The organism is Paraburkholderia sp. BR13444 (assembly GCF_040948755.1).
Taxonomy (GTDB): Bacteria; Pseudomonadota; Gammaproteobacteria; order Burkholderiales; family Burkholderiaceae; genus Paraburkholderia; species Paraburkholderia youngii.
The window spans coordinates 113,046-170,716 of the sequence record NZ_JBFPKM010000013.1 but is presented as its reverse complement, the minus strand read 5'-3'; the positions used below and the strand labels follow the sequence as shown (position 1 = coordinate 170,716).

53 protein-coding genes and 4 pseudogenes (2 of these 57 cut by a window edge) are annotated in these 57,671 nt (G+C 56.8%); 36 read left to right on the top strand and 21 right to left on the bottom strand.

The features are described 5' to 3' along the window. From AB3X95_RS29810 to AB3X95_RS29775, 8 genes are all read left to right on the top strand, one after another. Nucleotides 1-1,189: the 3' portion of an acyl CoA:acetate/3-ketoacid CoA transferase gene (locus AB3X95_RS29810; protein ID WP_368593210.1), read on the top strand. It extends 326 nt beyond the left edge of the window; 1,189 of the gene's 1,515 nt are visible here — the last part of the coding sequence; the start codon falls outside the window, past its left edge; the stop codon is at nt 1,187-1,189. Between the two features lie 42 nt (nt 1,190-1,231). After that, nucleotides 1,232-2,008 carry an enoyl-CoA hydratase/isomerase family protein gene (locus AB3X95_RS29805; protein ID WP_368593211.1) on the top strand — a complete coding sequence of 259 codons (777 nt, stop codon included), beginning with the start codon at nt 1,232-1,234 and terminating at the stop codon, nt 2,006-2,008. Nucleotides 2,009-2,031: 23 nt separating this feature from the next. Further along, entirely contained in the window at nt 2,032-2,700 is a 669-nt protein-coding gene (locus tag AB3X95_RS29800; RefSeq protein WP_368593212.1) for an amino acid ABC transporter permease, read from the top strand. A gap of 10 nt (nt 2,701-2,710) precedes the next feature. Beyond that, a complete protein-coding gene (locus AB3X95_RS29795) occupies nt 2,711-3,358 on the top strand; it encodes an amino acid ABC transporter permease (protein ID WP_368593303.1) in 648 nt (215 codons plus the stop codon). A 64-nt stretch (nt 3,359-3,422) separates the two neighbouring features. After that, a complete protein-coding gene (locus tag AB3X95_RS29790; RefSeq protein ID WP_368593213.1) occupies nt 3,423-4,259 on the top strand; it encodes a transporter substrate-binding domain-containing protein in 837 nt (278 codons plus the stop codon). A gap of 46 nt (nt 4,260-4,305) precedes the next feature. Then, nucleotides 4,306-5,043, top strand: a complete 738-nt coding sequence (locus tag AB3X95_RS29785) for an amino acid ABC transporter ATP-binding protein (RefSeq protein ID WP_368593214.1) — start codon at nt 4,306-4,308, stop codon at nt 5,041-5,043. Nucleotides 5,044-5,123: 80 nt separating this feature from the next. Further along, nucleotides 5,124-5,612, top strand: a complete 489-nt coding sequence (locus AB3X95_RS29780; protein ID WP_368593215.1) for a MaoC family dehydratase — start codon at nt 5,124-5,126, stop codon at nt 5,610-5,612. Between the two features lie 125 nt (nt 5,613-5,737). Beyond that, entirely contained in the window at nt 5,738-6,871 is a 1,134-nt protein-coding gene (locus tag AB3X95_RS29775) for a porin (RefSeq protein ID WP_368593216.1), read from the top strand. Nucleotides 6,872-7,915: 1,044 nt separating this feature from the next. Here the strand turns inward: AB3X95_RS29775 and AB3X95_RS29770 are convergent. The 14 genes from AB3X95_RS29770 to AB3X95_RS29705 form a co-directional block, all read right to left on the bottom strand. Next, nucleotides 7,916-8,773 carry a shikimate dehydrogenase gene (locus tag AB3X95_RS29770; RefSeq protein WP_368623241.1) on the bottom strand — a complete coding sequence of 286 codons (858 nt, stop codon included), beginning with the start codon at nt 8,771-8,773 and terminating at the stop codon, nt 7,916-7,918. Nucleotides 8,774-8,838: 65 nt separating this feature from the next. After that, nucleotides 8,839-9,594 carry a GntR family transcriptional regulator gene (locus AB3X95_RS29765; RefSeq protein ID WP_368593218.1) on the bottom strand — a complete coding sequence of 252 codons (756 nt, stop codon included), beginning with the start codon at nt 9,592-9,594 and terminating at the stop codon, nt 8,839-8,841. 116 nt (nt 9,595-9,710) lie between these two features. After that, complete coding sequence (locus AB3X95_RS29760) at nt 9,711-11,438, bottom strand: dihydroxy-acid dehydratase (protein ID WP_368593219.1); 1,728 nt, start codon at nt 11,436-11,438, stop codon at nt 9,711-9,713. 80 nt (nt 11,439-11,518) lie between these two features. Further along, a complete protein-coding gene (locus AB3X95_RS29755) occupies nt 11,519-12,187 on the bottom strand; it encodes an amino acid ABC transporter permease (RefSeq protein ID WP_368593220.1) in 669 nt (222 codons plus the stop codon). A gap of 10 nt (nt 12,188-12,197) precedes the next feature. After that, nucleotides 12,198-12,866, bottom strand: coding sequence for an amino acid ABC transporter permease (locus AB3X95_RS29750; protein ID WP_368593221.1), 669 nt, complete (start codon nt 12,864-12,866; stop codon nt 12,198-12,200). A gap of 13 nt (nt 12,867-12,879) precedes the next feature. After that, nucleotides 12,880-13,689, bottom strand: a complete 810-nt coding sequence (locus AB3X95_RS29745; protein WP_368593222.1) for an amino acid ABC transporter ATP-binding protein — start codon at nt 13,687-13,689, stop codon at nt 12,880-12,882. 959 nt (nt 13,690-14,648) lie between these two features. Continuing rightward, nucleotides 14,649-15,770: a tyramine oxidase subunit B gene (locus AB3X95_RS29740; protein ID WP_368593223.1), complete on the bottom strand. Its 1,122-nt coding sequence runs from the start codon at nt 15,768-15,770 to the stop codon at nt 14,649-14,651. 63 nt (nt 15,771-15,833) lie between these two features. Further along, a complete protein-coding gene (locus tag AB3X95_RS29735) occupies nt 15,834-17,108 on the bottom strand; it encodes an enolase C-terminal domain-like protein (protein ID WP_368623240.1) in 1,275 nt (424 codons plus the stop codon). Between the two features lies 1 nt (nt 17,109). Further along, a complete protein-coding gene (locus AB3X95_RS29730) occupies nt 17,110-18,519 on the bottom strand; it encodes a glycerate kinase (RefSeq protein WP_368593225.1) in 1,410 nt (469 codons plus the stop codon). A gap of 116 nt (nt 18,520-18,635) precedes the next feature. Further along, nucleotides 18,636-19,112 (bottom strand): RidA family protein, encoded by a 477-nt coding sequence (locus tag AB3X95_RS29725; protein ID WP_368593226.1) that lies wholly within the window; start codon nt 19,110-19,112, stop codon nt 18,636-18,638. Continuing rightward, a complete protein-coding gene (locus tag AB3X95_RS29720; protein ID WP_368593227.1) occupies nt 19,112-19,963 on the bottom strand; it encodes a sugar phosphate isomerase/epimerase family protein in 852 nt (283 codons plus the stop codon). Before AB3X95_RS29720 ends, AB3X95_RS29725 begins: the two co-directional genes overlap by 1 nt. Before the next feature lie 11 nt (nt 19,964-19,974). Continuing rightward, nucleotides 19,975-21,696, bottom strand: a complete 1,722-nt coding sequence (locus AB3X95_RS29715; protein WP_368593228.1) for a hydantoinase B/oxoprolinase family protein — start codon at nt 21,694-21,696, stop codon at nt 19,975-19,977. Nucleotides 21,697-21,714: 18 nt separating this feature from the next. Further along, nucleotides 21,715-23,796: a hydantoinase/oxoprolinase family protein gene (locus tag AB3X95_RS29710; RefSeq protein ID WP_368593229.1), complete on the bottom strand. Its 2,082-nt coding sequence runs from the start codon at nt 23,794-23,796 to the stop codon at nt 21,715-21,717. Nucleotides 23,797-24,054: 258 nt separating this feature from the next. Beyond that, nucleotides 24,055-24,879 (bottom strand): transporter substrate-binding domain-containing protein, encoded by an 825-nt coding sequence (locus AB3X95_RS29705; RefSeq protein ID WP_368593230.1) that lies wholly within the window; start codon nt 24,877-24,879, stop codon nt 24,055-24,057. Between the two features lie 330 nt (nt 24,880-25,209). On the opposite strand from AB3X95_RS29705, the gene AB3X95_RS29700 reads away from it, so the two are divergent. Further along, nucleotides 25,210-25,992, top strand: coding sequence for an SDR family NAD(P)-dependent oxidoreductase (locus AB3X95_RS29700; RefSeq protein ID WP_368593231.1), 783 nt, complete (start codon nt 25,210-25,212; stop codon nt 25,990-25,992). 54 nt (nt 25,993-26,046) lie between these two features. Beyond that, nucleotides 26,047-26,319, top strand: coding sequence for a 4-oxalocrotonate tautomerase family protein (locus AB3X95_RS29695; RefSeq protein ID WP_368593232.1), 273 nt, complete (start codon nt 26,047-26,049; stop codon nt 26,317-26,319). A gap of 950 nt (nt 26,320-27,269) precedes the next feature. Here AB3X95_RS29695 and AB3X95_RS29690 read toward each other — a convergent pair. After that, nucleotides 27,270-27,398 (bottom strand): annotated as a pseudogene (locus tag AB3X95_RS29690) (glycerate dehydrogenase); the annotation flags it as partial. Between the two features lie 692 nt (nt 27,399-28,090). Here AB3X95_RS29690 and AB3X95_RS29685 point away from each other — a divergent pair. From AB3X95_RS29685 to AB3X95_RS29665, 5 genes are read left to right on the top strand one after another with little or no spacing between them, the layout of a single operon-like run. After that, on the top strand, nt 28,091-28,924 hold the full coding sequence (locus AB3X95_RS29685) for an ABC transporter substrate-binding protein (RefSeq protein WP_368593234.1): 834 nt from the start codon (nt 28,091-28,093) through the stop codon (nt 28,922-28,924). 43 nt (nt 28,925-28,967) lie between these two features. Beyond that, complete coding sequence (locus tag AB3X95_RS29680; protein WP_368593235.1) at nt 28,968-29,666, top strand: amino acid ABC transporter permease; 699 nt, start codon at nt 28,968-28,970, stop codon at nt 29,664-29,666. Between the two features lie 2 nt (nt 29,667-29,668). Beyond that, the gene (locus tag AB3X95_RS29675) at nt 29,669-30,409 is read left to right on the top strand and encodes an amino acid ABC transporter permease (RefSeq protein WP_368593236.1); all 741 of its coding nucleotides are present in this window, start codon (nt 29,669-29,671) and stop codon (nt 30,407-30,409) included. Further along, the gene (locus tag AB3X95_RS29670; RefSeq protein WP_368593237.1) at nt 30,384-31,112 is read left to right on the top strand and encodes an amino acid ABC transporter ATP-binding protein; all 729 of its coding nucleotides are present in this window, start codon (nt 30,384-30,386) and stop codon (nt 31,110-31,112) included. Before AB3X95_RS29675 ends, AB3X95_RS29670 begins: the two co-directional genes overlap by 26 nt. Before the next feature lie 2 nt (nt 31,113-31,114). Next, nucleotides 31,115-32,380 (top strand): NAD(P)/FAD-dependent oxidoreductase, encoded by a 1,266-nt coding sequence (locus AB3X95_RS29665; RefSeq protein ID WP_368593238.1) that lies wholly within the window; start codon nt 31,115-31,117, stop codon nt 32,378-32,380. 51 nt (nt 32,381-32,431) lie between these two features. On the opposite strand, the gene AB3X95_RS29660 is transcribed toward AB3X95_RS29665, so the two are convergent. Continuing rightward, complete coding sequence (locus tag AB3X95_RS29660) at nt 32,432-32,818, bottom strand: hypothetical protein (protein WP_368593306.1); 387 nt, start codon at nt 32,816-32,818, stop codon at nt 32,432-32,434. Next, nucleotides 32,818-33,369 (bottom strand): IS110 family transposase, encoded by a 552-nt coding sequence (locus AB3X95_RS29655; RefSeq protein WP_368593239.1) that lies wholly within the window; start codon nt 33,367-33,369, stop codon nt 32,818-32,820. Before AB3X95_RS29655 ends, AB3X95_RS29660 begins: the two co-directional genes overlap by 1 nt. A gap of 255 nt (nt 33,370-33,624) precedes the next feature. Here AB3X95_RS29655 and AB3X95_RS29650 point away from each other — a divergent pair, with 255 nt between their 5' ends. Both AB3X95_RS29650 and AB3X95_RS29645 read left to right on the top strand, forming a co-directional pair. After that, entirely contained in the window at nt 33,625-33,798 is a 174-nt protein-coding gene (locus AB3X95_RS29650; protein ID WP_368593240.1) for a RidA family protein, read from the top strand. Between the two features lie 225 nt (nt 33,799-34,023). After that, the gene (locus AB3X95_RS29645; RefSeq protein ID WP_368593241.1) at nt 34,024-35,235 is read left to right on the top strand and encodes a pyridoxal phosphate-dependent aminotransferase; all 1,212 of its coding nucleotides are present in this window, start codon (nt 34,024-34,026) and stop codon (nt 35,233-35,235) included. Nucleotides 35,236-35,463: 228 nt separating this feature from the next. Here AB3X95_RS29645 and AB3X95_RS29640 read toward each other — a convergent pair whose 3' ends face one another. Further along, nucleotides 35,464-36,375 (bottom strand): LysR family transcriptional regulator, encoded by a 912-nt coding sequence (locus AB3X95_RS29640; RefSeq protein ID WP_368593242.1) that lies wholly within the window; start codon nt 36,373-36,375, stop codon nt 35,464-35,466. 278 nt (nt 36,376-36,653) lie between these two features. On the opposite strand from AB3X95_RS29640, the gene AB3X95_RS29635 reads away from it, so the two are divergent. From AB3X95_RS29635 to AB3X95_RS29615, 5 genes and pseudogenes are all read left to right on the top strand, one after another. After that, nucleotides 36,654-37,967, top strand: coding sequence for a cation:dicarboxylase symporter family transporter (locus tag AB3X95_RS29635; protein WP_368593243.1), 1,314 nt, complete (start codon nt 36,654-36,656; stop codon nt 37,965-37,967). Between the two features lie 43 nt (nt 37,968-38,010). Beyond that, on the top strand, nt 38,011-39,282 hold the full coding sequence (locus tag AB3X95_RS29630; RefSeq protein WP_368593244.1) for an aminotransferase class V-fold PLP-dependent enzyme: 1,272 nt from the start codon (nt 38,011-38,013) through the stop codon (nt 39,280-39,282). Nucleotides 39,283-39,449: 167 nt separating this feature from the next. Continuing rightward, nucleotides 39,450-40,142 carry an RraA family protein gene (locus AB3X95_RS29625; RefSeq protein WP_368593245.1) on the top strand — a complete coding sequence of 231 codons (693 nt, stop codon included), beginning with the start codon at nt 39,450-39,452 and terminating at the stop codon, nt 40,140-40,142. A 372-nt stretch (nt 40,143-40,514) separates the two neighbouring features. Next, nucleotides 40,515-40,868 (top strand): hypothetical protein, encoded by a 354-nt coding sequence (locus tag AB3X95_RS29620; protein WP_368593246.1) that lies wholly within the window; start codon nt 40,515-40,517, stop codon nt 40,866-40,868. 471 nt (nt 40,869-41,339) lie between these two features. Next, nucleotides 41,340-41,507: pseudogene (locus tag AB3X95_RS29615) on the top strand (hypothetical protein); the annotation flags it as partial. Between the two features lie 765 nt (nt 41,508-42,272). Here the strand turns inward: AB3X95_RS29615 and AB3X95_RS29610 are convergent. After that, complete coding sequence (locus AB3X95_RS29610) at nt 42,273-42,770, bottom strand: tyrosine-type recombinase/integrase (protein WP_368593247.1); 498 nt, start codon at nt 42,768-42,770, stop codon at nt 42,273-42,275. A gap of 4 nt (nt 42,771-42,774) precedes the next feature. Continuing rightward, complete coding sequence (locus AB3X95_RS29605; protein ID WP_368593248.1) at nt 42,775-43,389, bottom strand: hypothetical protein; 615 nt, start codon at nt 43,387-43,389, stop codon at nt 42,775-42,777. 124 nt (nt 43,390-43,513) lie between these two features. Between AB3X95_RS29605 and AB3X95_RS29600 the strand changes: the two are divergent. Next, nucleotides 43,514-43,758, top strand: a pseudogene (locus AB3X95_RS29600) (transposase domain-containing protein); the annotation flags it as partial. A 177-nt stretch (nt 43,759-43,935) separates the two neighbouring features. Here the strand turns inward: AB3X95_RS29600 and AB3X95_RS29595 are convergent. After that, nucleotides 43,936-44,074, bottom strand: a pseudogene (locus AB3X95_RS29595) (transposase domain-containing protein); the annotation flags it as partial. A gap of 373 nt (nt 44,075-44,447) precedes the next feature. Here AB3X95_RS29595 and AB3X95_RS29590 point away from each other — a divergent pair. The 13 genes from AB3X95_RS29590 to AB3X95_RS29530 form a co-directional block, all read left to right on the top strand. Beyond that, nucleotides 44,448-45,212 (top strand): GntR family transcriptional regulator, encoded by a 765-nt coding sequence (locus tag AB3X95_RS29590; RefSeq protein WP_368593249.1) that lies wholly within the window; start codon nt 44,448-44,450, stop codon nt 45,210-45,212. 206 nt (nt 45,213-45,418) lie between these two features. Then, a complete protein-coding gene (locus AB3X95_RS29585; protein ID WP_368623239.1) occupies nt 45,419-46,114 on the top strand; it encodes an ABC transporter permease in 696 nt (231 codons plus the stop codon). After that, nucleotides 46,111-46,854, top strand: a complete 744-nt coding sequence (locus AB3X95_RS29580; protein ID WP_368593250.1) for an ABC transporter permease — start codon at nt 46,111-46,113, stop codon at nt 46,852-46,854. Before AB3X95_RS29585 ends, AB3X95_RS29580 begins: the two co-directional genes overlap by 4 nt. Nucleotides 46,855-46,936: 82 nt before the next feature. Continuing rightward, complete coding sequence (locus tag AB3X95_RS29575) at nt 46,937-47,662, top strand: amino acid ABC transporter ATP-binding protein (protein WP_368593305.1); 726 nt, start codon at nt 46,937-46,939, stop codon at nt 47,660-47,662. 95 nt (nt 47,663-47,757) lie between these two features. Beyond that, nucleotides 47,758-48,831 carry a phosphotransferase gene (locus AB3X95_RS29570; protein WP_368593251.1) on the top strand — a complete coding sequence of 358 codons (1,074 nt, stop codon included), beginning with the start codon at nt 47,758-47,760 and terminating at the stop codon, nt 48,829-48,831. A 7-nt stretch (nt 48,832-48,838) separates the two neighbouring features. Then, on the top strand, nt 48,839-50,173 hold the full coding sequence (locus AB3X95_RS29565) for an aspartate aminotransferase family protein (protein WP_368623238.1): 1,335 nt from the start codon (nt 48,839-48,841) through the stop codon (nt 50,171-50,173). 87 nt (nt 50,174-50,260) lie between these two features. Beyond that, on the top strand, nt 50,261-51,070 hold the full coding sequence (locus tag AB3X95_RS29560; protein WP_368593253.1) for an NAD-dependent epimerase/dehydratase family protein: 810 nt from the start codon (nt 50,261-50,263) through the stop codon (nt 51,068-51,070). Next, the gene (locus AB3X95_RS29555; RefSeq protein WP_368593254.1) at nt 51,067-52,158 is read left to right on the top strand and encodes a mandelate racemase/muconate lactonizing enzyme family protein; all 1,092 of its coding nucleotides are present in this window, start codon (nt 51,067-51,069) and stop codon (nt 52,156-52,158) included. The genes AB3X95_RS29560 and AB3X95_RS29555 overlap by 4 nt, the downstream gene beginning before the upstream one ends. A 20-nt stretch (nt 52,159-52,178) precedes the next feature. After that, nucleotides 52,179-52,997 (top strand): HpcH/HpaI aldolase/citrate lyase family protein, encoded by an 819-nt coding sequence (locus AB3X95_RS29550; RefSeq protein WP_368593255.1) that lies wholly within the window; start codon nt 52,179-52,181, stop codon nt 52,995-52,997. Nucleotides 52,998-53,024: 27 nt separating this feature from the next. Beyond that, a complete protein-coding gene (locus AB3X95_RS29545) occupies nt 53,025-53,825 on the top strand; it encodes an alpha/beta fold hydrolase (RefSeq protein WP_368623237.1) in 801 nt (266 codons plus the stop codon). Nucleotides 53,826-54,105: 280 nt separating this feature from the next. Then, nucleotides 54,106-54,879 (top strand): lysine/arginine/ornithine ABC transporter substrate-binding protein, encoded by a 774-nt coding sequence (locus tag AB3X95_RS29540; protein WP_368593257.1) that lies wholly within the window; start codon nt 54,106-54,108, stop codon nt 54,877-54,879. 588 nt (nt 54,880-55,467) lie between these two features. Continuing rightward, nucleotides 55,468-56,601 (top strand): porin, encoded by a 1,134-nt coding sequence (locus AB3X95_RS29535; RefSeq protein WP_368593258.1) that lies wholly within the window; start codon nt 55,468-55,470, stop codon nt 56,599-56,601. A 617-nt stretch (nt 56,602-57,218) separates the two neighbouring features. Continuing rightward, a protein-coding gene (locus AB3X95_RS29530; RefSeq protein WP_368593259.1) for a hypothetical protein crosses the window boundary here: on the top strand, nt 57,219-57,671 show its start. It continues 720 nt past the right edge of the window; only the first 453 of its 1,173 coding nucleotides appear in the window; the start codon lies at nt 57,219-57,221; the stop codon falls past the right edge of the window.

Below are 57,671 nucleotides of genomic sequence, written 5' to 3'. Positions count from 1 at the left end.
CATCGCGACGCTGTTCCGGGAAATTGGGGCTGGACGACCGGGCGTGATCAGCCGTGTGGGGCTGCGTACCTTCGTTGACCCACGATTTGGCGGTGGGAAGCTCAATCCGTCCGCAAAGGAAGATCTGGTTGAAGTCATTGAACTCGACGGAGAGGAATTCCTGCGCTTCAAGCCGTTCAAGATCGATTTTGCAATCGTGAAAGCCTCTTCCTCCGACGGAAAAGGGAATTTGACAATGCGTCACGAGCCGGCCGATCTCGACATTTACGCGGTATGTCTTGCGGCACACAACTCCGGTGGGAAGGTGATCGCCCAGGTCAAGAAAAGGACAGGCGATCACGTTCCAGCGAGGCTTGTTCGGGTGCCAGGAATCCTGGTCGACACGCTGGTGGAAGTCTCGTCCCAGCGGCAATGCGCAATCACTGAATACGATCCAACGTTAAGCGGCGAACTGCTAACCAAGACTGGGCAAGGCGAATTCGAGTCTCCGGAAGGCATCCGCCGGATCGTCGCCGAACGCGCGGCGCGCGAAATGACGGCGGGGCAGTCCGTGAACTTTGGATTCGGCTTTCCAGGCGCAATCCCAGCCGTGCTGGCCGAGCAGAATCTGCACGGCCGTTACTGGGGTTCGGTCGAACAGGGTATACACAACGGAGACATGCTCGACGGCGTGATGTTTGGCGCTGCCCGCAACGCGGACGCGATCATTCCCAACGTCGACCAGTTCGATTTCTACAGCGGCGGCGGGATCGATGTGACGTTCCTCGGAATGGGAGAACTGGACCGAGAAGGCAATGTGAATGTCTCGAAACTGGGCAGTACCGTCGTCGGACCCGGAGGTTTCATGGATATCACGCGAGGCTCCAGAAAGATCGTGTTTTGCGGCGCGTTTGAAACCAAAGGGCTTCAGGTCAATCTTGGCGATGACGGCGACCTCAAGATTCTCAGTGCAGGCCAGGTACCCAAACTCGTCGAAAAGGTCGCGCATATCACCTTCAGCGGTTCGCAAGCGCTCCATGAGGGCAAGGAAGTTCTGTACATCACGGAGCGCGCCGTGTTCCGACTGTCGGAGCGCGGTGTTCACCTCGTCGAAGTCGCCAAGGGAGTCGACCTTCAACGCGACGTTCTGGACAGGATGGCTTTCGCGCCAATCATCGATCAGCAGGTTGCGGGAATGGTCTCGCAATAATCCGTGATGGACCATCGAAATTACTAGGGACGTGTGCCGAAAATGAACACCGATAAACCTGTGCTGTTTCAACGTACCGGGACCGCGGCAGTTGTGACGTTGAATCGGCCGACTCGACTGAATGCATTGACGCTACAGATGTTGGCTGAGATTGACCAGATTCTGGATGAGATTGAAACGGACAGGGAGATCTCGGTACTGGTATTCAGATCGGCAAGTGACCGCTTTTTTTGCGCGGGAGCCGATGTGAACGAGTGGGGTGCGATTGAACCGGAGAAGATGGGGAGTCGCTTTATCCGGGCAGGCAACCGAGTTATGCGCAGGATTGCTGAACTCGACAATCCCACGATTGCCGTTCTGAGCGGAAGTGCCCTTGGCGGTGGGCTCGAATTGGCGCTGTCATGCGACTTGCGATATGCGCTCTCGTCGATTCAGGTCGGCTTTCCGGAGGCAGCAGTTGGAGCGATCCCCGGTTGGATGGGGTGCCAGCGATTGTCGGATCTGGTGGGGCCTGCGCGGGCTCGGCAGATGATTCTGCTGGGTTCGCCGATCTCCGCGCCAATGGCTTTGGAATGGGGCGTGGTTAACGGCGTGAGCGAAACCACCGAACAGCTGGATGAGCACGTACAGGGCGTCTGCGAACTCATCGACAAGCGCTCGAGCGCATCTATCTCAGTCAGCAAGCGTCTTCTTCGGCTTATCGAATCTTCCGGCACAGAAGCCGCACATGAATTCGCTGCCACGGTCTGCAAGTCGACGCCGGACGCGGAAGAAGGCGTTGCTGCATTCCGTGAAAAGAGAGCAGCGATCTTTCGCTAACACACAGTATCTGAGGTTCTGTCATGCACTATCAATTCGACTTTAGTGCGATAGCACAATACCGGCAATTGCTGGTCGAGGGGACCATCGAGACACTCAAGATGTCTCTGATCTCGATGGCGTTCGCACTGGTCGCCGGAATCATTGTGATGCTCGCCAAGAAGAGCGCAATGTCTCCACTCCGATGGATGGGTACTGCGTTTATCGAGGTCATCCGCAATACACCGTTTCTGGTGCAACTGCTGTTCATCTACTTCGGTCTGGCCTCGCTCAACGTCAAGCTCAGTGTGATTGAAGCAGCGGTCACCGCACTGACTGTCAATGCGGCGGCGTATGTCGCGGAAATCGTGCGAGGAGGTGTGGACGCCATCCACAAGGGACAGCTGGAAGCCGGAGCCGCGCTGGGGCTCAAGCCTTACCAGATCTTCTGGAACGTCGTCCTCCGTCCTTCGATCCGCTCCGTGTATCCGGCGCTATGTAGCCAGTTCATTCTCCTCGTGCTGAGTTCAAGCATCGTTTCGTCGATCTCGGCACCTGAACTCACTTCGGCAGCCCAGCAGGTGGAGTCGGCCTCGTTCAGAAGCTTCGAAGTCTACATAGTCGTAACGGCAATCTATCTCGCGCTATCGATCATGCTGTCCACCATCTTCAAGTTGTTCGGGCGCGTCTATTTCGCCTATCCAACCAAGTGAGGCACGCATGATTCCGGTATTTGGCATGAGCGACGTCCTGCTGCTTTTGCAGGGATTGAAATGGACGATCGCATTGGCTGTGATTGCCGTCATCGGCGGTGGCGTATTGGGATTGTGTATCGCGCTCCTGCGTACCTCGGAGTATCCGTTCGTCCGTTGGTTGACAACGGGATACATCGAAATATTTCAAGGCACACCGCTTTTGATGCAGCTGTTCGTCGTCTATTACGGCGTTTCGCTGCTCAATCTTGACATCAGCGCTTGGGCCGCTGCGGCACTTGGGCTGACTGCGCACGCAAGCGCCTTTCTCGGCGAGATCTGGCGCGGAGGCATCGAGGCGGTCGCGAAAGGGCAAAGCGAGGCAAGCAGGGCGCTCGGACTGAAGTATTTCGATCGCATGCAGGCGATTGTGCTGCCCCAGGCATTCCGTGTCTCCTTACCAGCGACCGTTGGCTTTACCGTTGGCCTTATCAAAGGCACGTCTCTGTGCGCCATTATCGGCTTCACAGAACTGACACGGGCGGGGCAGGTCGTCGCCAATAGCACGTTCGAGCCGTTCATGGTGTTTGGCATTGTCGGTACGCTTTATTTTCTGCTGTGCTGGCCGCTTTCGCATTTTGGAACCCGAATCGAGCGAAAGCTGGCTACGGGACGGTGAGCGGATGCCGTTTTAACTGTTGTTGTTTTTTTACACGCCGCCAAGGCGGATAGGGGAACGGGAAATGAAGAGCTCATTGAAGGTAGACCGCCGCAAATGCGTCAAGGCACTGTGTGCTGTCCTAGCGGGTGTGATGTTACCGATTGCCGCCGTGCACGCCGGCGAAATCGACACCTTGAAGTCGAAAGGGAAGATGGTCTTTGGGATCGTGACGGACCAGAATCCGTTTGGCTTCATCAACAGCAATGGCAACAACGATGGCTATGATATCGAACTCGCTCGCGACATGGCCAAGAAACTGGGTGTTACGCCCGAGTTCGTGCCTGTGACAGCGGCGAATCGGATTCCATTGCTTCTGACGGGCAAGGTTGATGCACTCATCTGTGTCCTCGGAATGTATCCGGATCGGGCAAAGGTCGTGCAGTACACGGAGCCTTATGCCGTCATCAACGCTTCGCTATACGCGAAGAAGGACGACAAGATCACCGCGGTCAATGACCTGGCAAATCAGAGTATTGCCGTTGCCCGCGCCAGCTCGATGGACAAGGCAATTACCGAAGTGGCACCGAAGACCGCGACGATCCGGCGCTACGACGATGATTCATCAGCAATCCAGGCGCTGCTCTCCGGACAGGCTCAGGTACTTTCCGGTTATAGCCACTATTTCCCGGTGTTGAACAAGGCAGCTCCGAACCAGTACGAACAGAAGGTGGTTCTCAGTCAGGAGTTCCTCGGTATTGCAGTGCGGCCCGCCGACAAGGACCTCGCTGTATGGATCAACACCTATCTTGACAAGTCCGACAAGGACGGAAGCTGGAATACCCTGTACAAGAAGTGGTTCGGAGTGGACAAGCCGTCGCTGCCAAAGTCTTTACCCAACATCCCGATGGCGTCGAACTGAACGCAGTTGTGAATTGAGATTCTGAATATTTGGTTCCGGAGACATCATGGATGACGTAATCCAAATGGTAGACGTAGAGAAGTGGTACGGCAAAGCGCATATCCTCAAGGGAGTGAATTTGACGGTAAAGCGCGGCGAACACCTGGTGCTCTGCGGACCGTCCGGATCGGGGAAGTCCACCCTGATCCGGTGTATCAACTACCTTGAAAAGACTCAGGGCGGAACGATTGTCGTCAACGGTGTCGAGCTGGGCACGCACGGAAAAGGTGCGGATAAAGTCCGAAATGACGTCGGGATGGTTTTTCAGCAGTTCAATCTGTTCCCACATCTGACCGTTCTCGAAAATTGCATGCTGGCTCCTCGGCGAGTTCAAAAGGTCAAGGCCGAGGTCGCAAAAGAGAAAGCGATGAAATATCTGTCGCGAGTAAAGATTGCCGACCAGGCGCAAAAATATCCCGCGCAACTCTCCGGTGGCCAGCAACAGCGTGTCGCAATTGCCCGTGCGCTGTGTATGGATCCCAAGATCATGCTTTTCGATGAGCCGACATCAGCACTCGATCCTGAAATGGTCAAGGAAGTACTTGACACGATGATCGGGCTCGCGGACGACGGAATCACCATGATCTGTGTCACGCACGAAATGGGTTTCGCGAAGTCCGTCGCACATCGTGTGCTGTTCATGGATGGCGGCCAGATTATCGAAAGCGGGCCACCGAAGGAATTTTTTAGTGCTCCAAGTCATCCCCGCGCCCAAGCATTTCTCGCGCAGATTCTCGCGCATTGACGTGGTGGTGTTAGGACCTTGAGCCACGAAAGAGCGGCCGTCCCCCGGTGTCTGCGTGTCAACGTTTGCTGAAAGGACAAATGGTTCATTTCCCGGTTAGCACAGGCGAGCACTTCGTGTTTCGGAAGACGATTTCGGAGTCAGACGTGTACCTGTTCGCGGGTATCACGGGCGACTTGTCGCCGAATCATGTTGACGAAGAAGAGATGAAGCGCTCGCAGTACGGGGGGCGTATAGCACATGGCGCGTTGCTTGTTGGATATATGTCGGCTTGCTCCACCAAAGCTTCAGAACGTTTCCGGAATTGGGAGGGCAAGATCGCGGTCTCGCTGGGTTATGACCGGATCAGATTTCTTCACGGTGTCAGGATTGGAGACACAATTACCGTAGTTTATGAAGTCGTGAGTATCGATCGGGATTCGAACCGCTCTACCGCTGATGTAAAGATCACAACTTCGGACGGACGTCTTGCAGTTGTAGCGCGGCACGTTCTTAAATGGGTGAATGTATGCGACAGATGTATCGGAGAGGGATCATCGCCCGACGACGGAACGACTATACAGGCTTGACACCTGAGGGCTCAGCGTGCGTTGCCGAGTCATGACAGCGCAATTTTAACCAAACACAAGATCCGATTTCTGCAGTTGAATCTTCATTAAACAAATAGTAGTACAAATCATCGTTTAGAGAAGCAATGAAGAATTTCGCAAAAAATGGCATTGCAGTGGCGGCTGCCTGCCTGGCGACTCAGGCATATGCGCAGAACACCGTTACCCTGTATGGTGTCGTGGACACCGGACTGATGTACATCCACAACAGCGCTGGCCATTCGACCCAGTTCCTGATGACGAGCGGCAGCGTCTCTGGTTCCCGCTTCGGCATGAAAGGAAGCGAGGATCTCGGCGGCGGTCTGAAGGCCATTTTCCAGATCGAGAACGGCTTCAATTCGACGAACGGAAAGCTGGGACAGGGCAGCCGTATCTTTGGCCGCCAGGCATATGTCGGGCTGAGTGGTAACAGCTGGGGCACCCTTACCTTGGGGCGCCAATATGACCCTGTGGTTGACCTCGTTCAGCCGGTTCAGGGTGACAACTGGCTTGCTGGATTCTTTACGAGTCCGGGTGACATCGATAACGCGGACAACAGCGTGCGCTTCAGCAATGCTGTGAAATGGGCAAGCCCGAACTGGTCGGGTTTGCAGCTGGAAGCAATGTATTCGTTGGGCGGCGTAGCGGGCTCCGTTGGTTCGGGCCAGACATACAGCGGCGCAGCGTCGTATAGCAACGGCGCGCTCTCGCTGGCAGCAGGTTATCTGCATATCGACAACGGGAACGCTTCGCTTTCGACGCGTGGAGCTACGTCCGCCGATTCGCTGTTCAACAGCTCTGTCAACAATGCTTACACGTCGTCACGTTCGATCAACATTGCAAGGGCAGGTGGGAACTATGTGCTCGGGAGTGTGACATTGGGTGGCTATTATAGCTTCTCGCAATACAAGCCGGATGCAAGTTCGACTTTCACAAAATCCGAGAAGTATCACAACGGTGAAGTGTATGCCGTGTGGCAGATATCTCCGTCGTTGCTGACGGAAGTCGGATACGACTATATGAAGTCGTACGGCGATTCGTCCGCCAAACAGCATCAGTTCTCGATCGGCGCCGACTATTTTCTGAGTAAGCGGACAGACGTGTATGCAATCGCGGCCTACGCACACGCGAGCGGTCAAAACGGGGCCGGCACTGCACAGGCAGTTATCGGATCAAATGACGTCGATTCCGGCTCTAATAAACAGGCGTTGGTCACGGTCGGGCTAAGACACAAGTTCTAAACTACGACTGGGAGGTCAGGGCGAGTCTTCATGAACGGCCATTCGACCGCCGAAAATATCTGTTTCATCGATCTCCACGGGATGATACCCCGTTTGATCCCGCCCCGACAGTACATGCGGCGCGGGATTTTTTTCGCGACCTTGGCGGCAAGAGCGGCAAGTGAAGTGCATAGCCTGGCACAACGCTGCAAGGAAAATCTAGCCGATCGGTTCCTCGGCCGCGCGAATACGCGAAGACGCCCCGCCAGGCATATGCGGTTGCTCCGACGATGGACGCAGCCAAGCTGGCGTCCGGAGGATTGGCGGTAATGTGAGCGAAACTGCAGTGGCTTCGTGGCGTCAGAAGAACAAAGCCGACGGGGTGAAAAAGGCGGGGCGAGCAGTGTGCAGATGGATGAAGTAACACGACAGAACGCGGCGCTCGTGGAACAGCTTGCGGCCGTAGCAGAATCACTCAAATCGCAGTCGGTACGCTGCCAGATGGGGCGCGGTGTAAAGCGTGGCTGACGCCCCCACGTTGCTATTGCTCGAAGTTCGCCTAGGGTAATCTTTCCGAAGAGCCGATGCGCATCGTGTTAGCTGTGGGCGACCGGGGTCGTGGCTTGCCGGTAGATGATCGTTTCCCCGTGCGCGGCCGATCGTCGTTGTGGATGGTTGTCGTGACGGTTGTTTGTGGCAGAAGGACCATTCGATCCCGGCATTAGTAGCGGGGACAACGATATGCCCACGTCTCGACAAACGTTAGGTCGTCGCAGTCGTTCTGGTGAGGCTCGAATGATTCGTTCTCGTGGGTTTCACCAGCAGTAGTGGTGAGTGGGGTCCAGGGATTCAGCCGCGAAGATGCGGCTTTCAGCAGCCCCCGAGTCCTTGCCATGCACATGCCGATTTGCGCTTGAAAACGGATGGCTCTGTCTTTGTTGTGCAGTTGCATGTGAAGCTCCGTAATTGAAGCAGGCTGTTCCGTTGAAAAGGGCGATGATTAGTGTCCCTAGTCGAAGTATGTTAGAGACGAAAAAACCTGTCTATCGCGGTAAAAACCCATATCTAATCATGTAGAAAGAAGCTAACCATGCGCGCGCACACTTGGGCGAACATGCACAAACAAACTTCATCGAACATCTGATCGCCGGTCACCGTCGCATAGCCGCGATCTCTCGCCTGCGCTACCAGCGGAGTAACGCGGCCGGTGATAACGTCGGCGATAAAGATGGACTGCTGCGCACCAGCGAGGTCGATCGGTGCTGGATCGTTCTCACGCAGGCCGATTGACGACGCGTTAACTAGGAGATCGAACGTTCCGACACCGTCGCTTTCGCTCCACGCGATCGCGCGTGCCCGGCTGCGCTCATTCAATGCATCCGTGAGTCGCTCGCGTCGATCATGATCCGGATCGAAAATTGCAACTGCGCCGATTCCGGCGCTCACTAGCGCATGCGAAATTGCAGTGCCCGCTCCGCCTGCACCGAGCAAAAGCGCACGTTTCCCATCGGCCGTGAAACCCGCCCCGGCCAGCGCCCGCACCATCCCGATGCCGTCAAACATGTCGCCGCGCCACCGCCCTTTGGCCCCGCGTCGAAGCACATTGGCGGCGCCTACTGACTGCGCTTCTGAACCAAGTGAGTCGCAGAATTCGAGAACGGAAAATTTATGGGGCACCGTTGCGATGATGCCATCAACGTTATCGAGAGGTCCGATCCCTGCAAGAAAGGCTTTCAGGTCTGCAGGCCGTACATGGGCTGGCACAACGATCGCGTTTTTGCCCGCTTCACGTAGTTGCGCCGTTACCGAAGCAGGTGAGCGCACCTGAGCAATCGGATCGCCAATAATGAAATAGACGCGAGTGGCGCCGTTGGTCACGTCAGACCGACACGTTGTCAAGGCGGAAGGCTCGATTTTGGACATAGTTGGTAGGAGGTATAACGGGGTACCCGAGCGTCAGATCAGAGCACCCGCCGAAGGACGTCGGGTTACGGTACGGTCTGTTCTGCGTCGGCCGACTGGATATTCAAGGGCATCGCTGCCGTCAGATTCCGGTTAAGGAATTGCATGAAGCGGCCTCTGAACTGCATGGCGTGTTCGTGCGCCGCTTCTTCGGCTCGATCGGCGTCACGGGCCTCGATCGCGTCAACGATGTCAGCGTGGCCGCCCGCCATTTTTTCCACGCTCAGTTCCGTGCCCAACGCTTCATATTCGAAATGAAGGTGCAGCATCCGCCTGCCTTCGTCGAGCAGACGACGGTAGAGATCTGCGAAATAGACATTGCGCCCAGCTTTGGCGATGGCCATATGGAACTCGTAGTTCTTGTCGATCATTCCAAGGCTGTCGTAGGACTTGATGCTGTTCGCGATCGCCTTTTCGTAGGCCTTCTGCTTTTCTCGAATTTCGAGGAGGTCGGCGCTGGTGCGATGGAGCGCTGCGAGTCGGGTAGTCACCCGCTGAAGCAGATCAAGTGCATCAAGAAACTCTGGCACCCGTCGATAGTCCATCGGCGTAACGATCGTGCTGCGGTTCGGCAGGATCTGGACCAGGCCGTCGCCCGAGAGGCGGACCAGCGCCTCACGAATGGGCGAGCGGGACATATTGAACCGCTCAGCCAGTCCTATTTCGTCAAGTGCAGTGCCAGGCGAGAGCCGCATTCTCAGGATTTCGTCGCGCAGAATCCCGTAGATGCGGACCGCGCCTGTTTCCTTGACCGCTTGCGTTTCAGGTGGGGCTTTGGGCATGGTTCGTCTCGAATCAGTTCTAACGGTACAGGCTGACTTCCCGCTTTCCCGGTCTGGCCGCACAGATGCGGATGTATTGCTGCCGTGCCACCGAAATCCGCAGCACGTTTGGCTCACTAGAAGGGACGTCGCGAGGGTGCAGCGTTACCGCTGTTACCTACGAGGAAGTCAAAATCGAGTCCTTTGTCGGCTTGCAGAACGTGCTCCGTGAAGAGTCGTTCGTAGCCGCGCGCACCGGATGCCGCCGACGTCCGGAAGTCGGCGCGCCGTCGCTCCAGTTCTTCGGGCGAGACCTCCAATTGTAAAGCACCTTTTTCAACGTCGAGGCAAATCATGTCGCCATTTCGCACGAGCGCAAGCGGCCCACCCACGGACGATTCTGGGGACACGTGCAGCACGACGGTACCGTACGCAGTACCACTCATCCGGCCGTCCGAAATCCGGACCATGTCAGTGACTCCTGCAGCAAGCAGCTTCGCGGGAAGACGGATATTGCCAAGTTCGGGCATGCCAGGATAGCCTCTCGGGCCGATCCCCTTCAGTACCAGCACGCTGTCGGCGTCCACATCGAGTTCAGGGTCATCGATTCGCGCGTCGAGATCCTCGACGCTATCGAACACGACGGCCCGACCCGTATGCTTGAGCAGCCGTGGGCTTGCAGCCGACGGCTTGATAATCGCGCCGTTCGGCGCAAGGTTGCCACGGAGGATACGCAAGGCATTTTGTGGCTTGACTGGCTCGTCGATCCGCGAGATTACGGCCCTATCCGTCGATTGAATTCCTTCAAGATTTTCGCCGACTGTCGTTCCAGAGACGGTCATGGCATCGAGATGCAGTTTGCTGCGCAACTCGCCCATGAGCGCTCTCACGCCACCGGCACCGTAAAACTCCTCGGCGAGAAACTTTCCATTCGGTAGAACGTTCGCCATCAGGTGAATTTCCGAGCAGTTATTTTCAAAGTCGTCTAGCGTCAACTCGATGCCCACACGACCGGCAAGCGCGATCAGGTGGATGATTGCGTTCGTGCTTCCCCCGAGTGCAGCATTCACGCGGATCGCGTTCTCGAGCGCGCGACGGTCAACGACCTTCGAAAAGGTCAAGTCCTCGCGGACCATCTCAACGATCCGACGCCCCGCGAGTTGTGAGGAACTGTACCGTCGCCCATCAACAGCGGGGATAGCGGCTGTGCCCGTCAGACTTAGGCCAAGCGCTTCTGCGATCGACCCCATCGTCGACGCCGTACCCATCGTATTGCAGTGGCCGTTGCTACGCGACATGCCGTATTCGGCGTCCAGGAACGCAGCCTTGGACATCCTGCCACCGCGATAGTCTGCGTGCATCCGGAAAATGTCAGTCCCGGAGCCCACAGTGCGATCGCCGACGCGACCATTAATCATCGCACCACCGTTCACGAGAATCGTTGGCAGATCGACGCTGGCAGCACCCATCATGTATGCGGGAGCAGTGTTGTCGCAGCCGGAAAGCAGGACGACACCATCGAGCGGATTGGCACGCAGCGTCGCTTCGAGCTCCATGCTCATCAGGTTGCGGAAAAGCATGCCACTCGGTCTCATCAGCATGTCGCCGATGGACATCGTCGGGAACACCAGTGGGTAACCCCCGGCTTCGAGCACACCTTTGGCAACCGCCTCGGCGATCCCTGTCAGGTGTGCGTTGCACGGCACAAGATCCGATGCGGAATTTGCAATGCCGATCACCGGGCGCCCCTCGAACATGTCCGGGAGTGCGCCTCGGGCCTTCAGGTGTGTCCTGTGCTCGAAGCCCGTGTTATCGATACGCCTGAACCAGGCTTCGCTGCGCAGCGGGCGCGCTGCATTGTTCATACTGCCCCCATACTATTGGCAATAGCTGGGGTCGCACCTGCGACCCTGGCGTTGGATAAAAACGGCGCCTCACGCAATCCTCAGGTTTGGATCCGGTGCAGGATTCTGACTTCGACACGGTTGACCACGCGGGTCAGCACGAAACCGATCACGAAGTAGATCAACGCGGAAGTCGTGAGCACTTCAACGGGTCGGGACGTCGTATTCGAGATGTTCTGTGCCGTGAACATCAGTTCCACCATCCCGACGGCAGAAGCTAGCGCGCTTTCCTTGAACAGGCTGACCGTGTTGGACAGCAGGTTCGGAATCGAACGAATTACAGCCTGAGGCGCGATAACGAAGACAGAGCGGACGAATGAGGAAAGCCCTAGCGCATTACAGGCATCCATCTGGTCGCGGCCAACGCCTTTGAGAGCCGATCGAAACGTCTCGCTTGTCACGGCACCCATATATAGCGTCAAGGCGATGACCGAGGAAACGAACGTTCCGAGTTCAACATGCAGGATTACCGGCAGGCAGAAGAAGACCCAGAACAAGGTGACAAGCACCGGGAGGCCACGCAGGATTTCGACATAGAGGGCCGTCACTGAGCGCAGCGCCCGGAAGCGGCACGTGCGACCCATCGCGATCGCGAAACCGAGGAGCATGCCGAGGATGCTGCATACGACGCTCAGTTCGACAGTGACCAGGAGCCCCTTGGCCAACGCATCCTTGAATTGCCAGAGCACGGCAAAATTAAGGTTACCCATTTTCTAGCCCTCACACTCTCAGAAGTCGTTCGCTGCGATGCTCGAGATACGCTGCAAACCTGCCAAACGGGATGGCAACAGCGAGATAGAACAGCGCAAGCACGGTAAATGTCTCAATCGGCCGGTAGGTTTGCGTCGAAAGCTGCTTGCCTTGATACATAAGATCGGCAACACCGACAAGCGAGACCAGCGAGCTTTGCTGGAAGATTCCGATCGCCTGCGTGATCAGTACGGGCACAGCATGACGGAATGCCTGCGGCAGCACTACAAACAGGATGCGGGCCTTCGAATTCAGGCCGAGCGCGGTGCATGCGTCGTTCTGCGCCTTCGGAATAGCCTGGATTGACGCGCGGAATGCTTCTGCGTTAAACGCCGTCAGGTTCATGCCGAGGATCACGACCCCCATGAACACGGGCGTCCAGAACACATCGAAGATCATCGGGATGCAAAAGAAGAACCAGACGACCTGGACCAAGGCCGGCGTGCAGCGGAAAAAGTCAATGTACGCGCGAGCGGGTACCTGGATCATGCGAACGCGACTGTTGGCTGCGAGCGCCAGCGCGAAGCCGCACGTCAGGCCGATCGCGATGGCCCACAATGTCAGTTGCAACGTGATCTTCAAACCCTCAAGCAGGAAGTCCCACGAGTGCAGCACGAAGTAAAAATCGGTGTTTTCCATGTTCGCACCCGTGTCAGAGCGTCGATGATCGCAGCGGCGTGGCCTCAGCGTCAGCGTGAAGGACGTTGTGGATGAAGTCGCGAGCCCGTTGGGTCTGGGGGTTATTGAAGAACTCTTCAGGCGGCGCATCTTCGACGATCTTGCCGCCTGCGCAGAAGACAACACGGCTGGCGATCTTCTTGGCGAACCACATATCGTGAGTCACGATCATCATGGGCATGCCCGTTTCCGCGAGTTCGATAATCATTGAACTCACCTCGCTAACCAACTCAGGGTCGAGCGCGGACGTTACTTCGTCAAACAGCATCAGCTTCGGATCAAGCATCAGTGCACGTGCGATCGCAACGCGTTGTTTCTGGCCGCCTGACAGTTCAGCGGGAAAGGCCTTTGCCTTGTGATCCAGACCAAACCTGCGCAACAACTCCATCGCCCGTTGTTCTGTCTGGGTCTTGTTCGCATGGCGTGACCGCAACGGGGCAAGCATCAGGTTGCCAAGCACAGTGATGTGCGGAAACAGGGTATAGCTCTGGAACACCATTCCCACCTGTTTCTGGATCGACTTATCGATCGTCGTCTTCCGTGCCGTACGTGTAACGTATGGCTTGCCATCGATCGCAATCGTGCCTTCGTCGATATCCTCGAGTCCCATCATGCAACGCAGCAACGTGCTCTTGCCGCCGCCGCTCGGTCCAACCACGAGCAGACGGTCGTTGCGGGTCATATTCAGGTCGAGGCCGTCAAGGACTTTTACGCTTCCGTTCGCGTAAGACTTTTTCAGGCCACGCATGGCGACGAAAGGCTGACTTTCGGTGCTGGTATCCACTGCACATCCGACTCGCTGGTTGAGGGTGGTTGAGGGCGTGCTCATCAACATATATCCGTCCGTTGGTTTGGATCGCTAACAGTCGCGACAGGCTATCGCTGCAGTAATGCTGGCAGTTTCCCGCGCAGCGGCCAAAGGCTCTCGTCGTCGGGGGCGGCGACGACGTGGCGTGACCGGAAGTATGATGAGCGTGTACCGCTGTTTGGTCCGCCGGACCGGTCCGCGAATGCGTACGGACAGCCTTGGGGTGCAACTCTCCTCACTACATTCTTCGGCATGAGATTTTTCGACATCCTTGTGTACCTATTGTCGACGTTATGCCGACAATGTCAATATGCCAAAAAAGATTGATGCACTGCGGCAGGCTCCTTAGCTTTGTGTGGCGGGCCTTTGCAGGGACCCTAGGCGAACATCAGATCGGGTTTGCAGACCTCACAAGTCGCGCGATCTGAAAGTACAGACCGTTGAATTTCGACCGTTTTGAGACTCACCGAGGCTGGATTTATCCTGGCAATAATGAGCGTCAGGCTGATTGAGCGATTCAATCGGCCTACTGGCGGGACAGGCGGTAATCCGGCGGCTTTAAATAAGTATGGCCGGACCGAACCATGCGCCGGATCACAATTTCGCGTGCGCAACTGAAGCCGCTGCGGACGCAGCGGGATGTAGCACGCGAGTAGCAATGATGCTAATGGGGCCTAGCGGCGATCCGTGTCCCTCACGGAGCCGTAGCGAGGAACTGTGCGACGCGGTCGCACCAGACGGGACGGCCAATAGCCTTTGGGGAGGTGTGGCTTACCTTCCCGCGCGGGGCCCACGCGAGGTTCAGAACGCTGTAGAAGCGCGCGCGTGGAAATGCACTGCAATGGCTTTCCAGTGCCGTTGTAAGCGGCACAAGGTTAGTGAGAAGGAGCCACCGGATTTCGCAAGGTCATCCGGAGGCTCTACGGTCGGATGGATCAGAATCCGCTAGGTTTGTCCCAGAGATTCAACAATTGTCCGATGCTCTTTTGCGTGGCGTTCTTGTACATCTCGAAGCCCCAACTGATATCAAAGACGGCCATACCACAGGCGATGAAAATCACCCTTTCCTTCGCGTTCTCACGACCAGGCTTGTCGCCGTTCACGACGTCACCCAGACCGGTTGAGTCGGCCAGAGATGGCAGCTTCCCGGCGTCGATCAGACGGTAGAAAGGACCACCGATCACGCCGCTGTAATATGCTTCCTTGTTGCCCGATGCGATGGCATCTTCGACATATGCTTCCTGCAGCGGCGTGTGATCGAAGACGATCTTGCAGTTCGTCAGGAAAGATTCGTCGGTGTTGAACGGACCGGACACCAGAAGGGTGGCACCTTCCTTGATCCATTCATCCTTGAAATAGAGCGGTTTCAGACGCGATGCCGCGACGGTGATGACATCCGCATCGCGGAAACCCTGTTCGGCCTCGTCGACGCCGATCGCGCTGACACCGTATTTCTCCTCCACCCAACTGGCAAACTCGTTGGCCTTGTCAAGAAAGACGTCGAAGCAGACGACCTTCTTCACCGCGCCAAGCTGGGTCATGATCGCCGAAAAGCAGGCCTTGTTGATCGGGCCGCAGCCAATGACGGACACCGTCTGGGCATCCTTGTTCGCCAGATGCTTGGCGGCGACGCCCGGTACAGCGCCAGTGCGCGCGGCGCTCAGAAGGTTAGCCGACATGAGCGCCAGGGGCGCGCCGGTGTCCTTGTCGTTGAGCATCATGGTCAGAATCGAGCGCGGCAGTCCTTTCTCGGCATTCGCGTGGTTCGAGCCGTACCATTTGTTGCCGCAGACATCGAAACGTCCGCCAAGATATCCCGGCATGGCCGCAAAGCGACGGTCGGGTCCTGCAACGGGCATATTGGGAAACTTCGTCTCCTTCGGGAAGACGATGTTCATGCCGTGGTTGTTGTGATTGGGACCGCCCATCAGGTAGTCACCTTTGCCTAGCAGGCTGAAGGTTTCCTCGCAGACGGAAACACAACGCGCAGCGTCCAGGACACCGGCTTCAATCATGTCCGGCTCAGAAAGATAGAGGAAGTCAATTTTCGGGTACATGTGGCTAACCTTTTTTGAGAAAGGGTGGATAACATACCGGTCGACCGGCCTAGCGTTGCCGCGTCAGAATCTGAGGAGCGGTGCAATGTCGTATAGACGGCAACCGGGACTGCGGGCGTTCGCCCGCATCAGGAAGTTGAGCTTTTCGATGCGCTCTCCTGAACGCGGTGCACCGTTTTTTTGAAACGGAACCTCAAGGCCGACCGAGAAATCCATCACAACGTCATCGACTACACCGCCAGAGCGGCCCGACGGCACCGCGATCATTCCGTGTGCCGTCGCAAACCGGTAGGCGTCCATGGCTTCGGTGATTGTGCCGACCTGGTTGGGCTTCAGGATGAAACCATCAACTGCGTGCGTTTCGTATGCTTTCCGGAGTAGTTCCCGGTTGGTCACCGTGAGGTCATCACCCAGCACGATGGTGCGGGTCAGCCGTTTTACCGCCTTGATATAGCCCGGCCAGTCGTTCTCATCGAGCAGATCCTCGATGAAGACCATGTTGAACTTCTCGGTCAGGAACTTAGCGTAGTCGATCAGTTCGTCGGACGAGACGCGTTTGCCCTTCAGAAGGTATGTGCCAGACTCCTTGTCGTACATCTCGCTTGACGCACAATCGAGCGCGAAGGCGATCTGGCTCGTATAGCCACACTCGTCGACCGTTTTTTGCATTAGTGCCAGGATCACTTCCGGATCGTCGGAGGGCGCAGCATAGCCATAGGAACTGGCCACCTGTGGCTTATGTCCCAGATAGGCAGCCAGGACATCGGCGAGTTTCTGGAATACGTCCACCGCCATTTCAATGGAGGTATCGATGCTATTGGTCAGGTAGGGTACGATCAGGAATTCATTGAATGCCTGTGTGAGTCCCTCATATCGACCCCCATTGATGACGTTGAAGCAGGGAACCGGGACCGTAAAGATGTCGCGACCCGCAATGTGCTTGTATAGGGGGATCGAGAGCGAGTCCGCGGCTGCACGGAAAGCGGCGATGGAGACCGAGTAGATCGTGTTCCCTCCGAGGCGTCTCTTGTCCGGCGTACCATCAAGCGCGATCATTTTTTCGTCGATGGCTCGCTGGTCGAACACATTCGTGCCGACCAGCGCGGGCCCGATGATGTTCACTGCGTGTTCGACTGCCTTGTGAACACTGAGTCCCTGATAGGTCGACGGATCGCCGTCGCGCAGGACAAACGACTCATGCATACCCACCGACGTGCCGGTCGGCGCAGCCCCGAGGCCAACCGCTCCGGACTCGGTGCGGATCTCGACTTCGACGGCAGGCCGGCACTTGCAGTCGATAATCTGCTGTGCCCGCACTGATACGATCCTGTCCTCCATGTTATTGCCCCCCCTGAATTTCCGGAACATAAAGAATGTTAAGGTCGCACAGATTCGTTCCTGTGTTCCCTGTAAATGCAGTAGACCTAATTGCCTCAAGCGCTTCAAAGCAGCTATGTTCACGCAGAGCCCGATACAGGCTGATGTCTTGATCCGCAGCGGCCTGGAAGCTGGTCGAATCCGTGATGCCCCCAGCAACCTTGGCGGTTCCGTCTGTGCCTTCGCTATCGATAGATAGGAGGCAAGCGCCTTTGGTCTTTGCCGCCGTGATCGCAAAACTCACAGCCATCTCCTGACCCGGGCCACCATGCCCTTTGATCACGCTGCTGTCCTCAATGAGCGTCGTCACCTCACCGGAACTGAGAAGCACACACGGCGCCTTGATCGGGTTTCCGTATGTCTGAATTTCGCGGGCAATCGATGCAAAGAAAGTGCCTGCATCGCGACTTTCACCCTCAAGAAAGGAGGAGACGATCATGGCGGGAATGCCCATCTCGTCACAAATCTGCTTCGCGTATATGCAGGAGTCCGGCAACGTGTTGAGCAGGAAGTAGGTGTTGTCGGGAAACGCTTTCGGCGTTTCCGCTTCGGGGCCCGCGTTCATCATATAGTCAACGACGCTCCTAGGCAGACGATCGGTGACATTGCGATTGATGATCGTCGCACGAGCGTCGTCCAGCGTTGTCATGTCCGGACCGATCGGCGTGCTCTTGTACGCCGCATAGGGCACAGAGATGTCGCCCGTGGCAGGTGAACCCACCGCGTCACTGATCCCGAATCCGATGAGTTCGGCGCCCACGGACTGAATGCGCTTTGCCAGCATCCCGCCGTTCAGGGCAGAAATATGGCGACGTACAGCGTTGATTTCGTAAATGCCGGCGCCGGACTTCAGCAACACGTCGGTGGTATCGATTTCGTCCTGCAGGCTAATGCCTTCGATCGGGCACGACATCAGAGCAGAGCTGCCGCCGCTGATCACCGCAATGAACAGATCTTCCGGACCTGCCTGATCCACGATCTCAATGATCTTCCTCGAAGCCCGGTGCCCTTCTTCGTTAGGCAGCGGATGACCGCCAACAAACACTTCAGTCCTGTTGAATCGATCCGTATCCTCGTGAATCTTGACGATAGCGATGCCCCTCGTCAGGCGGTCACCCAGAACATGATCGACCGCCATCGCCATATGATTGCAGGCCTTCCCGGCGCCGATCAGGTAGATGTTCCGCTTGCGCGAAAGATCCCAGGAGCGGGTCCCGATGTGCAACAAGCTACCTTCCAGGCGCATGATGCTCCTGATCCGCTGATAGCTGTCCAGCCTCTGAAGTGTCCGGTCGGCAATCTCAAGCACGAACTGCCGTGAGGCTATGTCACCCTGCGAGAGGATTTCATCTGAATTTCGGATTTTCTTCATACTCGGGCACTCGATGTGATGCTATGAAAAAAGCTTTGGATAGCGGGTTTGAGTCCTGGCCGTTCATCTCGGTGCCAGGCTGGCTAGAGTCAAAACGCAGCGGCTCCAGCCGACAGTCACCACCGGTCAGCAAGTTCAAAGATGGCGTCGACCTCGACGGCGACGTTGCGGGGCAGGGAAGTGCATCCGACTGCCGCACGGGTGTGGCGCCCGCTATCGCCGAGAACCGAAACGATCAGATCAGAAGCGCCATTAATGACCTTCGGGTGGTCCTTGAAGTCCGGAGACGCGTTCACGAAGCCACCTAACCTGACGCAACCGACGACCTTGTCAAAATCGCCGTCGACGGCCTGATTCACCTGCGCGAGGATGTTGATCCCGCACAACCGCGCTGCAGCCTGTCCGTCCTCAAGCGATACATCGGCTCCAACCTTACCGACGTACTGGTCAACGCCGTCCAACACCGGAACCTGACCGGATATGTAGAGCAGATTGCCGACGCGCTTTGCTGGAACGAAGTTGGCCCGCGGCGTCACGGGCGAAGGAAGTTCGATGCCAAGTTCGCGCAGGCGCTGTTCGAGACTTGCTCCCATCAGGCACCTCCACGCGAACCGATCGGCTGCACATGTGGCCCACAGCGTTCGATCGCGACACGGGTCGTTTCCTCCGGCGGACGCTCCCACCAGTCGAGTTCGGAGAAGATTTCGAGCTCGAACGGACCGGTGTAGCCGATGTCGTCGAGCCACCCTTTGATGCGTGTGATGTCGATTACCCCGTCGCCGACCATGCCGCGGTCGCGCAGATTGCGTGTCGGGACCAGCCAGTCGCAGTAGTGAAAAGTGAGGATCCGCTTGGGACCCGCACGTCTTACTTCCGCCTCGAACTGCGGATCCCACCAGCAGTGGTAGACGTCGGGCACCAGGCCGGCTGCGTCGTCACCGAGTTGATCACAGAGGTCGTTCGCAACCGTGATCGAGTTGAGCACGCTCCGATCGCCGGCATACATCGGGTGGAGCGGTTCAAGCCCCAGCTTGACGCCCACTTCCCTGGCATGGGGCGCAAGTTCGAAGAGCGCGTCACGAACCCTCGCGCGCTGGGCGTTGATGTCCTTGCTGTCGGCAGGCATACCGCCAACAACCATCATGAGGCAGCCGGCGCCAATCTCGGCAGCCGCGTCGAGCAGGCGACGGTTGGTATCAATGGCACCATTCATGTCGCTGTTGACCGAGACGTTGAACCATTCGCTGGTGCACAGCGACGGAACCCACATATCGAGTTCGCGCAGATGTTTGCGTGTTCGTGTGACGCCGTAGTCCTCGAGGAAATTGCGCCAGACGGCGATACCGTTGACTCCGTGGCGCTTATAACCCTCAATGGCTTGGGGCAGTGACCACTTGGGCGTCGTGATCTGGTTGATCGCAAAGCGCGAAAGATCGAAGCTCATGTCTTCCCCTATTAGTTCAGCGCGCCGCGCAGCTTCGCGGACGCGTCGCGATCGAGCTTTTCGCCCTTGAACGCAACCTTGTGGAAGCGCTCGGCATAGTCCCGAGTGATCTTCCCGTTCGCGATATCGCCTTCGATAAGATCGAGTGAACGCTTCAGGGGATCGCCGTACCCACCGCCACCAGCCTGTTCGTGACGGATGGTCGCACCGCGATGCAAGGTCATCGTGAACTTGCTCGGCAGCGGCTCCGTTTCGCCATCCTTGCGAAGGTAGTTCGACGAGGGTGCACCCGACAGTCCGCCAAAAAGACCATACGGCGCGTGATCGGCGCGGTCAGAACGGATCTGTGCGACCACTTCTTCGGCAAGGATTGTGTATTCCCGCACGAGGCCCAGCCCGCCGCGGTATTCGCCGGCGCCGCCGGAGTTCTCCGCAAAGCCGTATGCTTCCATGACGATCGGGTAGCGAGCTTCCAGCGTTTCGATCGGCATGTTGGACATGTTCTGGGACGGATTCGTCACGCCCTCGATACCGTCCTTGTTAAAGCGCCCACCCCATGCGCCGTTGATCATGTCGACCAGGATGAATGGCTCGCTGGCATCCTTGTCGTAGCCGCTGAGCGCGATCACGGTGTTGCCACCTTCACCAGCGGCCATGACCTTGGTTGGGGCAATCTGCGCCAGTGCGCCGAATACGGTATCGACCACGCGGTAGCCAGTCAGCGCACGCGCTGCCACGGGTGCAGGCAAACGGGGATTCAGAATCGAACCTTCCGGTGCTGTGATATCGATGCAGCGATATACGCCTGCATTATTGGGAACGTCAGCTTCGAGCGCGCAACGGATCGCCAGATAGGTTGCTGATTTGACGAACGAAAGGGTCGAGTTAATCGCGCCGCGCACCTGCGCCGAGGAACCAGCAAAGTCGACCGACACACTCGCTCCCTTTACCGTGATCGCGCACTTGATGGGAATCGCGTCTTTCGTGAAGCCGTCGTTGTCGATGTAGTCCCTGAACTCATAGACGCCATCCGGCCAGGCGGTGATGGCCTGACGGGTCAGTCGCTCGCCGTAGTCCAGCAATTCGTCAAAATACTCGCGAAGTTCCTTCTCGCCGTACCGCTGGATCATCTTTACGAGCTCGCGCTCGCCGATGTTGCAGGTGGCCAACTGCGCGTCCAGGTCACCGAGTACGAGGTCGGGCAGCCGGACGTTCTTCTTGATGATGTTGATGAGGGTCTCGTTTGCCTCCCCACGCGTGTACAGCTTGGTCGGGGGGATTCGCAACCCTTCCTGGAAAATTTCGGTCGAGTCAGCAGCGTTGGAACCCGGAACACGGCCACCCACGTCGCAATGATGCGCGATGACCACAGAAAAGCCCTGCAACCTCTCTTCGAAGAAGATGGGCTTGAACATGAAAATGTCCGGCAGATGCATGCCGCCTTCGTACGGGTCATTGAAAATGATCACGTCGCCCGGCTGGACATTTTTCGCGAACTTCTTGATGACTACATCGACCGCGTCGGGGACTGCGCCGAGATGCAGCGCGACAGTCTTGGCCTGCGCGAGAATTCGACCAGCCGCATCACACATTGTCACGGAATAGTCCAAGACGTCGCGGATGATGGGTGAGCGCGCTGTGCGCATGACGGCGAATGCCATGTCGTCGACGATCGTGTCCAGCGCGTTCTTGACGACAGCAAAAGTAATGGGATCGACTTTACGTTGTGCCATGTTCTACTCCGTTTGGGTTCAGTCCAGCGATGCGATGACACTGCCGACCTTGTCAGTGCTGACGCGCCAGCCAGGTGGAATGACGATCGTGGTATCTGAGCTTTCGAGAATGACGGGGCCGACGATTTCCTTGTCCAGAAGCGCGCGCGGTACGACCGGCGTATCGACCCATCCAGATTCGCGATTGAAATAGACCCGGCGACTGCTGCGTTGCTGCTGCGTCTCTTTGTTTGCTGCGCTTCGGATGTCGCGGAAATCGAGCGTTTTCGTAGCGATGCCGCGTGCGAGCAGTCGCACATTCGCACACTCGATCGCATCGTTCGACGCGTACCCGTACATCGCCGTGTAGGCGTCGCGGAAGCCGCTGCGGAGCTGCTCGCGGCCCGCTTCGTCAAACTTTTCGGGGATCTCCACGGGGATTTCATAGTCCTGGCCGCGGAAGCGCATGTCGAGCTCGAACACGTACTGGATCCGGTCAGCGGAGTAGCCTTCGCCCGCCAGCGCTTTTGCTGCTTCTTCACGCATGGACGACACGTGCTGGGCGAGCGCGTCGACGTCGAAAGTGTCGAGGAGATCTAGGAACGGGCGAACGAAGTAGCGTTCGACTGCACCAGCGAGCATGCCCATCGCGGTAAACACACCCGGTGCGGCCGGGAACACCACGCGCTTCATTTCCAGCGTACGGGCCAGATCGCAGGCGTGCACTGGACCTGATCCGCCAAAAGCCATCAGCGTAAAGTCGCGCGGATCGACGCCGCGCTCAACCGTGACAGCCTTGATCGTGCGCGCCATGTTCACGTTTACAACTTCCCGGATACCGACCGCGGCTTCTTCGGTCGAAATGCCGAGCGGCTTCGCGAGGATCTGATCAATCGCGCCGCGCGCGGCCGTGAGGTCCAGTTCCATCGTTCCACCTGCGAGCTTTTGCGGCAGAAATCCAAGAACCGCATTAGCGTCGGTCACGGTGGGACGCTCACCGCCGATGCCATAGCAGACCGGTCCAGGAAAAGCGCCTGCCGAAATCGGGCCAACGTTGAGCAGGCCGCCAGCATCGATCCACGCGATTGAACCAGCGCCGCTGCCAACTTCCGCGACGTCGATCGTCGGGACACGCATCATGTAGCCGCCGGCCTTGATGAAACGGCTCGGCGTCGAAATACCTGCGCGGAATTCGTATTCGTTTGTGCGGGCCAACTGACCATCGTGAATCAGTGAGGCGGACGCGGTGGTACCACCCATGTCGAAAACGACGAGGTCAGTATCGTTGCGCGCTTCGCCGAGACGTCCTGCACCCACGACGCCAGCTGAACGTCCCGATGAGATGAAGAACACCGGGGCGTCCTGCGCGACGCGAGCGCTGGAAAGGCCGCCATTCGAGTTGCTCACCAGCAGAGGGGCGTTCACGCCGATCCGCTTCAGGCCGCTTTCAAGGCGCTGCAGGTAGGTACGCAGTGCGGGTAGAACGTAGGCATTGACGACCGTGGTCGATGTGCGCTCGTATTCGCGAAGTTCCGGCAATACCTGAATGGAAGCGGTGACACTGATCTCGGGGAACTTCTCCTGGAACGCGACGAGAGCGGCAGCTTCGTTCTCCGAGTTCTTGTACGAGTTGAGGAAGCAGATAGCAACGGACTCGACCCCTTCGCTTCGAAAGAACTCACCTGCGTTAAGCACTTCGTGGATCGGCGTCGGGCGATGAACCTCGCCGGAAGCCAGCGTGCGCTCGTCGACTTCGAGCCGATAGCGACGCTCGACGAGAGGAACGGGCTTGTCCCACGTCAGGTCGAACATGGTCGGTGTACGAACCCGGCCGATCTCCAGGACGTCGCGAAATCCCCTGGTAGTAATGAGGCCGCACTTCGCGCCGACCTTCTGAAGCATCGTGTTGGAGCCGACCGTTGTGCCGTGAAGGACTTCCGTGACATCGTCGGTCTTCAGGCCTGCCTGCTTCAAGATGCGTTCGACACCTGTGAGAACAGCTTCTTCGGGGGCAGCAGGGGTGGACGAGACCTTTGTAAAGGTGACCAGTCCCTTGTCGTCCAGAAGAACAAGGTCGGTGAAGGTGCCGCCGATGTCTACGCCAATACGAGCGCTTGCCATAATTCCATCCGTTCCAGAGTTTGCACGAAGGTAATGCCTTTAGAGGTGACTGGTGCCGACCTTCGCATTGCCAAAGTGATGTGCACCAGCAGGTAATTCGTTATCGCGTTTCGGCGCTGGCTTCGAACGCGTCGGCAGCCGCCCCGATTGGGGGGCGTGCCCAATGCTCAAGTGTTTGCACGGTAGTGATGCCTCGGATACCCAATGCAGACGGTCGCAGTGCCACATACAGAAGTGTTGAATCACCGCGTGGACCGCTTACTTCGGGGCTGAGACCTTTTGCATGTACGACTTGCCGAGCGCCGAGACTTCACCGACGGCGAGCTTGTCCTCAATGAAGATGTCGAGCGTCTGAAGATCTGCTTCCGTTGCGTTGCGGCGCAGCGCATAGGCGATTCCCTGCTTCGCGATGGCCGGTTGCGGATGCAGGGTTTCCCAGCGCTTACTGTCCGTCGCGGCAAAGGGCGAATTCAGATCAGCGTCGTCAAAGTAGATGTCGGCGCGACGGGAGGAGAGTGCCAGGCGGGTGGCGTCAACGTCGGGCAGGCGAAGCATGGTTGCCTTCTTGACCTTTGCCGTTAGTAACTGGTCTGCAGCCGTCCCGCTGACCACGGCGATTGTGGTGCCAGCCTTGTCAACATCATCCAGGGACTTCGGAGCCTTCTGGAATTTCGGGTTGGCACGGTCATACAACCCGTCAATTTCGTAGTCCCAGGCAGATCGGCTGTAGGCAACGGCCAGAGAGCGCTTCGGCGTACGGTTCAGTGCCATTGCCACATCCCAGCGACCGGACTGCAGGCCCGCGACGATGTTGTCCCAGCTCGTATCCACCATCTCGACCTTTACACCCAGGACTTTCTCACCGAACTCACGGCAGAGGTCCACAAAGACTCCGCTGTACTGGCCGCTCTGCGTGTCGCGGATGACGTACGGTGGAGCGATCGCGGCGCCGCAGCGCAGTACCCCCCGTTTCTGAACATCCTGCCAGTAACTGGGAGCGCCGGACTGGGCCTGCGCAGTTGAATGACCACCAACCAGGAATGCAGCGGTGAGTGCGGTAAGCATCCACTTAGACGCGTTCACGGTAGACCTCCATACGTTGTCAGGCTTGCGTACCTATTGTCGACTATATGTCGACAATGTCAACGTACCAAAATCCTAGAAAGTTCGACGGGCTGGCTGAGAGGTCCGACCATATTGGTTTTCGGCGCAATGTAGTGGTAAACCTTGGGGCGGATTTCCCCTGTTTTTCCTCGTTGTTCCTTGACTTGTACAGGGCTAAATGTAACTATTGTCGACATAGAATCGACTTTAATTCGGCAGAACACGGATGCTAGGCCGGTTTGCGCGGCGCCGGACAGACGATCCGTTTCGCGGAAATCGGGAAAGCAGCCACCAACTGAGGTTTAGGACATGGGTACGAACTCAAAGCTGGTTGTAGTTACTGGTGGTGCAAGTGGCATCGGCGAGGCAACGGCACGTCGTTTCGCAACGGCCGGCGCGACCGTAGTTATTGGTGACGTAAATTCAGAGCGCGGCAAACGGATAGCGGATGACTTGCGCGAGGCGGGTCACGACGTTTATTTCTATCCGATCGATCTCGGCTTCGACAAATCGATTGATCTCTTTGCACAGAAGGTGCTCGGTACACATGGCGTGCCGTATGCAGTCGTGAATTCGGGCGGCATCCTGCAGAACGCGGTTCGCCTGCTCGATATGGATGTTGCGGAATTTGACCGCCTCTTCGATATCAATGTCCGCGGAACGCTCATGGTGTCGCGCGCGTTTGGAGGTCCGATGTGTGAAGCCGGCCAAGGCGCAATCATCAATCTCTGTTCGTTGACCACCTTCAGGGCGTCCGCGCAGATCGGCTACGCCGTCGGAAAGGCAGGTCTGAAGATGCTCACGGAAGTGATGGCCGCCGAGTGGGGTCCCAAGGGCGTCCGCGTCAACGCAGTCGCGCCGGGCTACACGTTGACGCCCGCAATGCAGGCACGAATTGATTCAGGTGAACGTGATCCGGACGCGGTCGTTCAGAAGTCGGCCCTACGCCGGTTCGTACGCCCCGACGAAGTCGCCGACACAATCTTTTATCTGTGTTCGGAGAACGCCTCCGCGATCACCGGTGTTACGTTGCCGATCGACTGCGGCTGGCTCGTCACGACGGCCTATTCGTCGTACGCGGCGCAGCCCTGAACGACTGTTGGCTAAGACGCCGGGCCGAGCGATGGGACGGTTCGGACGAGCGAGTTGGATCTCGCAGAATCGATATTGGAACAGCGCATGCCAATCGTGAGAATCGAAATGCTCAAGGGAAGAACCCGGGAGCAAAAGCAGGAATTGGTCGATGTGTTCACTTCAGAAATGGCATGTATTACGAAATGTGCCGTAACTGATGTGCAGGTCATCATCACGGAGGTTGACTCCGCACACTGGGCCGTGGGAGGAGTTCTGCCCTCGACTGTCGTTGGTGATGAGGCAGCTGCAATCAAACTAACGTTAGCCGATATGGAAACAGATTGACGGCCGTTGATAGCGGCGCAATGAGGAGCAAATTCGGCACGTACAAGGCATCGGATGTTCGGCTCGGTCTCCAACCGGCGTCCTGGCGTTCGCACGCGAGAGTGCGAGCTTTTTGCCCGGCGGTTGCCGGGCTTTTTTTGGCCACAGCTAGTGGAACTTCTCAGTTGCCAAGGATCAAACGTGAACGACAAGGCACATGACAAGACAAGCCGATACCTCAGGAAAGACGTCGATTGCAATACCGAACCTGAGCAGTCGGGCGAAGGTTGGCAACGAACTGCTACTAGTGCCAACCGCAATTGGGCGTCGGGGACCACGCTAGTGCGCTACGACTGGATGGATTCGCGTGCTCCGTTTGCATTGAGCGGCGAAGGATTGGCCTGATATCCGTGGAGATCGCGTCTTCCTCCTTTACCGTCCCTAAGCAATGGGATGGTCCGCTTGCGAGCTCCTCCGCTCGATGCGTTGATTTCAAGGAGGCGACAGTGGTCCGTCCGACGCATGTTAGAACGCTCGTTGATGCCAGGTTAATTTTGCATCCGTCGAGACGCGTTTTCGCGACGAGAGTTCGCCAAAAAAAGCCCGGCGTCGTGACGAGCGCCTGGCTTCTCAATAGCCGGCTGCCTTTACGTGTCGCCATGAGTAGGCAGGACCGGCAGTCCACGCGATCTGACGGCACGGGACTGCGTCCCAAGCCTAGCATTTGCATACCCGCCTCCAGGAGACAGGCCGTTTCAGACGGGTGATGTAAGGGCGAGCTTATCATGGGGAGGGGAAGTCGTGAGTGCCGTCATGCTGCCCGAAACGATTTATCCGGATCTATTTCCTTGCCGATGCATCGTTCACTTTTTCACGCCAAAGCCTTAGGGTAAGGCTTCGACTGATGAATTTTTCGATGCATTGCTACATCGAAATACATCGTTTGATGATTGAGCTTCGCATGGGCATGCGATTTCATTGAACGGATTGGTTTCCGTCAGCGGCTCGTCAGTGACGACACCGAAACCCGCGCCGGAACGAGTCGGCGCACGAACCAGTGCCGCCTCATTCACCCGTCCACCGCGCGCCGCGTTGATAAGCGATCACGTGGGCGAAGGGCCTCACTTTGTTGGTAGTGACGATACCGCCAGCGGCGGACCTGATCGAACACCTCTTCGGCCCTCGTTGATTCGCACGCCTGCAATTCGTGACTGAAAGGCAAATCCTCCCGGCGCGGGCATTTGGCTGAATGGTCGACCGGTCGGGGAAAACTACACCGAGCGTCGGCGACGACGTCGGTCATGCTTAGGCTGCGGTGGGGACATGCGCTTCAAGAAGCGTTGCGTCGGGTCGGGTCGGGTGAACGAAATCGCGCACATATTGTCACCGGTCCCAATGGAGCTGGCGTTGAACATGCCGCGGTCAAACGCCTTTTCGCCTTTTCCCGTTAACGATCAATGCACCGCCGTCCCAGATGACGCGATAGATGCGGACCACAAGGACGAGGCGTGGCTCCGAGGACCGGCTAAGTGTTGCGGCAGCTTTGGGAAAAGCTGCGATTCAGCGAACCGAGGCCCGAGGTCAGTTGGCTTGCTGGAGCGCGTCACGGACCGCTTCCTCCTTTGCTGAACGCGTCACGTCTTATCGGGAAAACCCGCGTTTTTCTATCCAAAAAATGAATGTGACAACATCGAAAAATATCGCTTTATCTTATTATTTCGGTGGGAAAGAATGCTTTCAACCGAGCACGATTTGCCCGGGATGGATTCATCGGTCCAAATGGAGGAGTCAAATGAAAAGCACGTTTAAAAAGCTGGTCGGTGTTGCATTGGTACTCGGATCAAGTGCCGTAGGAACTGTGGCGCATGCCGATCAGTTGGCTGACGTGAAGGCCCGCGGCACCTTGGTATGCGGCGTTCTGAGCAACCTGCCGCCGTTCGGGTTCCAGGATCCCGATTCGCGTGAGATCGTCGGCTACGACGTGGACTTCTGTAAGGGCGTCGCCAAACAACTTGGCGTTAAGCCTGAACTTAAAGTGCTCTCCCTCGACTCGCGCATTCCCGAACTGACCCAAGGTCGCGTCGACATCTTGGCAGCGGTACTCGGATACAACCCTCAGCGTGCGCAGCAAATCGATTTCTCGAAGACATATTTCGTAAGCCAGCAGGTGATGGCTGCCAAGACCAATGGCCCCTACAAACACCGCGATGACCTAGCTGGCAAGCGAATTAGCACCATCAAGGGTTCAAGTAACATTCCGGTAATCCAGCGGGTGTTGCCGACCGCTCAACTCGTTAGCTATGACGATGGTCCGTCTGCCTTCATGGCGATGGTACAGAACAAGGTCGACGGCTTCGTGCTTTCTGAAACGCTGATGCGGCGCTTCATCGAGAAGCTCGGTCCTAACGCGAAAGAGATCTCGGTACTTGTGCCGGCAGTCGGTCAGGAATATTGGGGACTTGGTCTTAAGAAAGGCGAGCCGAAGCTCCAAGAAGCTGTGAACACGGCCTTGGACAATATGGAAAAGAGCGGCGAGTCCAAGCAGATCTTCGACAAGTGGCTCGGTGACAAGTCGACTCTCAAGATGGCTCGAAGCTTCAAGACCGACCCCATTCCGACGAACTGAGGTAGAGCACTTATCGCCAGATGTCGTGCAACAGGAGTTCGCTATGCCTTTCCATCTCGATTTCAGTTCGATCTTTGCCGCACCGCATGGCGCCGAACTGATCAAGGGTGTCAAGTTCACGTTTGCGCTGACTGCCGAGAGTTGGCTGCTCGCAGTCGCCCTCGGAACCGTTTTAGCTGTTGCACGAGCGACTGGCAATGCAATCGTCGACCGACTCGTGGCCGCGTTCGTCGCCTATCATCAGAATGTGCCGATGCTAGTACAGCTTATCCTTTGGTACTTCGGCGTGCCGACGTTGCTTCCGGACAGTTGGCAAACTTGGATCAATGCGCACAACGGGGAAATGATCTTTGCCGCCATTGCGATCGGTCTTTGCATGTCGGCCTACATATCCGAAGACATCCGCAGCGGCCTTCGAGCGGTTCCTTGGGGACAGCATGAAGCCGCAAGATCTCTCGGCCTAAGCTACGGGCGATCCATGCGATATGTGATCTTGCCGCAGGCATTTCGAGTCGCATTGCCGCCGTTCATCAACCACACGATTCTCCTCTTCAAGAACACAAGCCTCGCTATGGTTATCGGCGCGGCGGAGATGACTTACGTTGTCCGCGAGGTCGAGAACCAGACGTTTCGAACCTTCGAATCATACGCTGTCGCAACGGCGTTCTATCTTGCGGTCTCTCTCTGCTTGATGGGGGCCGGTGCTGTGGCCGCGAGACGTAGCAGTGTACCGTCGAGGTAATCATGATTGACATCATCAGAGACAACTGGCTCATCTTTTTGATCGGCCAGTATCCGAACGGTCCACTTGGTGGCCTCTCGCTCACGCTAATCCTTTCGGTCCTCGGACTCGGACTATCTTTTCCCATTAGCGTCGCCATCGCATTGTGTCGCACGGGATCTATCCGTTGGCTAGCGAATGCGGCGACCGTCTTTGTCTATATTGTCCGCGGCATCCCGCTCGTAATGCTGGTCTTCTGGGCGTATTTTTTGGTACCGGTTTTGGTTGGTCACAACGTGTCAGGAGTGACGACGCTGCTTTGTACGCTTGTTCTCTATGAGGCGGCCTACCTGTCCGAAGTAATACGTGCAGGTTTGATTTCGCTTCCTAAAGGACAGACTGAGGCTTCGCGTGCGTTAGGGATCGGATATTGGCGCACGATATTCTACGTGCTGCTTCCGCAGGCGCTATTTAACATGGTACCCAGTATCGTCAGCCAACTTGTATCGACGATCAAGGAAACCTCGATTGGCTACGTTATTAGCGTGCAGGAGCTGACATTCGAGGCAAATTCAGTGAACAACAATCTCCTTACACGCCCGTTCGCTGTGTTTATGATTCTTGCCTTGACTTATTTCGTCGCCTGTTTTGCGCTCACACAGTTTGCTCATTACCTTGAGCGCCGAGTCGCTCGGAAACGTACCAGGAATAACCAAGTCTCGCCTAGGAGCCTCGAAAATGATCCGATTCTCGAAAGTCAATAAGTTCTACGGAAACCACCATGTCTTGACGGACATTACGGCCGAAGTCAAGAAGGGCGAAGTGGTTGTTGTCTGCGGTCCTTCCGGTTCTGGAAAATCAACGCTTATTCGAACAATCAACCGGCTCGAAGAAATTCAGTCGGGCTCGATTGAGGTGGATGGGAAGGATATCCATGCAAGAGCCACCAATGTGAATGATTTCCGCTCGGGCGTTGGATTCGTGTTCCAATCGTTCAACCTCTTTCCGCATCTCTCAGTAACGGACAACATATGTCTTGCTCCGGTCAAACTCGGGAGGAAAAAACCTGCAGAAGCGAGAAAAAGGGCGATGGAGCTACTGGATCGAGTAGGTCTTGCTCATAAGGCCGAGGCTTATCCACAACAGTTGTCCGGGGGACAGCAGCAGCGCGTCGCAATAGCGCGCGCGTTGGCCATGGACCCGCCAGTGATGCTTTTCGATGAGCCGACGAGCGCACTCGATCCCGAGATGGTCGGAGAAGTCCTTAGCGTCATGAAGTCGCTCGCGAAAGACGGGATGACCATGGTTTGCGTCACACACGAGATGAACTTCGCTCGGGAAGTGAGCGACACCATCTGGTTCATGGACAACGGAGTAATCCTTGAACGCGCGGAACCGAAGGAATTCTTCGTCGAGCCTAAACACGTGCGCGCTCAGGCGTTTCTGTCGGATATCCGAGCGCACTGAGAATGATCGATTTGAGCAGCGAACAAGTGGACGAACGCAGCGTTGCGGTCCTTGGCGCGGGGATCATAGGATTGTCAATCGCCTTGCGTCTACATCTCGACGGCTTCAAAGTCATCGTCGTGGAAAAAGTTGTTCCAATGGGAGGAGCGTCTTCTGGCAATGCAGGCTACCTGTCCGAAGCAAACATATTTCCGCCTGCTTCACCTGACATGCTGAAGCAACTTCCGAAGTTCATACTGTCGAAGGACGGGCCGCTACTTATCGAACCAAGCTACGCGGCAAAAATGATACCGTGGGCCGTCAGAGCGGTTTCTGCTCTGAAGCCAAACTCTTATCAGAATATCGTGTCTGGTCTCGCCGATCTAACGAGTCTGGCGTACGCTAGCTTCGACGAACTTACGGCAGATGCGGGTGCCGGACATCTGCTCAGCCGAAAAGGCGGGTTGGTGGCGTTCAGAACACTTTCTGCTCTTGAGGCGAAATCGCGCGCGCTCCCGATCTGGAATTCCTTCGGACTGGAAGCGCATCGCATCTCGGCCGACGCCATTCGTGACCTCGAACCGGAGCTGAATGAGGACATGGTTGGCGGCATCTTATTCCCTAATTCCGGGAGGTGCAGCAATCCGCGAGGTCTGGGTGAACTCTATGCTCAACGGTTGAGAGCATGCGGCGTTGCGTTCGTAAGGGACGAAGTGCGTCTCGTGGAGGACGCTGAACGCGGGGTTCGCATTCATACTGTTTCCGGTTCAAAGATCCTCTGTAAGAGGGTCGTTCTTGCTATGGGCTTTGAGACCGGTGCGCTTTTGCAACGACTCAACATCAAAGTCCCTTTGGTCGCTGAGCGGGGTTACCACCTGATGCTCCCGACAGCAGGAATCCGGCTCCAGCGACCCATTGTATTCGGAGAGCCGCATTTCGCCGCGACGCCTATGGATGAAGGTGTGCGATTGGCCGGGACAGCGGAGTTCGCCCGTGCCGACTCTCCACCGAATATGTCGCGAGCGACAATGCTTTTGAGATTGGCCAAACGATACTTACCCAAACTTGCCGGCGATGACGGCGTCCCTTGGATGGGAGTAAGGCCTTCTTTGCCTGATGGACTCCCCGCAATCGGCGTTCTGCGAAACTCGCCGAGGATTGCCTACGCTTTCGGACATGCCCATAACGGGCTGACGCTGTCAGCCGTTACGGCCCGCTGCGTGTCTGCTTTACTCCAGGAAAACAAGCCACCCGTCGCCCTGCACCGGTACCGGCTTGAACGATTCTAGTATTCCGTCCCAGAAAAAACTTTACGTAAATCAAGCATGTTCATGATCGAGTCATGGTGTGCTGGAGACGATCATGGGACGTACGTGTTGTGTCCCAGAAACAACTTTACATAACCGAGCCACCTTCTGAAGGATGGAGTCGGCGGTTGCGGTCCAGACAAACGGACGGTTATGCTGGTTGTAGCGTGCGACATAGCGCTCGATGCTGGTGATGAGTTGGCTCGCGGCACGAGACCAAGCCAAGCCCATCTGGCGGCCGTTCTTGAATCGGTTGGCATTGACGATGGTGGCGACGGCGGCCGATGCGGTAAGCGGGCCGACGCCGCACATATCCATGCAGCGCTTGGCGGCGCCATCGTGACCGGCGTGGGCAGCGATCTGGCGGTCGTACCAGGCGATTTCCTGGTCGAGCGTCCGCCACTGTGTCCAGGCGCGCATTAACGCTTCACGCGCCGTGCCGGGAGCTCGCTGGCGCCGTCCTCGACTTGTGCAACGAAGTGCCTGCGCAACCGGTCGATACCTTGCGGGATGAAAGTGCCGATTTCGGCAAGGAGTGCGCGCAGCCGGTTGACCAGCGCAGTGCGCTCCTCGACGTAGCCAGTGCGCATGCGGTGGAGCGTCAGCACGCCCTGTTGGCCTGGCGACTTGACGGGGACGAAACGCATCTGGGGACGGCTGTCAGCTTCACAAACGGCTTCAGCGTCGAGCGCGTCGTTCTTCACGCGGGTGCCGCCTTTGCGGTACGGTGCGGCGAATTTCGGGGGTATCAGCCGGACCTCGTGCCCAAGTTCGCTCAGCCGGCGTGCCCAGTAGTGGGCGGTGCTGCACGCTTCCATCGCAACGCGGCACCGCGGAAGGTTCACGAACCAGCTAAGGAACTTCTCGCGGGAAATGGTTTTGCGGAGCACCACGCGACCGGCTTGGTCGACCGCGTGAATCTGCATAACGTTCTTGGCGAGATCAATGCCGACTCGGGTAATCGCGTTCATGATGTCCTCCGTGACGGACGGTGGCGGGGGTACAGCAATGGTGGCACGGAGTGCCACCGACCACCCGGCTGCGAGGCTCCTTACCAATTCATAGTGACGGAAAACGCGGAAATGAGGCCAGGAGTTGGCCTCAAAACGCTTAAAGGGACGTTGAATTCGCATTGAATCTGCACGATGCGAAAATCTTGCGACGAGAGTCGCGTAATTGGAGCGGGGCCTCTTTAACTCGAGTGTACTTCAGCAGCCTGCTAGGTCGTGCGGGCCACGGTTTGGCTGTCAAGAATAGATTTGATGCCGCGCTTCAACGCCGTCTATGCCGAATATTTTGAGGGTGATCTGCCTGTTCGTAGCACTGTCGAGGCTCAGCTATCTAATGCGGTAGACGTAGAAATCGAGATCACGACCTTTAGCCCACCTGTTGATCGTTGATCCGCAATTCTGAGTACCTCTGTGCAACGGCTACCGCTAGTCGGGGGTGGGCTCAAAAACCTTGTGGCGTTATATGAAAAAAAGAGTACGAGTACGATCGAAAAAAATCGCTTTTTTCGTTGATATGGAAAACCTATCCTTTCCGAATCGATGCGACGCGGCCGGTGGACTTTCGAAGTCGACCGACGCAAGCAACCACCCCCGCTCTATGACATGGAGTACCGCATGAGTTTTTCTATCGATCTTTCAGAGCGCCTGGCACGCATCAAGCCGTCGCCTAGCGTAGCCGCGAAGGCGCGTGTTGACAAACTGAGAGCAGAAGGCAGAGACATCGTCGATTTCACTATTGGCGAGCCCGATCTACCGACGCCCAGCCACATCGTCGATGCGGCCGTTGCCGCCATGAGAGCTGGCGAGACCCGCTATACCGCGGCCAATGGAACGCCCAAGCTTCGCAAGGTTATCGCAGAGAAGCTGGCGAGAGATAATAACCTCGAATATCGGCCCGAGAACATCGTCGTCGGCAGCGGTGGAAAGCACGTCATCTTCATGGCTCTCTCCGTTACCTTGAACCCAGATGATGAAGTGATTATTCATGCGCCATACTGGGTCTCCTATCCGGACATGGTCGTGATCAATGACGGACAACCCGTCATCGTTACAAGTGATGAGTCGACGGGCTTCAAGCTGTCTCCTGCGCAGCTTGAGGCGGCGATCACCCCGCGTACCAAATGGCTGATCCTGAATACGCCTAACAATCCGACGGGCGCGGTTTACACTGAAGACGAGCTTGCTGCTTTGGGCGAGGTGCTCGCACGACACCCGCACGTTTGGGTACTGTCCGACGAGATCTACGAGCATTTCGTTTTCAACGGTGCGAAACATGTCTCACCGGTAGCCGCAATTCCTACCCTGCGCGACCGCGCGCTCGTCGTCAACGGTGCGTCCAAGGGGTATTCAATGACGGGATGGCGGTTGGGCTACGGTGCTGGGCCGGTAACCCTCGTCAATGCAATCACGAAATTGATTTCCCAGATGACCACGTGTCCAAGTGCTATTAGCCAAGCAGCCGCTGTTGAGGCATTTGGAGGCAGCCAGGATGCACCTCATCATGCAGCAGGACTCTTCGCAAAACGAGGGGAGTTGATGCGCACTTTGTTGAGTGACGTACCCGGTTTCGACGTCGGCAATCTGAGCGGAGCCTTTTATCTGTATCCGTCGATCACCGGTTTGATCGGCAAGATAACGCCTTCGGGTAACGTGATCGCGAGTGACGTGGACATGGTTCGCTACCTTGTAGAAGCGGCGCAGGTGGCGACTTTGGACGGAAGCGCCTACGGGCTTTCTCCCTATATTCGATTCTCGTTCGCTACTTCCGAAGAAGCGATCCGTGAAGGATGTCGACGAATTGCGCAAGCGTGCTCTGCATTGAAGTGAACCTGCTGTCGCCAGCATTGTCCTCTGGGCGAACCGTTCGCCCAGAGGACATTCCGTGAACGAGACTACGGCAACTCGAAGTCAATGCATTGACGGCAACTTCTTCTCTGTCTCGATACGCTCGACCGCCGATGTGGACCGCTTCGCTTTTGGGATTGAAGTCGTCGCCGTGTGTCGACGCCTCAGCGATCAGAACGGTTCCCTCCTAGCTGGATAGTGCCACGTTATTTATTTAAGCGACGGCGCTAGCAGATTTGCTGTGAAATCGCAACAATCTTTAGCTAACTGCGCGACTTGACTACTTAACGAGTATTGATGCTCCGAACGGAAGAGTGCCACGTAGTGCACCGGAGGAAGGGGCGGTCGCGTACGCAGAACGCGCAGAATCCCTGAATCAACCAAGTAGCCTAAGCACTTCTGCGGCAGATAGCTCACGCCAAGTCCCGACACGGTGAGGCCGATTTGAGCGATCAGATTGTTGGATACGATAAACCTCGTTGCGTTGACGCCGTTTTCGGCGAGGAACTGAGCGTACACCTGTCCGGTTCCAGAAATGTTTCCTTGAAAAATCAAGGGGAAACTCGTGATCTCCTCAAGAGGAAGAAGCGCGCGACCAGGATGAAGGGTAGGCGCGCACATCCATGCGTTGTCGACGGCACCTACCTTCGTTGACGTGAATTTTTGACCGAGTGGCGATTCCGGGACGATAACGAGATCGATCGTGTCGGCCATCAATCTTTCTCGCAGTTCGGACGTCGACTCAACTTCCGCCTCAACGATTACCTTTGGATACGTTTCCTTGATGGCTTCAATCAGCCGAGGTAGCCAAGTCAAAGCGGTCAACTCAGTGACGCCAATCCGCAAGCGCCTCACCAAGACTTCTTTCGAGCTCACGCGATCAATGATCTCGTCCCTTCGCTCCAGAAGCTCTTTTGCGTAGACAAACAGTTGGTTTCCCTTTTCGGTAAGCCTTGCCGTCCGATGCGTACGATCGAAGACGGAGAAATCGAACGCCGTTTCTAGCTCCTGGATCCGCTTCGAGATGGCAGATTGACTAGCGTTCAACTTCGCTGCCGCCTGTTCAAAAGAACCCAGCTGCACGATCCAGAACAGGGCTTCCATCTGCTTGAAAGTGAGCATGGCCACCCCCGGGGTGAAATAAAGCAATATTGTAGAGCGTTTTCGATCTCTTTTTTTCACATACGACCCTAGTTCAAAGCGAGGACCGAATCTGTTCTCGGTTCATTACCTTTATCGATCTAAATACATTTAAAAAAATCGCTTTTTCTATTGAATTTAGCGATTTAAGGTGTGGGCCATGGAGACGGTACTGCTTGTGTAGCTTCCCTAGCTAGTTCGGTAGCGGCACTCCGTACCACCGACACATTGCGCCCTAAATTCGATTCAAGGAGACAAGTATGAGCAGCGTTACCTGCACCAGAGGGCGGCGCACTGCCCGCGTACCTCTCGCGTGGCAGATCGTCATAGGCCTAATACTGGGCGTTGGTATTGGCATCGGCCTCAACCATTATCCCGAGTTCAGAGCCCAGGCAATTTCCGGCGTGTTGCAACCGGCCGGCGACGTCTTCATCAAGCTCATTAAGATGGTCGTCGTCCCTATCGTCTTCACGAGCATGGTTGTGGGAATCGCAGGCGTGGGCGACGGGAAATCGCTTGGACGCATTGGCGTCAAGACCCTTTTTTACTTCGAGGTTGTCACTACGATTGCGATCGTCCTGGGACTCGTTATCGGGAACGTGCTGCATCCTGGCATTGGCACCGATATGTCGCAACTCGGACACGCGGACATCTCGCAATACCAGCACACAACCGGTCAAGGACAGGGGCACCACGGCCTGTTGGCGCTCATCTTGAGTGTCATTCCAGACAACATCATTTCGGTGATGGGAAAAGGGGAATTGCTGCCGGTGATCTTCTTTTCCGTGATGTTCGGTCTGGGCTTGCAGTCGGTTCCCGAGGAATACCGTCGGCCTGTTGTAGCGACGCTGAAGGGGATCTCTGAAGCAATGTTCAAGGTAACGGGCATGGTGATGCTCTACGCACCGATTGGCGTCTGCGCGCTGATCGCTGTCACCGTCGCAAGCTTTGGCTTTGGGTCACTCTTGCCGCTCATCAAACTCGTAGCGGTGACGTACTTTGCCATCATCCTGTTTGCCGTCGCCGTCCTCGGTATCGTCGCACGCGTTTTTGGGTTCAATATCTTCACGCTCTTCCGCATCATCAAAGACGAGTTGATCATCGCTTTCTCGACGAGCAGCTCGGCGACAGTGCTTCCGCAGTTGATGAAGAAGATGGAGGATTTCGGGGTACCGAAGAGCATAACCACCTTCGTTGTTCCTACCGGATACACGTTCAATCTCGACGGCGCATCGATCTATCTCGGGATCGGCACGCTATTCGTTGCCCAATTGTACGGCGTGCATCTCGGTTGGCAGGAGCAATTGGTCTTGACGCTGACGATGGTGGTGACGTCTAAGGGTGCCGCCGGGGTTCCGGGTTTCATGTTTGTGATCTTGCTGACCACGCTCGCCAGCGCTGGTCTGCCGTTGGAGGGCCTCGCATTTATCGCTGGCGTCGACCGCCTGATGGACATGGGTCGCACGGCACTGAACGTGGTCGGTAATGCACTTGCTCCGCTTGTAATCGCGAAGTGGGAAGGACAGTACGACGCACAAAAGGGCAAGGCGTACCTCGCGTCTCTTGACCGATAAGCAGAGAACCAGACACATGACGGACCCGAACAGGAGACTCAAGATGAGCAGTCATGGCGAACTCTTTTCCGATTCCTTGATGCGAGAAATTAAGGACCGATTCCACCAAATCGATCGCGACTCCGACGGACGCGAGCGCCTTTTCTTCGATAATGCTGGCGGATCGTTTCGCCTGAAGCGTGCCGTCGATGCGTTAGCTTCGGCCGACTGCGTGCCGGACAACCCGGAGCGCATCCATGAACGCGCCCTCGCATTGCAGGATGTGATCGCCGTTGGCGAGGCTGACATCCGAACGATCATGAACGCACGGGACGGAAGCATTTTGACCGCGCTGACCGCGTCCGAAGCGATGTTTGAAATGATCCGGACGATCATGGAAAACACTGCAGGCTCGAACGCCGTGACTACGATTCTGGAGCATCCCTCGTCGTACGATGCGATGACGATGTACTGCGAGCGCACCGGTAAGACCTTGCGGGTGGCGCGTAGCAACCCTGAAACGGGCGGTGTGGACGTCCAGGAGATCGTTGATCTGGTTGACGAAGAGACGGCCCTGCTAAGCGTGATGTACGCTTCCAATATATCGGGCGCCAAGTTTGATCTGGCGGCCATCATTCATGCCGCGCGCGCGAAGAAACCAGACCTCTTCATTGTTGTCGACGCCGTGCAGCACGCGCCGCATGGAATCATCGATCTACAAAAGACGCCGGTCGACGGGATCAACTTCGCTCCATACAAGTTTTTTGGATGCCGCGGGTCCGGCATCGCTTGGCTCTCCCCGAGAGCGGCCGCCTTACCCCATCGCAGACTACTCGCCAAGCCACAGGGGGCGTGGCAACTGGGCACGCCGACGCCCGGTCAGTTCGCAATGGTTTCCGAGATCGTCGACTACGTCACATGGATTGGTCAACATTTTAGTGACGCTTCGGAGCGACGGGAGTTGTTCGTGAACGGCATGGAGCGGATTGAGCTTCACGAGCGCGCGTTGCTTGCTGCATTGCTGGACGGTCACGGTGCACGGCGCGGACTACGTCACATGCGCGGGCTCGAAGTCTATTGGGACCATTCGGATCTTAAGAAGCGCGATCTGATCGTTGGCATCGGCTTCCCGAAGCTTGATCCCACTGAGGCGGTCCGGGAATACGAAAAGCGCGGAGTGACGGTTTACGAACGCCTGGAAACGAGCGTCTACTCTGGTCGGATGCTGAAGTCGTTCAATCTCAAGGGTGCTGTTCGACTCTCGCCTCTTCACTGCCACTCGGTCGACGACGTTCGGCGTTTCCTCGCAATCACGGAGCAGCTTCTTGCGCTGTGAGTCCTAAGCGCAAAGACAAAGACGCCTGAAAGCGGCCCTGTTCTATTCGGAACCCCGGGAAGTCGGGGTCGAAAGCAAAACCCGCTCGCAGTTACCTTACCTGCCTTCGTGGGCGGAGGGCCATAGACTTCGTCATGGGCTGCGATCGCATCAAGCGAGATAATCGAATGAAATCTACCAAGTTCGCTAACGCATCGGAATTCGAACGTGTCACGCCTGCCCAGATCAAGCGCGCACTAGAATTTCAGTCCGCGGTACTTTGCGATGTCGCGGGACGCCGTGGAGCTTTGCATGGGCGTATCCAGCCACTCGCTCCAAGTATGGTTCTAGCTGGACCGGCATTCCCTGTCGAAGTTCGGCCCGGCGACAACCTTATGTTTCATGTTGCGTTGGCGCTGGCTACACCGGGCGATGTGATTGTTGTGGACGGAAAAGGATATCAGTCGAGCGCGCTCTTCGGGGAGTTAATGGTCACTCAAGCGATAGCGGCGAAACTCGGTGGCTTCGTGGTTGACGGCGCAGCCCGCGATTTCGCCGCACTCTCAAAAGATTCGCTTCCGATCTTTGCCGCTGGCAGAAACCCCGCAGGTCCAACAAAAGGGCTTGAGGGTCGCGTCGGCGTGCCGATCTCGATCGGAGATGTCTGCGTTGAGCCTGGCGATCTAGTGGTGGGAGATTGTGATGGCGTTGTGGTGATACCGCGTCGGGACGTTGACAGTGTACTGAATGCAGCTGAAAAAAAGCTGCAGGCAGAAGCCCAGCGTATCGCAGAAATCAAAGAAGGAATTCTTGTTTCGCCTTGGCTGAATGATGCACTCCGCGCGGCGGGCGTTATCCGTCAAGACGAGACGCTCGAGTAAGGTCTACCTATCGCGACGCCGCGGCAAAACCGAAACGCCGTTGGATTGTTGAGCGCCGGATGCCGCCACGGCAGGATTCGGCCGATCGGAGTATTCGGATCACGGTATGGGCTCTTTATCCCATTAATTTGCATTGGACGAAACCGAGGTTGTATGCGCAAAAGCCCGCTAGAACAGGTCGATGACGAATTCAGGCAGAGCTGCACTGCAGCACTGCCCGGCCATAAATCAACGAGATGTCTGACCGAATACCACGATTCGAGAGTGCGCCAGGCACCTGCGTTCGGATGGGCATGGAAACAAACAACGGATCACTATGACTGGATGGATGCTCATACGGTCGGCGACGCCTTCTCCATCTGGGGAAGTTGAATGCTTTCTTCGGAAGGCGTTACATTGATCGCGACTCGCTGTCACCTCGCATTACACGCGATGAACACGTCACGCGGTACGGCCTCGACCTCAATGACCCTTCTGGAAGTCACGCTGGCGACGCGCCTACTTGCGGATATGGGCTACGGAGCGATTTGCGACTCCGCGATTTGTGAAGCGGCTCGTGCGATTAAGCGCGCCGTGTCGTCTGGTTTGGCAAATGGTCCGTGGGGGTTCACGAACGAAGACAGCTCAGCAATCTCGTACATCCTTGAGATTTTTGAACGCCAATTAAAGGAAGCACCCGCCCCAGATATCGAATCGGCCTTCAAAGAAACAACTTCGCTGATTTGAAGGCAGCCGGTGTTGGCAGCGAAGCCGAATGCATGACCGACTGACGACGCTGTCGAGTAACTCTCATAACGTCGTCCCATGACGGCCTGTGCTTGGCCTAATATGTGCGATAGAGTGTTCATACAGCGCTCTCGCGTAAGCTCGCGATCTGGAAATCGACTTCGTGAAGGCTATGGCAGCTTCCGATCCGGAAGCAGTCACCGATATGGGCGGAATGATTACAAGAAAACGCTCTGCCTATCCTCCCAAATAACGCCCATATTGCCGAGTTCGCGCCGGAACGCTTCGGGTCTGGCACCCGCGAAGAAGCGAAAATCCTCGATGAGCACGCCGCGCAGGTCCCGCACACTTATGCCCAAGTCAAGGGCTACCGCCCTTAAGTTCGCGTTGAGCAATCTCTTCGCGGCTTCGAATACCAGCGCTGAATGCGTCTGATGCAAGTTGTCGGGCGACAGTCGCACAGCAATGCCTATGCAGGTTGCGATGCTCGCGGCAGGCTTCAGCGCGGGCGAGGCGGACCAGTTGCGCTGCGCGATGGCCGCATGGAAGCGCAAGGGCGGCCCGCAGCACTTTCACGACCGCATCGTTGAAGGGATGCTCCAGCGCGGCTACGACCGCGAGTTTGCCGAATCGATCTTCCCCTTGTGGCTCCGAGGGGATGGACTGCACTGGATCGAATGATTTCACCAAGTGAACGCAGCGCTTGAGGAGGGCATGAGGGTCGTGCCTATCGGGACCGATACGGCGGGGAGCTCTTTTGATTTTCAGCTTGCGATGCGACCCTCATGTGAACGGGCCGATCTTCGTTGGACCGGTCGTACCGCGAGCGTTTGTGCAGAAGATTGGCCCCGTTCGGGACAGTTGAACTCGCGTCTCGCCGGTCCGAACCTTGAGAGGATGAAGCCCGTGGCCAAGGCGACACGCAGTATTTCAGGCATGGCGCTCGTCGACTCCACGGTGGTTAATATAACTCGATCGGCGCGATGTCAAGTCGTGCGCAAAGGCCAACAGTAAGCGAAAGCTGTCGCGGTAGGCGATTACGGTGCGAGGACTCACGTGTCGCTGCTGCTGCAACCGTTGCGTAAAGAATTTCTGTACCAGGACGGGAAATGGTTGCACGGTTGGCTGGTTCACGATGTACCTCCCTGAGAGCGCACGAAACGCCGGGCTGCGATCCCAAGGAGCTCGGGCGTAGCTGTTTCGTACGAGTATGTGTCCGTGACCTTGGCATGCCCAAGGTAAGTCGACAGGGCGAGAATGCCGCGATCGACATCCAGTCCGCGGGCGTACCAATCCTGCAGCCGATGACAGACGAATGAGTGCCGCAGATCATGCGGCCTCGGGCTAGGACGGTCGCCGCGGGCGCGCCATTGCAAGGCGGAACGCAGTATCTTGAAGGCATACTCAACACTTCGTGTTGAGGCGGGGCGACCGTAGTCGAACATGACCGTGACGAAACAGATGTGCGGAACCACGGCACGCGGGGCGTAAACCTGCACGTGCGAAGGCCTGACAAACAATCTTGCCAATTGCCGCCGGTCCCGCCAGACCAACCCGAGGTGCCAATCTGCGAAGGAATACGTGCCGCGATGCACTTGCTCCGCGACCATCGCGGAGATATGTAGCGATTGCTGCTCCGACCTCCGATGGCAGGGGAACGTGCTCCACCATCTGCCCCTTGCCATGAACGACGAGTTCCCCCGAACGCCAGTGAATGTCGTCGAGCTGCATGGCAACTATTTCTCCGGCAAGTAGACCGAGCCGCGCCAACAACAGCAGGATTGCGTAGTCACGGCACCCAGTTGAAGTCGACCGGTCTGCAGATGCGATGAGAGCTTCTTGTTGCTCAGGCGTGAGAAACGTCGGTACAGTTGACTGTCGCCACTTACGAACTGCGGGCACGGACTCATACAGGGTCTTGGGCCGTGTAGCCGCGCAGAAAGAGGAAATGGCAGAACGAGCGAAGCGCAACTGCCATCAGCCGCGTGTACTCCGCCGATCGACCTTTGCTGTAGGCAAGGAAATGATCTCGGATCGTTACGGCGCAAAATGCATCTGACAATATACTTCCGTCATTGGCCGAGTGGCTGTCGAGAAAGTCGCGAATGAAGGGGCCGTAGACGAGCAGCGAGTTCGTCGCGAGTCCACGATCCTGCCTCAGATGGTCCAGGTATCGGCGATAAATGCGCGCAATCTCGGACTGGCCGCCCAACGTCGGCGAACACACAATGGCTTCCGCGCGCAGATAGGCAAGAAACTGCCGTAAGGTGGGACGCGCACGCTGGACGCGGTCTCGTGAAGCGTCGATCATGCGATTCATAAAACGAGCCGTGACAGACTCATGGAGATCAATCAGGTCGATGTTGCCGTTCTTCATCCACCCAGAGAACGCACACAGGACTCTTCGTTTCTTGCGAAGCGATACCTCGGAATAGTGTGCCGTCCGTAGACGATCAAGAAATGCATCGATGTGATGGTCCGGCAGCCCACCGGATTCGCTGACTGTGCGTGTCGCATTCATCTGATCTCTCTTGGCCCGCGCGATAGCCAGCCTGAGAAATCATATGTTTATGCCGACACAGCGATCGTGAAAGGCCATACCCACCGCCACGCGTATGCATGACGCGGCATAATCGGGGAGTCGGCATAACTGGATTGAGAACCAGATCCGTCCCTGGGCGACGGGAGGAACTGGTTGTTCGCGGGCTCGCTTCGCGCCGGCGAACGTGCCGCTGCCATCATGAGCCTGATGCGCTCGGCACAATCGAACGGGCACGATCCGCTCGCCTATCTGAAGGACGTGCTCACGCGCCTGCCAACACATCGCGCTTCCGACATCGAACAGTTGCTTCCTCACTGCTGGGCTCCCGCGTTGCCCGATCGCAACTAGCCAACTCGCTCCCGTGCCTTCACCGGGCGCTTCCCACGATCAGGCATCAGGGCGCCTGAAGTCGACAGGTTCATTCATCGGAAGGTCGACTATTGCGTACGAGTTCGTTTAACCAATTCTTAGTCGTAGCGTTGCCATCGGTGAACTGCAACCGCGTCTTGAAGAACTAAATTGTGTCGATGAGAGTGGCTGCCAGCGGTATGACAGCAAGGCGGCAATGTGTTGCCCCTGTCGCAGGCAGGTGCGTGAGGATATCCTTGAGATACACGCGCGGGTTGTGCTCCTCAAGTTGAGCCGAGCGGATCAGGCTTATGATGCGAGTGCCGCGCTGCGCCGCTCCCGTCGTCCAGAAACACGTGAACTGATGGGACGAGACGTTTCTCAGCGGCGACCGGCAGTTCCGCCCAGCAGGCCCGAGATCCCGGTCTTTTTCAACTCTGGCGACGACCGAATCTCTCTGCGTAAAGACATCGTCATTGACCTGGGGTCAACGTCCTCGGGTTTCCCCGTGCCGGGTAGCGGATCCATTGTGCAGGAGAGTTCCTAACCGATCATAGGGCCGCTCTCCTTCATGTGCGGGTTTGCCCTCCCAATACCGGAGTGGTCTCGTTCAGGAAACAGCGATATACTGGTGTATCGTCCGCTTCTTAATTTTGCGCTCTGCTTATTTGCGACATCGCGAGCAAATCATGGCTGACAAATCCACGGACATCTTCACGCCCGAAGACCTCGACCAGCGCCTTCCGAAAACGGCTCAGGTCTACGAGCTGCTGCGCCACGCGATTGTGTCCTGCAGGCTGCCGCCGGGCGAGGTCCTGAACGAGAAGGAGCTGTCGCGTCAGCTCGATATTTCACGAACGCCCATACGGGAAGCCATTCTACAGCTTGCAGCTCAGAAACTCATCGTCATCAAGTCGAGTTCCGGGACATACGTTAGCCCTATTCGATTGAACGACGTTCTCGAAGGTCAACTGGTCCGAGACGGACTTGAAGCTCGCACGGTGGCCCTTGCCGCGCGGTACTGCACCAGTGAGTACGCGAGCCGGCTTGACGTATCGCTGTATCAACAGCGCCTCGCCGCAAAAGCAAAAGACACCGACCAGTTCTACGCGCTCGATGAGGAGTTCCATAAACTCATCTGTGATTGCTCGGGCTTCCCGAGTCTGTGGACACTACTGAACGGCGCGAAGGGACAACTGGACCGCGTGCGCCGACTGGCATTTCCGGTGCAGGCTCACTTCGACGAAGTCGTGAAGGAACACACTGCCTTGATCAATGCCATCAAGGGGCACGACGAGGAGCGCGCGGTAGTCCTGATGCGCACGCATGTGGACGCCATCGAAACGCTTGAACATCTAATCCGGAAGCGGCGCAACCTGTTCCACGGTGATGTCACGCAGGATCTTCAGCGCTTCAAAGACGTTCTGAGAACCGCACAGCACGTCGACGAATAGCCAGTCAATCTCCGGAGCGGTGCACACCGTGCACCGGCAGCGGCTCATAATGCAACAACAACGTGGTCCGCCCGCTGGTATTTCAAATGCGAAGGATTACCCGTAGGGGTTGGTACGAACTTTGCTTCTGTTTCCGTATATACCAATATATCGGTGTATTTGAACTGTCTGTGTGTCCTGGAGGTGCCATGTCTGAATACTGAAATTTGTTGACGACGGAAGGGTGGGGGAGACAATTACTGTCAGGAGCCTTGCTTTCCGTCGAACTCGCGTTATGCACGCTGCCATTCGGGCTTTGCGCCGGCCTGCTACTGGCTAGAGGGCAGGACTCAGAGGGATCCGGGGTGGCGCGCTTCTGCACGGCGCTGGTCACTATCTTTCGCGCGCTTCCAGAGTTGTTGACGATTTTCATCGTCTACTACGGCGGTCAGATTGCACTTCAGAAATTGCTCCCGTTGGTCGCTATCACCTCGCCGGTTGAAATTAATGGTTTTCTTGCGGGCATGCTCGCTTTGACGCTTGTTTTTGGCGCGTTCTCCAGCGAAGTCTTCAAGGCGGCGCTGCACGCCGTACCTCGCGGCCAGCACGAAGCCGCCCACGCACTGGGCCTGTCCGGCGGTAAAGCTTTCGTCAGTGTTGTCTTCCCACAGATGTGGCGAGTGGCACTTCCCGGCTTGGGCAATCTTTGGCTGGTGCTCCTAAAGGATACATCGCTCGTCTCTGTCATCGCGCTGCCAGACCTGATACGACAAGCCAATCTCGCGGTGAGTGCAACGCGTGAGCCGTTCTTCTTCTATCTTGCTGCCTTCCTGATTTACCTGGTTGCATCCATCATCTCGGGTCAAGGTCTGAGCCGGCTCGAAATCCGCGCGAACCGTCCGTACATGGTGATTGGCAAATGAACTTTCTCGACCTTCTCAACCAGTACGGCCCGGACTTCGGTCGGAGCCTCGGCACCACACTCGAACTGGTCGGCATTTCGGTGCTTGCCGGTGCCGTGCTCGCTTTGCCAATCGCAGCCGGCCGTCTCAGCCCAAACCGCTTCGTTCGCAAGAGCTTCTTCTGCTACACGTATCTGTTCCGAGGTACGCCGCTTCTCGCCCAGGTCTTTCTGCTTTACTACGGCGCAGGCAAGTTTCGCCACGAACTGCAGGCATTCCACGTTTGGTGGATTTTCCGGGATTCCTTCTGGTGTGCGGTCCTTGCCTTTGCCGCGAACACGTCGGCGTATCAGGCGGAAATATGGCGAGGGGCGCTTCAGGCTGTTCCTTGGGGGCAGTGGGAGGCAGCGCACGCCCTTGGCGTTTCGCGCTCAGTCGCATTCGTCCGCGTCATTCTCCCGCAAGCCACGCTGATTGCTCTGCGGCCACTCGGTAACGAGCTCATCCTCATGCTCAAGGCTTCGTCCATTGCGAGCGTCATCTCTGTTCACGAACTGATGGGCGCAACAGGTATCGCATTCGCGCGGACCTTCGATTTCCAGTTCTACTGTGGGCAGCAGTGCTCTATCTGGTGCTGGTCGAGGGTATTCGCCGGTTGTGGACAGTCATCGAGCGCAGACTTGGCAGGCACGTCATCAAGCCAGAGCGACGGTCAACGAAGAGTCAACCGCAGCCGACGGAGCAAGTTATCCAGGGCTTGAGCGCCCACTGAAAATCACGAAGACGCGCAAGCGTGTTCCGGGAAGGAAGGAGCTTAAATTGAATACGTCTGTAGCGGAAACGATGATTCGATTCGACGGAATCCAGAAGTGGTACGGCCAATATCACGCACTCCGCGACATCAATCTGACGGTGAAGAAGGGTGAACGCGTCGTCATCTGCGGCCCTTCGGGAAGCGGCAAATCGACTCTTATTCGTTGCGTCAATGGTCTTGAGTCTTATCAGAAGGGTACGTTGAGCGTCGGGGGGACCACGCTTGGTAATCGCGAAGGCGTAGATCGCGTGCGGCAGGAGGTTGGCATGGTCTTCCAGGGATTCAACCTCTTTCCCCATATGTCGGTCCTTGAGAATTGCCTTCTGGCACCCATGTCGGCACTAAAACTGCCGCGCAAGGAAGCAGTCGACAAGGCAATGGGGCTGCTCGAGCGCGTCAAGATTGCCGACAAGGCGGAGAGCTATCCCAGCCAGCTGTCGGGCGGTCAGCAGCAACGTGTCGCCATTGCCCGCGCACTCTGCATGAACCCGAGAGTGATGCTCTTTGATGAACCGACCTCGGCACTGGACCCGGAGATGATTAAAGAGGTTCTGGACGTGATGACGGACCTTGCTTCCACGGGTATCACCATGCTGTGCGTTACCCACGAAATGGGCTTTGCGAAAGTGATGGCGGACCGGCTCATATTTATGGACCAAGGGACGGTCGTGGAAGAGAGGTCGCCCCGTGATTTCTTCGACGCGCCCGAGACCGACCGCGCGAAGGCCTTCCTGGCCCAGATTCTCCAGCACTAACGCACCGACTACCCACGTCGACTTCGGTTTATACCGATATATTGATATAAAGACACGATTGGTGACGTTGCGGTTGAGCCCTCTTCAGCGAAACTATGAACGCTCCTATTTCCATGATGATTGAACCGCTATCAGCGAATTCGCTTCTCATGCAGTCCGCTGCCCCTGTATCAGAGAAAGTGGCGGAAGAACTCGTTACCTCCCACTACGACATTCGTGGTCGGGTGACCCGACTTTCCGGAGAGCGCGACCAGAACTTCCTCATCAAAGACCCGCAAGGGCAGAAGTTTCTTCTCAAGATTTCCCATCCCGCGGAGGACCCCGCAGTCACCGACCTGCAAGTGTCCGTTCTACTTCACCCCGCGCGGAAGGACCCTTCACTTCCGGTTCAGCATGTCATTCCCAGCGTTGAAAACAACGCGATTGAATACGCCGAACTCAATGATGGCTCGAAGCGTTCGATGCGGCTGGTTTCATTCGTGGACGGAATGCTTCTGAAAGATGCGAAACCGAGTGTCGCGCTGCATCGAAACCTTGGTCGGATGCTTGCTCGAATCGGACTCGCGTTGCGCGATTTCGAGCATCCGGCAGCATTTCATCCCCTCTCCTGGGACATCCAACACGCGACGTCGCTCGTCGAATTCCTCCCTCGGGTGAAAGATGGTGCTCTCCGCAGTTCGCTTGAGAGCGTGTTCGACAAGTTCGCCACGGTCATTGCCCCTTCAATGGGTAACTTCAGGCGCCAGGTCGTGCATAACGATTTCAGCGCTGACAATGTACTCGTATTTGCCGGCGACAACTCCGAGGTTAGTGGGGTGCTTGATTTCGGTGATATGGCGCACACGCCTTTGATCAACGACGTTGCAGTTGCTGCGGCCTACCTGCTGGGCGACTCGGAAGACCTGCTCAATGATGCTGCCGTACTGGTTGGTGGCTATCACGAGGTCAACCCGTTGCTGAAGGACGAACTCGCTCTGTTGTACGACCTCGTCACCACCCGGATGGCCGTTCGCATTGCAATCACCGAGTGGCGTGCCATCGAATTTCCAGAAAACGCCGAATACATCCTTCGCAACACGCCGCGGTCGTGCTTGCAATTGAACCGTCTCCTCTCACTTGACCAGTTCCGCGCACAGCACGAACTGATTCGTTTCTGTCATACGGAGTAACTGCCCCATGTCTTCTACCGCTTACATGCTTAATGGCTTTGATGTGGCTAACACACACAAGGTCGAGCCGCACATGCAGGAACTCATCGCACAGCGCGCGAAGCGTCTCGGGCCGTCGTACAAGCTGTTCTATGAGCACCCGGTTCACTTCGTTCGTGCGGATGGCGTCTATCTCTATGACTCGAACGGCACTCCTTATCTTGACGTGTACAACAATGTTCCGTCGGTCGGCCATTGTCACCCGCGCGTCGTGGAGGCTGTCACGCGTCAGATGTCTACGTTGAATTCGCACACGCGATATTTGAACGAAGGGATTCTGAGCTACGCGGAGCAGTTGCTTTCGACCTTCCCTCAGGAGATGAGCAATGTGATGTTCACCTGTACGGGCAGTGAATCGGTCGACCTTGCCATGCGTGTTGCCCGATTCAATACCAAGGGCACTGGCTTCATTGTCACGCGTAACGCCTATCACGGCATTACGGCGTCGGTCGCGGAAATTTCACCGACCATGGGGCCGCATGTTCCCGTGGGTCAGCATGTTCGAATGGTAAAGGCGCCAGATGCATATCGCACTGCTCCTGGTGTGGACGTCGATACCGAGTTTGCCCAGGAGGTCGAGCGCGCCATTAACGAACTTGAGCGCCACGGTATCCGGTTCGCCGGCATGATTGTGGACACAGTGTTCTCGACTGACGGTCTCTTCCCGCACCCGGCGGGCTTCCTTCGCAAGGCCGTCGATGTCGTGCATCAGCGCGGCGGCCTTTTCATTGCTGACGAAGTGCAGCCCGGTTTCGCACGCCTGGGCGATTCGATGTGGGGTTTCCAGCGTCACAACATCCTGCCGGACATGGCTGTGATGGGCAAGCCGATGGGCAACGGCCTTCCGATTGCTGCTGTCGTGGCAAAACCGGAGCTGCTGGTGGAGTTCGGCAACAAGGTTCGGTACTTCAACACTTTTGGAGGCAACTCTGTCTGCATCGCAGCCGCTCAGGCAGTTCTTGACGTCATCATGGACGAGAAGCTCCAGGATAACTCGAAGAACATGGGCGCATACATCCTCAAGGGATTGCGCGAGTTGACGGCTGGTCATTCGGGCGTTGGCGATGTGCGCGGCTCCGGTCTCTACCTAGCCGTAGAGTTCGTCAAAGACAAGCAGACGAAGGAACCGGACGGTGAGTTTGCGCTGAAACTGGTGAATGCGCTTCGCGAAAATCGCGTGCTTATCAGCGCCACCGGACCTGCAGGCAACAGCCTAAAGATTCGCCCGCCGTTGCCTTTCACCCGGGAGAACAGCGACGAATTCCTCGATATTTTCAAGATGACCCTTGAGCAGATTTCCTGAGAGCGACCAGTTCAGGTCCTTCAGACTCTCTCGCCTGCTTCAAGGGGTGCAGTGGCCCGCCTCGTCACTTAAACAGGAGACGCTTTGATGTCAAGGCAGACTATTCTAATTACCGGTGCAGCGGGGCGTGTGGGCACGCTACTTCGCCCGATGCTGCGCAGCAGCTACAACCTGCGTCTTATTGACCTCGCGCCGATTGTCGATGCTCAGGATGATGAAGAGGTCTTTCGCGGCGACCTCGCAGACCCTCACATTGCGAAGCTGGCGGTCGCAGGTGCGAGTGGTGTCGTCCATCTCGCAGCAGCGGTTTCGCCGTCGATTGCTTTTAAGGAAACGTTGGGACCGAACTATCAGGCAGTTCTCAACCTTCTCGAAGCGTGCCGGATGCATGAAGTCAAACGCTTCATTTTCGCGAGCAGTCACCACGCTGTAGGACTGCTGTCCTCAGATTCGACTGTAGCGGACGACTCGTTGCCCGCTCCTGACGGGTTCTATGGGTTGAGCAAGGCATTTGGTGAGGCTGCGTGCGCAATGTATGCACATCGCTACGGTATCAGCACGCTAGCAATTCGCATCGGTAATGCTGACCCAGAGGTTGTCGACGGCCGACGTGAGCGGCTGTGGACGAGTGGCCGCGACCTGGTTCAACTCATTGAAATCGGTCTGAAGGCGGAAGACCTCAAATATGAGGTGGTTTATGGCGTTTCCCACTGTCCACGCCCCCTGTTGAACAACGAAATGGCCGAGCGTCTTGGATATTCCCCGATGGATTACGCATCGGAGAACCGGGCCCCAGAGTTTCGTCCTCTCGAGACCCTAAGCGCAAACGACGGAATTGACTACGTCGGTGGCTTTTTTGCGGTCTCCGACCTTCCTGACCCCACGGTGCAAAAATGAAGATCGTATCGGCTGAGACGATGGTTGTCGAAATCCCGTTCCAGCTTCGCGGAACGGGCGTGGGAATCATGCCTACAGCATGGAAGAGTCTTGAGTTCGCACTGGTCAGGCTTGAAGACGAACGGGGTAACGTCGGATGGGGCGAAGGCTTCGGATACTTCACGGTGGATGCGACCAAAGCAATCATGGACCAACTGATTCTTCCGACTCTCATCGGAACGACCATCGAGGATATCCCCGCGTGGAATCTGCAGACGCAGCGCCGCATTCACATGTTTGGTCGATATGGCGTGACCATGTTTGCAATCGGTGGCGTCGACCTTGCGCTCTGGGACCTGAAGGGCAAGCGCGAAGGCGTTTCGGTATCAAAGCTGCTTGGGAACGGACAGCGTACGTCGATTCCGTTTTACTGCAGTCCGGTGCGCTACGCCGACCCGAAACTCGCCGCAATGACCTGCGAAGAAGCAATGAAGGCCGGCTTTTCCGACATCAAGCTACACGAAATTGCGCTGAAGGAAATTGCAGCTTGTCGCGAGGTCCTCGGGGACACCCGCGCGATGTGTGTGGACGTCAACTGCGCATGGACGAAGGATTTCATTGACGCCAACCGGGCCGAGCTTGAGGAGTTGAATCTGAGCTGGCTTGAGGAGCCCATCTTCCCGCCCGAGGATTTCGAGGCGCTCGCTGAACGCCGTAGTTCGTCGTTCCCCATCGCCGCAGGCGAGAACTGGTGCACGACGCAGCAGTTCCGGTCCGCGCTCTCAGCAGGTGCCGTCGATATCGTCCAGCCTAGCGTCACGAAAGTTGGTGGCATTTCTGAGTTTGCGGCTGTACTCGATGTTGCGAGTCAGTTCGACGCATCTGTGATGCCGCACTCACCGTACTTCGGACCGGGCTTCTTCGCAAGTCTGCAACTGGCCGCAGCCTTCGATTCGGTCAAGGCGTTGGAGTGGAATTTTGTTCAGCCAGATGCATGGCTTGCAGACGTTGAAGGCATCCGGCGCGGCGATGTCGTGAATGTTCCGCAAGGACCTGGGCTCGGTTTTGAACCCGACATGGACGTCCTCAAACGTTACCGTCGCGCGTAGTTCGTCAGAGAGAAAAAGCAATGCTTCCAAATCATATCCGTGGACTCTGGTCGTCCAACCAGAAGGCGCTCAATGGTTGGCTGTCCATCCCCAATAGTTTCACGGCAGAAATCATGGCCGAGCAAGGCTACGATTCCATCACAATCGACCTGCAACATGGGGTGGTAGATGGGCAGACGTCGCTGGGTATGTTTCAGGCCATGCGAGCGTCAGGCGTGACCCCGATGGCTCGCGTGCCCTGGCTCGACGCCGGACAAATCATGAAGGCACTCGATACCGGGGCCTACGGAATCATCTGCCCGATGATCAACAGCAGGAAGCAAGCGGAAGAGTTCGTCTCATACCTTCGTTATCCACCCAACGGTGTCCGGAGCTACGGACCCACGCGAGCGGTCATCTCCGCAGGTCCGAACTATCGCTTTGAAGCGGACGAGCAGGTTGTCGGCTTCGCGATGATTGAGACAAGCGAAGCAATGTCCAACCTGAACGAGATTGTGGCGACCCCAGGCCTTGATGCTGTCTACATCGGGCCCGCAGACCTCGCCATTGATTTGACCGGAAAGAAGTATCAGCCAGGCTTCGACCGCGAAGAACCGGAAGTGACTGATGCAATTCAAAAGATCCTGACGGCCGCACATAGCGCCGGAATCCGCGCGGCGCTGCATTGCGGGTCCCCGGAGTATGCGCTCAAAGCGCTAGGGTGGGGTTTTGACCTCGTCACCGTGTCCAACGACGTCCGGTTGCTAACGGCGGCGGCAACAGCCAGCGTGCGACAGGTGCGCGAAGGAATGGCGTCTGTCATTAGCGAGACACCCGCCGCACAGACGGGCGGCTACTAAGTTCAATCGAGAAACCAGGAGAGAAGGATGGCTGACACATTTCGAGGAGACGGAGGAATTAAGCCTCTGCAACCGACGTTTGTTTGTGGACATGGACCGACCCACGTAATCGTCGCACACGGCTGGATGGGCGACAGTCACCTATTCGACCCATTGCTTCCGTTCATCGATGCGGAGCGGTTCACGTACGCATTTATCGACTGCCGTGGGTATGGAAGTCGGGTAGGCGAGAGCGGTCCGAAGACAATCGAGGCTGCGGCTGACGATGTTCTTTGCGTCGCTGCCCAACTAGGGTGGGAAAGATTCCACGTTGTCGGTCATTCGATGGGTGGCATGGTGGCCCAGCGCCTCATGGTCGACGTGCCTGACCGGTTGCAGTCGGTCGCCCTGATAGCGCCCGTTCCTGCTTGCGGGGCGACCTTGGACGATGCTCGACGCGCCTTACTCTCGAAGGCTATCCGCGAAACGGCAGCTCGCCGCGAACTCATTGATCTGAACACTGGCGGCCTGCGCGACAATGCGTGGCTGGACGACCTTCTGTCGGCAAGTGTGTCATCCACATCTGAAGCCGGACTGCTTGGATATCTCGAGTCGTGGGCAGGAACCAACTTCCAGAGCGAGGCGGAAGGTTCGAAGGTTCCAACGCTCGTGGTGGTGGGTGACGTCGACCCCGGCTGTTCGGAGGGCAGGATGAAAGATACGGCGCTTCGCTGGTATCCGCAGTCTACCCTGGTGCTATTGCCTCAGACCGGACATTACCCCATGCGCGAATGCCCGCAAGAACTCTCGCGGGTACTCAGCGATTTCTTCGTGATGCAGACAGCCTGAGAACAACTCTCGGCGACGGCATCCACGAAGCACTGAGCCAAACAGCGGAAGCTCGTTCTCTCGCATCTGTGTTTGTTGAACCATCGCCATCCATGCGTCGCGGCAAGCGCTGAGCTTTGGCGGGTGTTTGACCTCGCTGCGCATCGTAGGCGACACAAAGGAATACACCGATATATTGCTATATTTTTGGCGCGTTACACTGCTTTCACGTTAGCGAATTCAAGCAGTTGCGAAGGAGCCTCTCGCACAACGGAACCACATGTTTTTGAGGATATCTACGATGAATCAGCGTTTAGTCCGCTTGGCTGCCGCAACAGTGATGGCAATCGCAACGGTTTCGGCCCAGGCAAAAGATTGGAAGGTTGTTCGTGTCGCAGTTGAGGGCGTGTATCCGCCGTTTAACTACATGGACAAGGGACAACTTGTCGGCTTTGATGTTGATATAGCGAAAGCGCTCTGCTCGAAGATGCAGGTTCAATGTCAGTTCACCACCCAGGAGTGGGACGGCATGATTCCTGGCCTTATGTCGGGCAAGTACGATGCCATCATCTCCTCGATGGCTATCACGGATGAGCGCAAGCAAAAGGTCGATTTCTCTGACAAGTATTACGCCACGCCAGCACGCTTCATAGCGGCCAAGGACACTGACATCAAGGACGTGTCGCCCAAGGCACTGGAAGGAAAGACGATTGGCGTGCAGGGCTCGACCACGCAGGCCACCTATCTACAGGACCAGTACAAGAACTCGACCATCAAGACCTACAAGTCTGTCGATGATGCGAACATGGACCTCGCAGCTGGCCGCATCGACCTCGTGATGTCGGATTCGGTTCTGCTCTACGAATTCCTGTCCAAGACCAAAGATGGTTCGTGCTGCAAGTTTGTGGGCCCCGAAATCCGCAACGAAAAATACTTCGGCCCAGGCAAGGGAATCGCTGTACGGAAGGACTCAGACGACCTGCGCGACAAATTCAATGTGGCAATCAAGCAGATTCTGTCGGACGGAACGTACAAGACCATCAACGCAAAGTACTTTCCGTTCTCAGTCTATTGAGACGACGCACGAATGGTAAGCGCCGCCCATGTCGCTGCACGGGCGCGCCGATTCCTAGGCAGGATGCACAATGCGTAAGTATCTAAAGACGTTCCTTGCATTCGCCGCGTTTCTGCACAGACGCGATAAATGGGACGCGCATACGGCTTCGCGCAGGATTGCGGTCATTCACTTATGGTTTTCCGAATGTAAGGTGACTGTGGACTTTGCGGCGCTGCCGGTAGATATGATGCCACTCACGGGCTATTGAATGCCAGGAGGCGCTCCAGCGGTGCTTGAAGCGCGACCAGTACCTCCTCGAATCCGATTTCAATAATCGAGATGAATTGCCCATCGTTTCTGATGGATGCGCCTCTGTAGTCACTCGGGAACAAGGGCTGCTCGTTGTATTCGAAGGCCACGGGCCAATGTCTCAGCTGGCGCCTATGTCAAGGACCTGCGGCACTTTTGACGCTCCGTTTCGCAGTACAGAAGGTCGAGCCAGCTCTTCCTTTGGATGGCGGTCGTGTCTCCCCGTTGTCTGGAGACATTATTTAACGGTACACATGGTACAACTAATAGTATTACTAATAATTGATTTGGAAAAAAATGAAAAAATTCGCAACGACAGCAATCATTTCGGGGCTCGCGGCGCTAGCAGGCCAGGCGCATGCGCAAAGCACGGTCACGCTCTACGGCGTGGTAGATACGGGCCTCATGTACATCCACAACAGTGAAGGCCATTCCACGCAGATTGCAATGGCGAGTGGCGCGCAGTCCGGTCCACGGTTCGGCTTGAAGGGCACTGAAGATCTGGGCGGTGGCCTGAAGGCAATTTTCCAGATTGAGAACGGCTTCAACTCCACGAACGGCAAGCTTGGGCAGGGTAGTCGGATGTTTGGACGCCAGGCCTATGTCGGCCTGACCGGAAATGGTTGGGGAACTGTCACGTTGGGACGCCAGTACGACCCAACGGTGGACCTAGTGCAGCCTGTCTCAGGCGACAACTGGCTCGGCGGTTTCTTCACGAGCCCGGGAGACATTGATAACGCCGACAACAGCATCCGAATCAGCAATGCTGTGAAGTGGGTCAGCCCGAACTGGGGTGGTCTGCAAGTCGAAGCGCTGTATTCGTTCGGTGGTGTCGCTGGCGCTGTTGGGTCTGGACAGACATACAGCGGTGGCGCGAGCTACAGCAATGGCGCACTGTCGTTGGCCGCCGCATATCTACATATCGACAACGGCAATGGAGCGCTTTCAATTCGAGGAACGACGTCGGCAGACTCGCTCTTCAACAGTTCTGTCAACAACGCTTACGCTTCGGCACGTTCCATCAACATCACCCGGGCAGGTGGCAACTACGTGCTTGGTCAGTTTACGCTGGGCGATTACTACAGCTTCTCGCAGTACAACGCCGACGCCAAGTCAACGTTCGCCAACTCCGAGAAATATCACAACTTTGAAGTCTATTCGGTCTGGCAGGTTACGCCCGCGCTGCAGGGCCAAATCGGCTACGACTATATGACTTCTCATGGTGATTCTTCGGCGAAGCAACATACGGTCTCCATAGGCGCCGACTATTTCATCAGCAAGCGAACCGACGTGTATACCGTCTTTTCCTACGCGAAGGCCAGCGGGCAAAATGGCCTTGGTGCCGCCCAGGCTGTTATCGGTTCGAATGACGTCGACGCCGGCTCGGACAAGCAAGGCCTCGTTCTGGTTGGTCTGCGTCACAAGTTCTAAATTGCGTGGAACGTTGCGAGGGTGAGTTGCATCTTCATCCGAGCAACGTTTCTAACCGGTCTCCACGGGATGACGCCCGTTTGTCCCATGCACCCGCATGGGACTTTTTTCCCGCGCTTCTTTTCGGGGAACCTTGTCTTTGGCGCAGATTTCCGGTTAGAACGCTCCCGGCTGCATGAACCTTTGTGGGCCGTCCCAATAAATGTCGGCGTTAAATCAAGCGATCTGTGTCTGGAGCTGAAGCCGCAGTTTTAGGCCTTGGACTACAGGCGGCCCACAAACGGTCACTCGTCCAACGAAGCAAAGTCGGCAACAATTTCCCTTGCCGCAACGATTGAGGATCCGCCTAAAGCGCGACAGCGCGACGCCGGATGCGTCGGTGCAAGCAATTTTGTTACCACTAGACGGCCGGAAATTAGCGGCTTCCACGACTATCGAGAACAAAATTGCTTGCAAAAAGTTCAAGCAAAATTGTTCCTTCGGCCGACAGTTCAAGCAATTTTGTATCTTTTTCGACAGTGCGGCTGAATCTTCGCCTTGCATTCCTGCGAAAGCGCTCTATGGTCTTATAGGCATCCGCCCCCTGGCTATCGCCGAGCGGGCGCTATGGAGCGTCCATGGAAGCAGGCGACGTTGACGACAGCCTTTACTGCTCCACCCGGACGATGGGCAGGCGAACTATCGACACATCGCAGTGGGTCAGTCCCGATGAGGGTGCGCTCGAAGGCGGCCGGCGCGCGCTGTATTTTGCGAGGAAGGAAGCGGTCTCGCTGTATCTTTCCGGTGCGACGGCCGACACCATCAAGCGGCGTACCTCACTTGGCGCAAAACAGGCCTATCGTCTGATTCGTGAACGTTGCCTCGAAACCCATCCAGACGGGCGGCCTTACGGATGGCGGGGGCTGGTGCCGTGGGTGCGGCTCAAGCACTACCGGCGGTGTCGGAAGATCCAGCTCGATCATTTCGGTGGCGGCGCCGCTGGCGCGCTGCAGGCACTACTCGATGCCTGGCCAGAGCTTCGCCACGCATTCGAAGCACGTATTTTGGCGGGCGTCTCAGGCAAGCGGCTG

What these genes read in the sequence shown, in the direction of transcription:
- AB3X95_RS29675 (WP_368593236.1), top strand. Translation starts at nt 29,669, where the DNA reads ATGATTGACATCATCAGAGACAACTGGCTCATCTTTTTGATCGGCCAG.
- AB3X95_RS29605 (WP_368593248.1), bottom strand. Translation starts at nt 43,389, where the DNA reads ATGAATGCGACACGCACAGTCAGCGAATCCGGTGGGCTGCCGGACCAT.
- AB3X95_RS29805 (WP_368593211.1), top strand. Translation starts at nt 1,232, where the DNA reads ATGAACACCGATAAACCTGTGCTGTTTCAACGTACCGGGACCGCGGCA.
- AB3X95_RS29620 (WP_368593246.1), top strand. Translation starts at nt 40,515, where the DNA reads ATGCTTTCTTCGGAAGGCGTTACATTGATCGCGACTCGCTGTCACCTC.
- AB3X95_RS29800 (WP_368593212.1), top strand. Translation starts at nt 2,032, where the DNA reads ATGCACTATCAATTCGACTTTAGTGCGATAGCACAATACCGGCAATTG.
- AB3X95_RS29780 (WP_368593215.1), top strand. Translation starts at nt 5,124, where the DNA reads ATGGTTCATTTCCCGGTTAGCACAGGCGAGCACTTCGTGTTTCGGAAG.
- AB3X95_RS29655 (WP_368593239.1), bottom strand. Translation starts at nt 33,369, where the DNA reads ATGAACGCGATTACCCGAGTCGGCATTGATCTCGCCAAGAACGTTATG.
- AB3X95_RS29645 (WP_368593241.1), top strand. Translation starts at nt 34,024, where the DNA reads ATGAGTTTTTCTATCGATCTTTCAGAGCGCCTGGCACGCATCAAGCCG.
- AB3X95_RS29680 (WP_368593235.1), top strand. Translation starts at nt 28,968, where the DNA reads ATGCCTTTCCATCTCGATTTCAGTTCGATCTTTGCCGCACCGCATGGC.
- AB3X95_RS29625 (WP_368593245.1), top strand. Translation starts at nt 39,450, where the DNA reads ATGAAATCTACCAAGTTCGCTAACGCATCGGAATTCGAACGTGTCACG.
- AB3X95_RS29545 (WP_368623237.1), top strand. Translation starts at nt 53,025, where the DNA reads ATGGCTGACACATTTCGAGGAGACGGAGGAATTAAGCCTCTGCAACCG.
- AB3X95_RS29665 (WP_368593238.1), top strand. Translation starts at nt 31,115, where the DNA reads ATGATCGATTTGAGCAGCGAACAAGTGGACGAACGCAGCGTTGCGGTC.
- AB3X95_RS29575 (WP_368593305.1), top strand. Translation starts at nt 46,937, where the DNA reads ATGATTCGATTCGACGGAATCCAGAAGTGGTACGGCCAATATCACGCA.
- AB3X95_RS29580 (WP_368593250.1), top strand. Translation starts at nt 46,111, where the DNA reads ATGAACTTTCTCGACCTTCTCAACCAGTACGGCCCGGACTTCGGTCGG.
- AB3X95_RS29765 (WP_368593218.1), bottom strand. Translation starts at nt 9,594, where the DNA reads ATGCCCAAAGCCCCACCTGAAACGCAAGCGGTCAAGGAAACAGGCGCG.
- AB3X95_RS29670 (WP_368593237.1), top strand. Translation starts at nt 30,384, where the DNA reads ATGATCCGATTCTCGAAAGTCAATAAGTTCTACGGAAACCACCATGTC.
- AB3X95_RS29535 (WP_368593258.1), top strand. Translation starts at nt 55,468, where the DNA reads ATGAAAAAATTCGCAACGACAGCAATCATTTCGGGGCTCGCGGCGCTA.
- AB3X95_RS29755 (WP_368593220.1), bottom strand. Translation starts at nt 12,187, where the DNA reads ATGGGTAACCTTAATTTTGCCGTGCTCTGGCAATTCAAGGATGCGTTG.
- AB3X95_RS29730 (WP_368593225.1), bottom strand. Translation starts at nt 18,519, where the DNA reads ATGAAGAAAATCCGAAATTCAGATGAAATCCTCTCGCAGGGTGACATA.
- AB3X95_RS29630 (WP_368593244.1), top strand. Translation starts at nt 38,011, where the DNA reads ATGAGCAGTCATGGCGAACTCTTTTCCGATTCCTTGATGCGAGAAATT.
- AB3X95_RS29550 (WP_368593255.1), top strand. Translation starts at nt 52,179, where the DNA reads ATGCTTCCAAATCATATCCGTGGACTCTGGTCGTCCAACCAGAAGGCG.
- AB3X95_RS29710 (WP_368593229.1), bottom strand. Translation starts at nt 23,796, where the DNA reads ATGGCAAGCGCTCGTATTGGCGTAGACATCGGCGGCACCTTCACCGAC.
- AB3X95_RS29720 (WP_368593227.1), bottom strand. Translation starts at nt 19,963, where the DNA reads ATGAGCTTCGATCTTTCGCGCTTTGCGATCAACCAGATCACGACGCCC.
- AB3X95_RS29565 (WP_368623238.1), top strand. Translation starts at nt 48,839, where the DNA reads ATGTCTTCTACCGCTTACATGCTTAATGGCTTTGATGTGGCTAACACA.
- AB3X95_RS29640 (WP_368593242.1), bottom strand. Translation starts at nt 36,375, where the DNA reads ATGCTCACTTTCAAGCAGATGGAAGCCCTGTTCTGGATCGTGCAGCTG.
- AB3X95_RS29715 (WP_368593228.1), bottom strand. Translation starts at nt 21,696, where the DNA reads ATGGCACAACGTAAAGTCGATCCCATTACTTTTGCTGTCGTCAAGAAC.
- AB3X95_RS29775 (WP_368593216.1), top strand. Translation starts at nt 5,738, where the DNA reads ATGAAGAATTTCGCAAAAAATGGCATTGCAGTGGCGGCTGCCTGCCTG.
- AB3X95_RS29740 (WP_368593223.1), bottom strand. Translation starts at nt 15,770, where the DNA reads ATGTACCCGAAAATTGACTTCCTCTATCTTTCTGAGCCGGACATGATT.
- AB3X95_RS29700 (WP_368593231.1), top strand. Translation starts at nt 25,210, where the DNA reads ATGGGTACGAACTCAAAGCTGGTTGTAGTTACTGGTGGTGCAAGTGGC.
- AB3X95_RS29790 (WP_368593213.1), top strand. Translation starts at nt 3,423, where the DNA reads ATGAAGAGCTCATTGAAGGTAGACCGCCGCAAATGCGTCAAGGCACTG.
- AB3X95_RS29770 (WP_368623241.1), bottom strand. Translation starts at nt 8,773, where the DNA reads ATGTCCAAAATCGAGCCTTCCGCCTTGACAACGTGTCGGTCTGACGTG.
- AB3X95_RS29590 (WP_368593249.1), top strand. Translation starts at nt 44,448, where the DNA reads ATGGCTGACAAATCCACGGACATCTTCACGCCCGAAGACCTCGACCAG.
- AB3X95_RS29560 (WP_368593253.1), top strand. Translation starts at nt 50,261, where the DNA reads ATGTCAAGGCAGACTATTCTAATTACCGGTGCAGCGGGGCGTGTGGGC.
- AB3X95_RS29725 (WP_368593226.1), bottom strand. Translation starts at nt 19,112, where the DNA reads ATGGGAGCAAGTCTCGAACAGCGCCTGCGCGAACTTGGCATCGAACTT.
- AB3X95_RS29735 (WP_368623240.1), bottom strand. Translation starts at nt 17,108, where the DNA reads ATGGAGGACAGGATCGTATCAGTGCGGGCACAGCAGATTATCGACTGC.
- AB3X95_RS29635 (WP_368593243.1), top strand. Translation starts at nt 36,654, where the DNA reads ATGAGCAGCGTTACCTGCACCAGAGGGCGGCGCACTGCCCGCGTACCT.
- AB3X95_RS29760 (WP_368593219.1), bottom strand. Translation starts at nt 11,438, where the DNA reads ATGAACAATGCAGCGCGCCCGCTGCGCAGCGAAGCCTGGTTCAGGCGT.
- AB3X95_RS29750 (WP_368593221.1), bottom strand. Translation starts at nt 12,866, where the DNA reads ATGGAAAACACCGATTTTTACTTCGTGCTGCACTCGTGGGACTTCCTG.
- AB3X95_RS29555 (WP_368593254.1), top strand. Translation starts at nt 51,067, where the DNA reads ATGAAGATCGTATCGGCTGAGACGATGGTTGTCGAAATCCCGTTCCAG.
- AB3X95_RS29570 (WP_368593251.1), top strand. Translation starts at nt 47,758, where the DNA reads ATGAACGCTCCTATTTCCATGATGATTGAACCGCTATCAGCGAATTCG.
- AB3X95_RS29785 (WP_368593214.1), top strand. Translation starts at nt 4,306, where the DNA reads ATGGATGACGTAATCCAAATGGTAGACGTAGAGAAGTGGTACGGCAAA.
- AB3X95_RS29660 (WP_368593306.1), bottom strand. Translation starts at nt 32,818, where the DNA reads ATGCGCGCCTGGACACAGTGGCGGACGCTCGACCAGGAAATCGCCTGG.
- AB3X95_RS29540 (WP_368593257.1), top strand. Translation starts at nt 54,106, where the DNA reads ATGAATCAGCGTTTAGTCCGCTTGGCTGCCGCAACAGTGATGGCAATC.
- AB3X95_RS29685 (WP_368593234.1), top strand. Translation starts at nt 28,091, where the DNA reads ATGAAAAGCACGTTTAAAAAGCTGGTCGGTGTTGCATTGGTACTCGGA.